60 protein-coding genes, 6 pseudogenes and 1 other annotated feature (1 of these 67 running past the window's edge) are annotated in these 55,091 nt (G+C 67.4%); of the genes and pseudogenes, 39 read left to right on the top strand and 27 right to left on the bottom strand.

Annotated elements, in window-relative coordinates; all coding sequences use genetic code 11:
• A protein-coding gene (locus tag DEU38_RS18230; protein ID WP_114722881.1) for a dioxygenase crosses the window boundary here: on the bottom strand, nucleotides 1–607 show its 5' portion. The gene continues 161 nt to the left of window position 1, outside the view; the window shows 607 of its 768 coding nt (coding positions 1–607); it begins with the start codon at nucleotides 605–607; its stop codon lies off the left edge, out of view.
• Between the two features lie 150 nt (nucleotides 608–757).
• On the opposite strand from DEU38_RS18230, the gene DEU38_RS18225 reads away from it, so the two are divergent.
• From DEU38_RS18225 to DEU38_RS18215, 3 genes are all read left to right on the top strand, one after another.
• Nucleotides 758–1,252, top strand: coding sequence for a MarR family winged helix-turn-helix transcriptional regulator (locus tag DEU38_RS18225; RefSeq protein WP_114722880.1), 495 nt, complete (start codon nucleotides 758–760; stop codon nucleotides 1,250–1,252).
• Between the two features lie 25 nt (nucleotides 1,253–1,277).
• Nucleotides 1,278–2,066 (top strand): AraC family transcriptional regulator, encoded by a 789-nt coding sequence (locus DEU38_RS18220; RefSeq protein ID WP_114722809.1) that lies wholly within the window; start codon nucleotides 1,278–1,280, stop codon nucleotides 2,064–2,066.
• A gap of 73 nt (nucleotides 2,067–2,139) precedes the next feature.
• Entirely contained in the window at nucleotides 2,140–2,877 is a 738-nt protein-coding gene (locus DEU38_RS18215) for a transglutaminase family protein (RefSeq protein ID WP_181818835.1), read from the top strand.
• An 8-nt stretch (nucleotides 2,878–2,885) separates the two neighbouring features.
• Here the strand turns inward: DEU38_RS18215 and DEU38_RS18210 are convergent, their stop codons facing one another.
• Nucleotides 2,886–3,065, bottom strand: coding sequence for a 2-hydroxymuconate tautomerase family protein (locus DEU38_RS18210; RefSeq protein WP_114722808.1), 180 nt, complete (start codon nucleotides 3,063–3,065; stop codon nucleotides 2,886–2,888).
• 57 nt (nucleotides 3,066–3,122) lie between these two features.
• Between DEU38_RS18210 and DEU38_RS28550 the strand changes: the two genes are divergently transcribed.
• Entirely contained in the window at nucleotides 3,123–3,272 is a 150-nt protein-coding gene (locus DEU38_RS28550) for a hypothetical protein (RefSeq protein WP_174910631.1), read from the top strand.
• A gap of 32 nt (nucleotides 3,273–3,304) precedes the next feature.
• Nucleotides 3,305–4,372, top strand: a pseudogene (locus DEU38_RS18205) (NAD-dependent epimerase/dehydratase family protein).
• Between the two features lie 507 nt (nucleotides 4,373–4,879).
• On the opposite strand, the gene DEU38_RS29295 reads toward DEU38_RS18205, so the two are convergent.
• From DEU38_RS29295 to DEU38_RS29840, 4 genes are all read right to left on the bottom strand, one after another.
• Nucleotides 4,880–5,359: a DUF6098 family protein gene (locus DEU38_RS29295; protein ID WP_254622522.1), complete on the bottom strand. Its 480-nt coding sequence runs from the start codon at nucleotides 5,357–5,359 to the stop codon at nucleotides 4,880–4,882.
• Nucleotides 5,360–5,880: 521 nt separating this feature from the next.
• Nucleotides 5,881–6,357 carry a DUF4383 domain-containing protein gene (locus DEU38_RS18185; RefSeq protein WP_114722807.1) on the bottom strand — a complete coding sequence of 159 codons (477 nt, stop codon included), beginning with the start codon at nucleotides 6,355–6,357 and terminating at the stop codon, nucleotides 5,881–5,883.
• Between the two features lie 225 nt (nucleotides 6,358–6,582).
• Entirely contained in the window at nucleotides 6,583–6,933 is a 351-nt protein-coding gene (locus DEU38_RS28545) for a hypothetical protein (RefSeq protein WP_181818834.1), read from the bottom strand.
• Nucleotides 6,934–7,165: 232 nt separating this feature from the next.
• The gene (locus DEU38_RS29840; protein WP_397484732.1) at nucleotides 7,166–7,435 is read right to left on the bottom strand and encodes a hypothetical protein; all 270 of its coding nucleotides are present in this window, start codon (nucleotides 7,433–7,435) and stop codon (nucleotides 7,166–7,168) included.
• Nucleotides 7,436–7,580: 145 nt separating this feature from the next.
• Between DEU38_RS29840 and DEU38_RS18170 the strand changes: the two are divergent.
• Nucleotides 7,581–8,190 (top strand): annotated as a pseudogene (locus tag DEU38_RS18170) (flavodoxin family protein).
• A gap of 439 nt (nucleotides 8,191–8,629) precedes the next feature.
• On the opposite strand, the gene DEU38_RS18160 reads toward DEU38_RS18170, so the two are convergent.
• On the bottom strand, nucleotides 8,630–8,890 hold the full coding sequence (locus DEU38_RS18160) for a DUF6480 family protein (RefSeq protein ID WP_147283540.1): 261 nt from the start codon (nucleotides 8,888–8,890) through the stop codon (nucleotides 8,630–8,632).
• A gap of 192 nt (nucleotides 8,891–9,082) precedes the next feature.
• Between DEU38_RS18160 and DEU38_RS18155 the strand changes: the two genes are divergently transcribed.
• The 12 genes from DEU38_RS18155 to DEU38_RS18095 all read left to right on the top strand — a co-directional run bounded on the left by DEU38_RS18155 (nucleotide 9,083) and on the right by DEU38_RS18095 (nucleotide 16,123).
• Complete coding sequence (locus DEU38_RS18155; RefSeq protein ID WP_258557988.1) at nucleotides 9,083–9,802, top strand: hypothetical protein; 720 nt, start codon at nucleotides 9,083–9,085, stop codon at nucleotides 9,800–9,802.
• Between the two features lie 143 nt (nucleotides 9,803–9,945).
• On the top strand, nucleotides 9,946–10,746 hold the full coding sequence (locus DEU38_RS18150; RefSeq protein WP_309473101.1) for an SRPBCC family protein: 801 nt from the start codon (nucleotides 9,946–9,948) through the stop codon (nucleotides 10,744–10,746).
• A 7-nt stretch (nucleotides 10,747–10,753) separates the two neighbouring features.
• The gene (gene gvpJ / locus DEU38_RS18145; RefSeq protein WP_114722803.1) at nucleotides 10,754–11,152 is read left to right on the top strand and encodes a gas vesicle protein GvpJ; all 399 of its coding nucleotides are present in this window, start codon (nucleotides 10,754–10,756) and stop codon (nucleotides 11,150–11,152) included.
• Complete coding sequence (locus DEU38_RS18140; RefSeq protein ID WP_114722802.1) at nucleotides 11,149–11,931, top strand: GvpL/GvpF family gas vesicle protein; 783 nt, start codon at nucleotides 11,149–11,151, stop codon at nucleotides 11,929–11,931. Before gvpJ (DEU38_RS18145) ends, DEU38_RS18140 begins: the two co-directional genes overlap by 4 nt.
• Before the next feature lies 1 nt (nucleotide 11,932).
• Nucleotides 11,933–12,193, top strand: a complete 261-nt coding sequence (locus DEU38_RS18135) for a gas vesicle protein GvpG (protein WP_114722801.1) — start codon at nucleotides 11,933–11,935, stop codon at nucleotides 12,191–12,193.
• Complete coding sequence (gene gvpO, locus DEU38_RS18130) at nucleotides 12,190–12,489, top strand: gas vesicle protein GvpO (protein WP_114722800.1); 300 nt, start codon at nucleotides 12,190–12,192, stop codon at nucleotides 12,487–12,489. Before DEU38_RS18135 ends, gvpO begins: the two co-directional genes overlap by 4 nt.
• Nucleotides 12,486–12,902 (top strand): gas vesicle protein, encoded by a 417-nt coding sequence (locus DEU38_RS18125; RefSeq protein ID WP_114722799.1) that lies wholly within the window; start codon nucleotides 12,486–12,488, stop codon nucleotides 12,900–12,902. Before gvpO ends, DEU38_RS18125 begins: the two co-directional genes overlap by 4 nt.
• Complete coding sequence (locus DEU38_RS18120) at nucleotides 12,892–13,671, top strand: GvpL/GvpF family gas vesicle protein (protein ID WP_114722798.1); 780 nt, start codon at nucleotides 12,892–12,894, stop codon at nucleotides 13,669–13,671. Before DEU38_RS18125 ends, DEU38_RS18120 begins: the two co-directional genes overlap by 11 nt.
• Entirely contained in the window at nucleotides 13,668–13,865 is a 198-nt protein-coding gene (gene gvpJ, locus DEU38_RS18115) for a gas vesicle protein GvpJ (protein ID WP_114722797.1), read from the top strand. Before DEU38_RS18120 ends, gvpJ (DEU38_RS18115) begins: the two co-directional genes overlap by 4 nt.
• Before the next feature lie 62 nt (nucleotides 13,866–13,927).
• Nucleotides 13,928–14,203 carry a gas vesicle protein K gene (locus tag DEU38_RS18110; RefSeq protein ID WP_254623001.1) on the top strand — a complete coding sequence of 92 codons (276 nt, stop codon included), beginning with the start codon at nucleotides 13,928–13,930 and terminating at the stop codon, nucleotides 14,201–14,203.
• A gap of 703 nt (nucleotides 14,204–14,906) precedes the next feature.
• Complete coding sequence (locus tag DEU38_RS18100; protein ID WP_114722795.1) at nucleotides 14,907–15,347, top strand: ATP-binding protein; 441 nt, start codon at nucleotides 14,907–14,909, stop codon at nucleotides 15,345–15,347.
• Nucleotides 15,348–15,394: 47 nt separating this feature from the next.
• Nucleotides 15,395–16,123, top strand: a complete 729-nt coding sequence (locus DEU38_RS18095; RefSeq protein ID WP_181818840.1) for a SigB/SigF/SigG family RNA polymerase sigma factor — start codon at nucleotides 15,395–15,397, stop codon at nucleotides 16,121–16,123.
• Nucleotides 16,124–16,149: 26 nt separating this feature from the next.
• Here the strand turns inward: DEU38_RS18095 and DEU38_RS18090 are convergent, their stop codons facing one another.
• Complete coding sequence (locus tag DEU38_RS18090; protein ID WP_397484731.1) at nucleotides 16,150–16,416, bottom strand: hypothetical protein; 267 nt, start codon at nucleotides 16,414–16,416, stop codon at nucleotides 16,150–16,152.
• A gap of 250 nt (nucleotides 16,417–16,666) precedes the next feature.
• On the opposite strand from DEU38_RS18090, the gene DEU38_RS18085 reads away from it, so the two are divergent.
• From DEU38_RS18085 to DEU38_RS29690, 7 genes and pseudogenes are all read left to right on the top strand, one after another.
• The gene (locus tag DEU38_RS18085; RefSeq protein WP_114722792.1) at nucleotides 16,667–17,098 is read left to right on the top strand and encodes an STAS domain-containing protein; all 432 of its coding nucleotides are present in this window, start codon (nucleotides 16,667–16,669) and stop codon (nucleotides 17,096–17,098) included.
• 703 nt (nucleotides 17,099–17,801) lie between these two features.
• Entirely contained in the window at nucleotides 17,802–18,281 is a 480-nt protein-coding gene (locus tag DEU38_RS18080; protein WP_114722791.1) for a CinA family protein, read from the top strand.
• 177 nt (nucleotides 18,282–18,458) lie between these two features.
• Nucleotides 18,459–18,644 (top strand): hypothetical protein, encoded by a 186-nt coding sequence (locus DEU38_RS18070; protein ID WP_397484734.1) that lies wholly within the window; start codon nucleotides 18,459–18,461, stop codon nucleotides 18,642–18,644.
• 68 nt (nucleotides 18,645–18,712) lie between these two features.
• Nucleotides 18,713–18,958 (top strand): CsbD family protein, encoded by a 246-nt coding sequence (locus tag DEU38_RS18065; protein ID WP_114722790.1) that lies wholly within the window; start codon nucleotides 18,713–18,715, stop codon nucleotides 18,956–18,958.
• Nucleotides 18,959–18,962: 4 nt separating this feature from the next.
• Nucleotides 18,963–19,118: pseudogene (locus DEU38_RS29285) on the top strand (methyltransferase); the annotation flags it as partial.
• A 53-nt stretch (nucleotides 19,119–19,171) separates the two neighbouring features.
• Nucleotides 19,172–19,465, top strand: coding sequence for a hypothetical protein (locus tag DEU38_RS29695; protein WP_309473102.1), 294 nt, complete (start codon nucleotides 19,172–19,174; stop codon nucleotides 19,463–19,465).
• 5 nt (nucleotides 19,466–19,470) lie between these two features.
• A pseudogene (locus DEU38_RS29690) lies at nucleotides 19,471–20,307 on the top strand (FAD-linked oxidase C-terminal domain-containing protein); the annotation flags it as partial.
• A 531-nt stretch (nucleotides 20,308–20,838) separates the two neighbouring features.
• Here the strand turns inward: DEU38_RS29690 and DEU38_RS29685 are convergent.
• From DEU38_RS29685 to hisD, 12 genes are all read right to left on the bottom strand, one after another.
• The gene (locus DEU38_RS29685; RefSeq protein WP_309473100.1) at nucleotides 20,839–21,168 is read right to left on the bottom strand and encodes a hypothetical protein; all 330 of its coding nucleotides are present in this window, start codon (nucleotides 21,166–21,168) and stop codon (nucleotides 20,839–20,841) included.
• A 252-nt stretch (nucleotides 21,169–21,420) separates the two neighbouring features.
• Nucleotides 21,421–21,768, bottom strand: a complete 348-nt coding sequence (gene hisI / locus DEU38_RS18055; protein ID WP_114722789.1) for a phosphoribosyl-AMP cyclohydrolase — start codon at nucleotides 21,766–21,768, stop codon at nucleotides 21,421–21,423.
• Nucleotides 21,765–22,538 carry an imidazole glycerol phosphate synthase subunit HisF gene (gene hisF, locus DEU38_RS18050; protein ID WP_114722788.1) on the bottom strand — a complete coding sequence of 258 codons (774 nt, stop codon included), beginning with the start codon at nucleotides 22,536–22,538 and terminating at the stop codon, nucleotides 21,765–21,767. Before hisF ends, hisI begins: the two co-directional genes overlap by 4 nt.
• Nucleotides 22,535–23,368 (bottom strand): inositol monophosphatase family protein, encoded by an 834-nt coding sequence (locus tag DEU38_RS18045; protein ID WP_114722787.1) that lies wholly within the window; start codon nucleotides 23,366–23,368, stop codon nucleotides 22,535–22,537. Before DEU38_RS18045 ends, hisF begins: the two co-directional genes overlap by 4 nt.
• A 14-nt stretch (nucleotides 23,369–23,382) precedes the next feature.
• A complete protein-coding gene (gene priA, locus DEU38_RS18040; protein WP_114722786.1) occupies nucleotides 23,383–24,117 on the bottom strand; it encodes a bifunctional 1-(5-phosphoribosyl)-5-((5-phosphoribosylamino)methylideneamino)imidazole-4-carboxamide isomerase/phosphoribosylanthranilate isomerase PriA in 735 nt (244 codons plus the stop codon).
• A 61-nt stretch (nucleotides 24,118–24,178) separates the two neighbouring features.
• Nucleotides 24,179–24,436, bottom strand: a complete 258-nt coding sequence (locus tag DEU38_RS18035; RefSeq protein ID WP_114722785.1) for a hypothetical protein — start codon at nucleotides 24,434–24,436, stop codon at nucleotides 24,179–24,181.
• Nucleotides 24,433–25,068: an imidazole glycerol phosphate synthase subunit HisH gene (hisH, locus tag DEU38_RS18030; RefSeq protein WP_114722784.1), complete on the bottom strand. Its 636-nt coding sequence runs from the start codon at nucleotides 25,066–25,068 to the stop codon at nucleotides 24,433–24,435. Before hisH ends, DEU38_RS18035 begins: the two co-directional genes overlap by 4 nt.
• Nucleotides 25,065–26,219 (bottom strand): MFS transporter, encoded by a 1,155-nt coding sequence (locus DEU38_RS18025; RefSeq protein WP_114722783.1) that lies wholly within the window; start codon nucleotides 26,217–26,219, stop codon nucleotides 25,065–25,067. The genes hisH and DEU38_RS18025 overlap by 4 nt, the downstream gene beginning before the upstream one ends.
• Nucleotides 26,219–26,371 (bottom strand): hypothetical protein, encoded by a 153-nt coding sequence (locus DEU38_RS28540; RefSeq protein WP_174910659.1) that lies wholly within the window; start codon nucleotides 26,369–26,371, stop codon nucleotides 26,219–26,221. Before DEU38_RS28540 ends, DEU38_RS18025 begins: the two co-directional genes overlap by 1 nt.
• Before the next feature lie 4 nt (nucleotides 26,372–26,375).
• Nucleotides 26,376–26,990 carry an imidazoleglycerol-phosphate dehydratase HisB gene (gene hisB, locus DEU38_RS18020; protein WP_114722782.1) on the bottom strand — a complete coding sequence of 205 codons (615 nt, stop codon included), beginning with the start codon at nucleotides 26,988–26,990 and terminating at the stop codon, nucleotides 26,376–26,378.
• Nucleotides 26,987–28,135, bottom strand: coding sequence for a histidinol-phosphate transaminase (locus DEU38_RS18015; RefSeq protein ID WP_114722781.1), 1,149 nt, complete (start codon nucleotides 28,133–28,135; stop codon nucleotides 26,987–26,989). The genes hisB and DEU38_RS18015 overlap by 4 nt, the downstream gene beginning before the upstream one ends.
• On the bottom strand, nucleotides 28,132–29,454 hold the full coding sequence (gene hisD, locus DEU38_RS18010; protein WP_114722780.1) for a histidinol dehydrogenase: 1,323 nt from the start codon (nucleotides 29,452–29,454) through the stop codon (nucleotides 28,132–28,134). The genes DEU38_RS18015 and hisD overlap by 4 nt, the downstream gene beginning before the upstream one ends.
• A 264-nt stretch (nucleotides 29,455–29,718) precedes the next feature.
• Between hisD and DEU38_RS18005 the strand changes: the two genes are divergently transcribed.
• The 4 genes from DEU38_RS18005 to DEU38_RS17990 all read left to right on the top strand — a co-directional run bounded on the left by DEU38_RS18005 (nucleotide 29,719) and on the right by DEU38_RS17990 (nucleotide 34,086).
• Nucleotides 29,719–31,296 carry a GMC oxidoreductase gene (locus DEU38_RS18005; protein ID WP_397484730.1) on the top strand — a complete coding sequence of 526 codons (1,578 nt, stop codon included), beginning with the start codon at nucleotides 29,719–29,721 and terminating at the stop codon, nucleotides 31,294–31,296.
• An 11-nt stretch (nucleotides 31,297–31,307) separates the two neighbouring features.
• On the top strand, nucleotides 31,308–32,621 hold the full coding sequence (locus DEU38_RS18000; RefSeq protein ID WP_114722778.1) for a glycoside hydrolase family 1 protein: 1,314 nt from the start codon (nucleotides 31,308–31,310) through the stop codon (nucleotides 32,619–32,621).
• A gap of 49 nt (nucleotides 32,622–32,670) precedes the next feature.
• Nucleotides 32,671–33,288, top strand: coding sequence for a LysE family transporter (locus DEU38_RS17995; RefSeq protein WP_114722777.1), 618 nt, complete (start codon nucleotides 32,671–32,673; stop codon nucleotides 33,286–33,288).
• Nucleotides 33,289–33,399: 111 nt separating this feature from the next.
• On the top strand, nucleotides 33,400–34,086 hold the full coding sequence (locus DEU38_RS17990) for a hypothetical protein (RefSeq protein WP_114722776.1): 687 nt from the start codon (nucleotides 33,400–33,402) through the stop codon (nucleotides 34,084–34,086).
• Between the two features lies 1 nt (nucleotide 34,087).
• Here DEU38_RS17990 and DEU38_RS29280 read toward each other — a convergent pair whose 3' ends face one another.
• Nucleotides 34,088–34,210 (bottom strand): hypothetical protein, encoded by a 123-nt coding sequence (locus DEU38_RS29280; protein ID WP_258557987.1) that lies wholly within the window; start codon nucleotides 34,208–34,210, stop codon nucleotides 34,088–34,090.
• Nucleotides 34,211–34,496: 286 nt separating this feature from the next.
• Between DEU38_RS29280 and DEU38_RS17980 the strand changes: the two genes are divergently transcribed.
• The 6 genes from DEU38_RS17980 (at nucleotide 34,497) to DEU38_RS17955 (ending at nucleotide 43,086) form a co-directional block, all read left to right on the top strand.
• Nucleotides 34,497–35,144 (top strand): hypothetical protein, encoded by a 648-nt coding sequence (locus DEU38_RS17980; RefSeq protein ID WP_114722774.1) that lies wholly within the window; start codon nucleotides 34,497–34,499, stop codon nucleotides 35,142–35,144.
• 228 nt (nucleotides 35,145–35,372) lie between these two features.
• A complete protein-coding gene (locus DEU38_RS17975; RefSeq protein WP_114722773.1) occupies nucleotides 35,373–36,653 on the top strand; it encodes an amidohydrolase family protein in 1,281 nt (426 codons plus the stop codon).
• A 167-nt stretch (nucleotides 36,654–36,820) separates the two neighbouring features.
• Nucleotides 36,821–37,501, top strand: a complete 681-nt coding sequence (locus DEU38_RS17970; RefSeq protein ID WP_114722876.1) for a hypothetical protein — start codon at nucleotides 36,821–36,823, stop codon at nucleotides 37,499–37,501.
• Nucleotides 37,502–37,504: 3 nt separating this feature from the next.
• Nucleotides 37,505–39,490, top strand: a complete 1,986-nt coding sequence (locus DEU38_RS17965; RefSeq protein ID WP_114722772.1) for a YhgE/Pip domain-containing protein — start codon at nucleotides 37,505–37,507, stop codon at nucleotides 39,488–39,490.
• An 84-nt stretch (nucleotides 39,491–39,574) separates the two neighbouring features.
• Complete coding sequence (locus DEU38_RS17960) at nucleotides 39,575–40,951, top strand: glutamate decarboxylase (RefSeq protein ID WP_114722771.1); 1,377 nt, start codon at nucleotides 39,575–39,577, stop codon at nucleotides 40,949–40,951.
• 71 nt (nucleotides 40,952–41,022) lie between these two features.
• Nucleotides 41,023–43,086 (top strand): FUSC family protein, encoded by a 2,064-nt coding sequence (locus DEU38_RS17955; protein WP_114722770.1) that lies wholly within the window; start codon nucleotides 41,023–41,025, stop codon nucleotides 43,084–43,086.
• 21 nt (nucleotides 43,087–43,107) lie between these two features.
• Here DEU38_RS17955 and DEU38_RS17950 read toward each other — a convergent pair whose 3' ends face one another.
• From DEU38_RS17950 to nadA, 4 genes are all read right to left on the bottom strand, one after another.
• Nucleotides 43,108–45,669, bottom strand: coding sequence for a LuxR C-terminal-related transcriptional regulator (locus tag DEU38_RS17950; RefSeq protein WP_258557985.1), 2,562 nt, complete (start codon nucleotides 45,667–45,669; stop codon nucleotides 43,108–43,110).
• A 352-nt stretch (nucleotides 45,670–46,021) separates the two neighbouring features.
• The gene (gene nadC / locus DEU38_RS17945; protein WP_114722768.1) at nucleotides 46,022–46,882 is read right to left on the bottom strand and encodes a carboxylating nicotinate-nucleotide diphosphorylase; all 861 of its coding nucleotides are present in this window, start codon (nucleotides 46,880–46,882) and stop codon (nucleotides 46,022–46,024) included.
• Complete coding sequence (locus DEU38_RS17940) at nucleotides 46,879–48,456, bottom strand: L-aspartate oxidase (protein ID WP_114722767.1); 1,578 nt, start codon at nucleotides 48,454–48,456, stop codon at nucleotides 46,879–46,881. The genes nadC and DEU38_RS17940 overlap by 4 nt, the downstream gene beginning before the upstream one ends.
• Entirely contained in the window at nucleotides 48,456–49,499 is a 1,044-nt protein-coding gene (gene nadA, locus DEU38_RS17935; RefSeq protein WP_114722766.1) for a quinolinate synthase NadA, read from the bottom strand. Before nadA ends, DEU38_RS17940 begins: the two co-directional genes overlap by 1 nt.
• A 103-nt stretch (nucleotides 49,500–49,602) precedes the next feature.
• On the opposite strand from nadA, the gene DEU38_RS17930 reads away from it, so the two are divergent.
• Complete coding sequence (locus DEU38_RS17930) at nucleotides 49,603–50,337, top strand: NUDIX domain-containing protein (protein WP_114722765.1); 735 nt, start codon at nucleotides 49,603–49,605, stop codon at nucleotides 50,335–50,337.
• Nucleotides 50,338–50,526: 189 nt separating this feature from the next.
• Here the strand turns inward: DEU38_RS17930 and DEU38_RS17925 are convergent, their stop codons facing one another.
• Together DEU38_RS17925 and DEU38_RS28110 are read right to left on the bottom strand one after the other, a co-directional pair.
• The gene (locus DEU38_RS17925; protein ID WP_258557984.1) at nucleotides 50,527–51,357 is read right to left on the bottom strand and encodes an alpha/beta fold hydrolase; all 831 of its coding nucleotides are present in this window, start codon (nucleotides 51,355–51,357) and stop codon (nucleotides 50,527–50,529) included.
• A 457-nt stretch (nucleotides 51,358–51,814) separates the two neighbouring features.
• A pseudogene (locus DEU38_RS28110) lies at nucleotides 51,815–52,213 on the bottom strand (IS1380 family transposase); the annotation flags it as partial.
• A gap of 37 nt (nucleotides 52,214–52,250) precedes the next feature.
• On the opposite strand from DEU38_RS28110, the pseudogene DEU38_RS17915 reads away from it, so the two are divergent.
• The 3 genes and pseudogenes from DEU38_RS17915 to DEU38_RS17895 form a co-directional block, all read left to right on the top strand.
• Nucleotides 52,251–52,475 (top strand): annotated as a pseudogene (locus DEU38_RS17915) (transposase); the annotation flags it as partial.
• Nucleotides 52,476–53,045: 570 nt separating this feature from the next.
• Nucleotides 53,046–53,474, top strand: a complete 429-nt coding sequence (locus tag DEU38_RS17905; protein WP_114722763.1) for a hypothetical protein — start codon at nucleotides 53,046–53,048, stop codon at nucleotides 53,472–53,474.
• A gap of 235 nt (nucleotides 53,475–53,709) precedes the next feature.
• Nucleotides 53,710–54,962 (top strand): IS3 family transposase gene (locus DEU38_RS17895; protein WP_258557983.1). Its coding sequence is split into 2 segments (ribosomal slippage): nucleotides 53,710–53,992 and nucleotides 53,992–54,962, totalling 1,254 coding nucleotides; the frame shifts between segments, so codons are not numbered across the junction.
• Nucleotides 53,991–54,119: a sequence feature (AL1L pseudoknot), on the top strand. (Overlaps the previous gene by 129 nt.)
• Nucleotides 54,963–55,091: the final 129 nt, after the last annotated feature.

The raw sequence follows: 55,091 nt of genomic DNA, 5'->3' as shown, positions 1-55,091 counted from the left end.
GGAAGTCGATCAGGGCGTCAACGTCGCCGGCTGCCAACCGCTCCCCCGCCCACGCGTCGAACTCGGCCGACCAGCCGGGGGCCGTCGCCTCCGGCGAGGGGTCCCGCAGGAACGGCAGCCCGTGCGTCGTGAAGCCGGAACCGACGATCAGCACACCCTGCTCGCGCAGCGGGCGCAGACGCCGCCCGAGTTCGAGCAGTCGTTGCGGGTCGAGGGTCGGCATCGAGATCTGCAGGACCGGCACGTCCGCGTCCGGATACATGACCGTCAGCGGCACGTACGCGCCGTGATCGAGGCCGCGATCCGGCTGGTGGTAGACCGGTTCGTTGTCCGGCATGAGCGCGGCGACCTGGCGGGCCAGTTCCGGCGCACCGGGCGAGGCGTAGGTCACCTCATAGAACCGGCGCGGGAATCCGCCGAAGTCGTAGACGAGCGGCGTTCCGGTCTCGATTGCGCCGATGGTGAGCGGCGCCGATTCCCAGTGGGCCGAGACGACGAGGATCGCCGTGGGACGCGGCAGGTCGGACGACCACTGCGTGAGCTCGCGGACCCACCGCTCACTGTCGACCAGCGGGGGCGCGCCGTGGCTGAGGAAGATCGCAGGCATGACGGTCACATGAACTCCTTTGTTGAAGCTTCAAGTTAACATGTGACTCAACGCGCCCGGTCATCTGCTATTCCCCGACCAGCGGGCCGCGGCGGACGTTTGACACGCTGGTACCCGAACACCGACTTTCAGCGATCGGAGAACAACCCGATGGGCGCGCAGGACAACACCGAGACCACGTGGCTCACCGGAGCCCAGCAGGACGCGTGGCGAACCCTCGTCTCCCTCGTCACGAGACTGCCCGCAGCGCTGGACACCCAACTGCAGCGGGACTCCGACCTGACGCATTTCGAGTACTTCGTCCTCGCCGTGCTGTCGGAGGCACCGGACCGGCGGCTGCGACTGTCGGAACTGGCGCAGCAGGCCAACGCCTCGCTCTCGCGCCTCTCGCACGTCGTCACGCGATTGGAGAAGCGGGGCTGGGCGCGCCGCGAGACCGTCACCGGCACGCGGGGCGCGTTCGCGGTCCTGACCGACGAGGGTTACGCGAAGGTGGTCGAGGCCGCGCCCGGACACGTCGACACCGTGCAGGCGCTGGTGTTCGAGGGACTCGATTCCGCCCAGGTGGCCCAGCTGTCGTCGCTGGGCAAGGCGCTCGTCGATCAACTCGACAAGGGCATCGCCGCGGGCACCGGCAAGGCCTAGGGCAGGCCACACGACGCTCGCGGCCATGTCGATGAAGAAGACGGCGCCTGCGCACCTCCCGTGGGGCGGCCTGCTCACGTTGACGCCCGGGGCGGTTCTCTACCGTGGTGCCGGCGGTGACGCCGATCTGCACGCGCACCACGCCGTTCAGGTGATGATCTCCCTGGACGAACCCTTCGTCCTCGAGTTCGAAGACGACCACCATCACACCGCCGCCGCGATCGTTCCGAGCGGTGCACCACACCGGCTCCACTGCACCTCGCGCCGCCTGCTCCTGATCCTCGTCGAGCCGTTCGGGCCGCGTGGTCGTGGCCTCGGCCTCATCGGTGAGCGAAGCCGCGGCCAGGAGTTCGAGGCCGTGCTCGAGCGCATCGCCACCGAGCACGCCGACGACGCGGACCCCGTGACCGCCGTCGACAGCCTGGTTCGGGCCATCACCCCGGAAACGCCACAGCGGCCCGCCCGGCTGTCCGAACCGGTGCGCGCGGCACTGCGGTACCTGGAGCAGACCCCCGGTATACAGCCCACGCTCGCGCGCGCGGCCGCCGAGGCGCACCTTTCCCCCTCGCGGTTGACCCACCTGTTCACGCTCGAAGTGGGCATCCCGTTCCGACGCTACGCACTGTGGGTCCGTCTGCGGACCGTGACCGAGCGAGTGACGTTCGGAGACAACCTGACTCAGGCCGCCGTGGCGGCCGGGTTCAGCGACTCCTCGCACCTCAGCCGGGTGTTCAAGAACAATTTCGGCCTGAGCCCGTCGGCCCTTCTGGGCATGACGGTCGACCGCGATGCGTGGCCGGAGGGCACCTCCTGACCGGGGGCGCTCGCGGGGAAAGTCAGCCGCAACGTTCAAGTCTTCCGATGCCCTCTCCGCATACGTTCGGGTCATGGACGTTCGACTGCAACCCACCCCCCTCCTCGACTACGACCACCCTTCGATTCAGGCGCTGATCGCACAGCGCGGATGGCGCGATCTGCCCCACGGAATCCGCATCGGCGCGGTCTACGACTTCGTCAGGGACGAGATCGGCTTCGGGTACAACTCATCCGACGCACTGGCAGCCTCCGAGGTGCTCGCAGACGGCTACGGCCAGTGCAACACCAAAACCACGCTCTTGATGACCCTACTGCGGGCCGTCGGCGTGCCCTGTCGGTTCCACGGGGCGACCATCGACAAGAGTCTGCAGAAGGGCGTCCTCGACGGAATTCTCTACCGTCTGGCGCCTCGGGACATCCTCCACAGTTGGGCGGAGGTCCGGTTCGAAGACCGGTGGGTCGAGCTGGAGGGCGTCATCCTGGATGCCGACTACCTGACCGGACTACGCGACACGGTCGCGTCGGGCGGCGCATTCCTCGGCTTCGGTGCAGGGACCGAGGACATCGGTGACCCGCCGGTCGCGTGGACCGGCACCGATACTGCGATTCAGAAGACCGGAGTGAACCGCGATCTCGGCACGCACGACGATCCGGACGCGTTCTACCGAAAGCACGGGACCAACCTCAGCGGAATCCGAAACCTGCTGTACCAGCGGGTTATCCGGCACGTAATGAACCGTAGGGTCGCTTCGCTCCGCGGTTGCGCCTCGCTCCCGAGAAGCGAGGCGTCGGCGCCTGACGGGTCCTGAGCGCGAGATCAGCCCAGCGGTTCGCCTCCGACGCCCCAGTGCTCGCGCGGCACCTCGGTGATGGTGACCCACACCGAGGAGGCGTTCTTGCCGGTCGCCTCGGCATACGCCTCGGTGACGGCGGCGATGGTCTCGCGCTTCTGCTCGGCGGTGAGTCCCGGCGTCTGGCTGATCTGAATCAACGGCATGCCGGAGATTGTGTCAAACGCCGGGCACGCAGAAGCAGGCGCGACCGCGAATGTTTGGTGCTGCACGCCGTGCTGGCGGGCGACGAGGACAGCTGGGGATTCATCGTCCAGGGGATCAAGGCGAAAGCTCAGGAGTTCCTTCCCCATCGGGACCAGTACACCCTCTCCCGACCGATCCGCTCCGGGTGCAACGTCGTCGGCGCATGATTACCGACGACGGAAGCGGGTAATTCCCGACCATGGATACCGATCGGGCTCTGCGGGTGGTCGTCATCGGCGCGACGGGAAACGTCGGCACCAGCGTCGTCGAAGCGCTGAGCGCTGCCGGGCACATCGGGGAGATCGTCGGCGCCGCCCGGCGTCCGACCGAGTTGGCCTACCCGAAAACGAGATTCGTGGTGGCCGATACCACCATCGACGACATCCGCGGCCTCGTTCGCGGCGCCGACGTCGTCATCCATCTCGCGTGGCTCTTTCAGCCCACTCACAGGCCCGAAGTCACCTGGAACAACAACGTCCTGGGCGCCATCCGTGTATTCGAGGCGGTCGCCGACGAGCGCGTGCCGGCGCTGGTCTACGTGTCGTCGGTCGCTGCCTATTCACCCGACCCGTCGGACCGCGCGGTGGCAGAGGACTGGCCCACGCACGGCTGGCCGGGCGCCGCATACCCCATGGAGAAGGCCTACCTCGAGCGTTGGCTCGACGCGGAGGAACTCCGCCATCCGGAGACGCGAGTGGTCCGGATTCGCCCGTGCTTCTTGTTCAAGCGGCGGTCGGCCACCGAGCAGCGCTGATTGTTCGCCGGGCCTCTGGTACCGGGCAGTCTGGTTCGCCGCGGCCTGGTTCCCGCAGTCCCGCTGGTCGATGGGCTGAACGCCCAGGTCCTGCACACGAGCGACGCCGCGACGTCGATCGTCCAGGCGGCACTTCGCCCGGTCCGGGGCGCCTTCAACCTGGCGTCGATGCCGGCTGTCGACGGTCGGTACCTCGCGGAACTTCTCGGCGCTCGCCCGGTTCCGATACCGCGCCGCGCGCTGCGACTCGCGACGTCACCGGCGTGGCACCTTCGGGTGCTCCCCGCCTCCCCCGGACTGCTCGACACCGTCCTCCAGCTGCCACTGTTGGACAGCACGCGGGCCGAAACCGAACTCGACTGGCAGCCGCGGTTCACTCCGCGGGAGACTCTCGAGACCTTCCTCGGCGGACTCCGGTCGGGTGCGGGCCTTCCGACTCCCCCATTGGCCGGCGATTCCGTCTCACGCCGACTGCACGAACTGTCGACGGGAACGGGACAGCGGGACGACTGAGACGGACGCCGGACGCCGGCGTCACGGGCAGGCCGGTGTGACGATGTGGTAGATCTGCTCGGCCTGATCCTGCGACGGCTCGGCCCCCCTTGTTGGCCGCCAGCACACGAATCTTCTCGGTCACCTGCTCTTCACTGATTCCGTTGGCGAGGTCGTTGCACGATGCGATGACGATGTTCTCGATGCTGTCGTCGTCGCGGTCCTCCGAGAGATCCGAGTAGCCGGTTCGGAACGCGACCACGAACGCATCGAGCTTCGCCTGATCGAAGGTCCCCAATTGTTCGGTCGATGTGACCGACGTGGGGGTGGATTCGTCGGTCTCGTTCTCCCGTGGTCACCGGCATCTCCATCGACGTCTGCATCGTCGTGTCGGTGCTGTCGTCGTTCTCGTCTCCGCGCGCCCGTCAGCGTGAGTACGGCGCCCGCACCTACCAGTGCGGTGGCGATGATCTTCTTCATCGGAATTGCCTTCCAACTCGGGGACTGCGTATGGGATCCGGCCGAGTCCTACTGCTCGGATCGAGTGGACGGGAAGAACTGCTGCTCGTACAGGCGGGCCGCCTCCTCGAGTACCGCGGGGTGGATTCGCGCCAAGGGACGGAAATGCGTGACGAGTGGTTCCAGATCCAGACTGTGACCGATGACGGTGCCGGTCAGCAGCCAGGCAAAGCAGTCCGACTCCGGGCTCTGTCGACCGCGAGCCTGTTCGCCGAGACCACAACAGCGGTGGAGGCGTCGTGCCATCCACTCCTCGGCCGACCCGGGCCACCACGGTTCGGGCGCAAGGGGTGTCACGACCAGTCCCGGCATGTCGATTCCCGATTCCCGGTCCCGGCTCCGGCAGTCGGCGGCATCGCGGGCGGGACCGGTCGAGTAGCGCAGGAAGATGCCGTGGGTCGACGCCGTGAGGGCGACCAGTTCGGCCAATGTCGTGATGGCGACGAGCGGCGCCCCCGGCGGCTCCCGATTCGAAACCGCGCCGCTCACGACGGTGCCCTCCGAACCCGCACCTGCACGAAGACCTCCCGATACTCTTCCGTCGACGACGGCCACGGCCACGGTCCGTATACCCGGACGGACGCGCGCCCAACCATCTATCCCGTCGGTCTCCCGGACCCGGCAGTCCCGCACGGCGCCCTGTCGGCGACTCGCGCACGTTTTCACTTCCGAGCGCCTCGGGAATGCACCGTCAATTGCATTCGCTCGGCGATGCACCGAGCATCTCGCCTCGTGGGCGGTGACACGACGCACACGGTGGGCGTCGCGGCACCCGAGCCGGCCGAGCAGCTCAGGCTTCCATTCACGAAGGTGTACTCGGTCGCCCACCTGGCGTGGGGCTTCCAGCCGACGCATCGGCGTCGAGCAGTCCACGTGTCCTCGACTTGGCCGAGGGGATGGTCGACCGCGCCGGCACCGGCAGCGCCGTTCTCGCGGACCGGTCGGTATTCGAGCGGTTGACGTCAGCGCTCAGGCGGGTCCCCGTCGGGCTCAGGAAGCCGACCTGATGGTCAGTCCACGCGCCTCGACGCCGGTTCCGCGTTCCGGGTCTCCAACGGTGGGAGAAACCCGCCGATGAGGATCATCACCACAGCGAGGCCCAGGTGGAGCCAGTTGTCGGCGTCGTTGACCGGAAGGAAATTGGCGGCGTCGTCTCGGTTGATCGAAACGCCGTAAATCCACACAGCGAAGTAGACGACTCCGCCGCCGATCAGATAGACCCGGGCGAGCCCGATGCTGCGTGCCATCAGGATTCCGGCCACACCGAAAGCGAGATGTACGACGTTGTGCAGTACCGATACCTCGAAGATTCCTAGCAGTTTCGCATCCGAGTGATGACCCGCCCACGTCATCGTGTCGTAGTCGGTCGTGATTCCGGGAATGAAGCCCAGGATTCCGACGACGAGGAACACGACGCCGAACACCAGAGCCACCACCTCCGTCGCCGAGCGCTTCCGAGCAGATGTCCGCCGAGGGTCGCTGGACATGTCCCACCCCTTCCGTTTCGAGTCGGTCACTTGCCGAATACCCGCGATCGCCGAAGGTCAACCGCGGCCACGCCCGAGACATCCGTGTGTCGCGAGTCCGGCGAATGGGTACTCGACATGCACGAGGAACTCCGCCGCCCGACGGATATCGAGGAGGCAGTCATGACGCAGCGACCGGGCGAACATCTGGGCGAGGAACCACAGTCCGAACGAGGAGCCCCGGGTTCACGCGACACCGGAGCCGACGACCCCAGCGCAGGCGAGCATCGACGCGAGGGCGCCTTCGAGGACGAATCCACGATCTCGTCGGGTGAACCGGGCTGGCAGGCGTCCCCGGATGCCGGGGGGCACGGATCGTCTTCCGACGAGGCCGCCGTGCCCCCGTACGACGATCGCCAGAGGGAGGCGAAGTCCGCCGAGCACATGCGTGCACGCGCCGGAGATCCCGACGGCAGCGGTGAGGCACAGCGAAGCGGCGTGGAACACGAACAGCCGTCCACGTCCGACGAAGGGGTGGGGCCGGCGCATCAGGCGGGTACCCGACGTGGAGAGGATCACCCGCCAGAAACAACTCACCCTGAGAAGTAGCCCTCCGGAGCGAAGGCACGGTCAGGAGCTACAGCTGATGGAGATACTGGTCATCGTCGCACTCGTGGTGATCGTCGCCGCGGTCAACGTGCGCTGGTGATATCGCAGGCGCCAGGGCAACTCGCCGACGTCGGAAGCCGGTACAGCAGAGGGCAAGACCCGGCAGATGAACGACGTGCACCGCGAACGCCGGCACGACGACTCGTGAGCGACTCGGCCATTACCATCGTCCGATTCCCCGGTAGGAGAATCCGCACGCAGCCAGTGCGGCGGCGTCGAGAGTTTCGCGCGTCGATGAGGCGGCCATCACGGCGGTCACCTCCGGCACATCGGCGCCCATCGCGGTGCACAGGTCGGCGAGTTCGTTCGTGCGGGACGCCTTCACCGCCATGAAACCGTTGCACGCGTACTTCGACAGTTCGGCGCTCGCCCAGTCGGTACGGAAGACGGGAACGGGAACCGAGCTGTACAGGGATAGGCAGAGAACCACGACGTCACCATCGGCAAGAACGTCGAGTCCGGTGTCGAATTGATCTGTCCCGTAACGTAATCCCGTACTGCGAAACGCCGTCAACACCGACCTTGCGGATTCCCTGCCGCATGCATGAGATCGCCGAACAGGGGTATTCGTGGTCATGACAGAACCGACCGCACTCGCCCTCGTCTGTACGCTCAAACCCTCCCCCGGACCGTCGAGCAGCGATCTGATCGCCCGTCAGGTCCTGGGGGAACTCGAGAAGAACGGCATCTCGGGCCGAACGATCCGGGTCGTGGACCACCACGTCGCTCCCGGGGTCGAGAAGGACAGTGGGAGGGGGCGACGAGTGGCCGGCCCTGCGGCGCGCGGTCCTCGAATCCGACATCGTGCTGATCTCGACGCCCACGTGGCTGGGGCAGATGTCGAGCGTCGCGAAGCGGGTTCTCGAGCGCCTCGACGCCGAACTCTCGGAAACGGACGACGACGGACGTCCCGTCCTGTTCGACAAGGTCGCAACCGCTGCCGTCGTCGGGAACGAGGACGGCGCGCACGCCATCGTCGCTAGCCTGTTCCAGGCACTGAACGACATCGGCTTCTCCGTGCCCGCCCAGGGGTGCACGTACTGGAACGGTGAGGCGATGACTCCCGGGGACTACAACGATCTGGACGAGGTGCCCGACGCAGTGGCCTCGACGAACTCGACTCTGGCCGCCAACGCGGCACACCTCGCGCGAGCGCTGCGGGAGAAACGGTATCCGGCGACGTGAGCGAGTCGGTCGAACTGCCCCGCAGCAGCGCCGACGAGCCGGGCACCGGCAGGCGTGCGGCACTTGCGCGGCGCCGCCAGGAGTGACCGCCCGGGCTGGTGCCGGTCGCTCGGTCGATAGGGCCGGGCCGGCCCTGGGAGGATCGCTTCCTCGCGGACCGGGACACAGACGGATGGCACGACCTGCGAGCGAACGACGTCGGCGAGCGCTTCCACGAGTTTCTCGGCGACCAGTTCACCCCCCCAAAAAAAAGAAGACCTGCGCACGTCACGCCGAGGCACAGGCCATGCGGGCGGTCGCGACCGAACTCGGCAATACTCCGGCGGTGGCCCGCGCGTCGTACGTCGACCCGTGAAGCTACTCGGTTCGTGCGAGGAACAGGCTGCATCCTGACGCGCTCGTACTCTTCCGACCCCGGGTCACGCCGCGTCGTCACGCGTCACCAGACGCCGGTGGCCATCAGGATCAGTGCGATCGCCACCGCAACGAAGACCACCACGATGAGAGCGACCACGATGATCGTGGCCGTGCCGGTCACCGGGAATCCGTGGCGCGTGTCGGGTTCGTGCTCCCACACCCCCGAGGTTCCGCCCGACGCGGGCGGCGTCGACCCAGCGGGCACACCTCCTCCGCCCGACTCCAGGTCCGGTGTGTTGCGGGGGTCGGGGTCGGGTCCGTCGGCTGCACGTGGATCGGTCATCTCGCCCTCCTGGTCGCTTCTCATGCGAGTACCCGCTGGGGCCGCAAGTCATTCGCCGCGACCCGGTACAGGTACGCGATTTCGCGATCCGTGTTTGCGCGGGTGCCGAAGCGGCTATCCGATCACGTGGAGCGTGTCGATCCGGGCCGGTGGGGTCCGGGCATGTCCCTCCCCTGTACGAAGGAACCGGTCATGAAAGGTGGCATGCGAGTCGCCCTCGGTGTCGCGGTCGGCTATTTCCTCGGCCGAACCCGCAAGATGAAGGTCGCGCTGATGCTCGCCGGCGCGGGAGCGACGGGGCGTCTGCCCAGTAATTCTCGCGAATTGGTTCGCGAGGGAATCAAACGGCTCGGCGACTCGGCGGAGGTCGGGAAACTCACCGAGAGCGTCCGCGGCGAACTCACGGATGCGGCGAAACGCGCGGCGGTTGCCGCCGCGAGCAACCGGATCGAGGCCCTCACCAATCGCATCGAGGGCGTCGAATCAGGCGTGGGCGAGGGCGTCGGCAAGGTGGGCGGGGACGTCGGCGACACCGTCGGCAAGGTCGGCGAGGGACTCCTCGGCGGCGAGGAAGCGCGCGGCGACGAGGAAGAGGAGCACGGAGAGCCGGACGAGAAGGACGAGAAGGACACCGAAGCATCCGAATCCGCGGCGTCGAAGTCCCGGTCCGAGCGACCGCCCGCCCCTCGGCAGCGCAGGAAGCGCACAGAGCCCGAGGACGACACGGGCGGCGACGACCAGGGCGAGGGGCGGGAGGACGCAGAGTCTCGTCGCCGGTCCGCCGCCTCACGGACCTCGCCTTCGCGGCGCAGCACGCCGCGCACGCGTAAGGACTCCGAGCCCAAGTCGCGTACACGTGCACGGTCCACGACGTCCGCCGACGACGCACCCGTGCGACGTACCGGGAGGTGAGAGCTATGACTGCAACCAAAGAGGGGACTGACGAGCAGGGGCCCGCGGTCGGCGCGGAGCAACTCAAGTCGTCCCTGCAGCATCTCGTCGGCGCCGTCGCCCAGAAGGGGGTCAAGTCGCTGACCGATACCGTCTCTTCGACGGTGGGGAACCTCGACCAGTTCAGCGAGAGCGGTGGCAGTGGAGGTCTCGCGTCCGCCGTGACGGGGCTCGCCCAGGGAGAATCCCCCGCAAAAGTGGCGCTCAAGGCGGGCATGTCGTCCGTGACGGGGAAGATCAAGGATAAGGGACGCGACCTCAAGGAAGCCCTCACGGGAGGCGGCAAAGGAAAAGGCAAGGGCAAGAAGGACAAGATCACCAACATCGTCGAACAGATCGACATCGGAGCACCCGTCGACCTGGTGTACGACCAGTGGACGCAGTTCGCCGACTTCCCCCGGTTCATGAAGAAGCTCGAACAGGTGGAACAGATCTCCGACGAGAAGCTGAGATGGAAGGCTCAGGTCTTCTGGTCCCACCGGTCGTGGGAGTCCACCATCCTCGAACAGGTCCAGGACGAACGAATCGTCTGGCGCTCGAAAGGCGACAAGGGGTACCTGGACGGCGCGGTCACCTTCCACGAACTCACCCCCGACCTCACCAGGGTGCTGGTCGTGATCGAGTACCACCCGCAAGGCTTCTTCGAGAAGACCGGAAACATCTGGCGCGCCCAGGGACGCCGAATCCGATTGGAACTCAAACACTTCCGACGCCAGGTCATGATACAGACACTCCTTCATCCGGAGGAGATCGAGGGCTGGCACGGGGAGATCCACGACGGCGAGGTGGTACCGGAAGAGGACCTCGAGGAGGGCCCCGAAGACGACGTAGAGAAACCCGACGAGAGCGAGGACGAGGAGCCGGACGACGGCGAGGAAGCGGAATCCGGGTCCCGGGAGGAGTGATCGGAAGATGACCATGGTTCAAGGAGGCGGTGGCGCGGGCGGCCCGAGTTCCCAGAGCCTCGCGGACGTCGTGGACACGATCCTCGACAAGGGCCTCGTAATCGACGCCTACGTTCGACTATCCCTCGTGGGCATCGAACTCGTCACCATCGATGCACGCGTCGTGGTCGCCAGTGTCGACACGTACCTACGGTTCGCGGAGGCAGTCAATCGTCTGGAGATCTCGGAGACCCAGCCGAAGGGCCTGCCAGACATGGTGCAGGACATGACCACGGGCGTGGCGGAAGGGAAGACGAAGGGTGCCATCGAGGCGGCCGGCGAGAAGGTACTCGACTTTCTCGGCGGTTCCCAGGACGAGCGCGAGCAGCAGCATCGCGGACACTCCGGCGGAGGCAAGGAGCGATGAACGAAGAACAATCCGCGCCGGAAGAACGGCGCCCGGTGGTGTACGTGTACGGCTTGGTGCCCGCGGACGTGGAAGTGAAAGAGGACGCCACCGGCATCGGCTCGCCACCCCGGCCACTGAAGATCGTGACGCACGACGACGTCGCCGCGCTGGTCAGCGAGATCGATCCGAATTCACCGTTGGGCAGCTCCGACGATCTTCGAGCCCACGCGGCTGTACTCGACGCCACGGTCACGGCGGCACCGGTGCTGCCGTTGCGCTTCGGTGCGGTGCTCACCGATACCGATGCAGTGGTTTCCGAGCTTCTCGAACAGTATCGAGACGAGTTCCACGACGCGCTCGAGCAACTCGAGGGAATGGTTCAGTTCGTCGTCAAGGGCAGGTACGTCGAGGACGCGATCCTGCGGGAGATCTTGTCGGATGACCCCGAGGCCGGACGCCTGCGCGAGGCCATACGCGACCAGACGGAGGACGTGACCCGCGACGAGCGCCTCGCGCTCGGTGAGCTGATCAGCCGGGCGCTCACCGGCAAACGTGAGCAGGACACCCAACGCATCGTCGAGGCGGTCGAACCGGTCGCCGCGGCCGTGTCGGCGCGCGAGCCGACCGACGACGAGGAGGCCGGTTCCGTAGCCGTGCTGATCCCCGCGGACCGGACGGACGAGTTGGAAGAAGCGGTGGCTCCGCTGATCGACGAATGGCAGGGAAGGATCGACGTTACGGTGACCGGTCCGTTGGCCGCATACGACTTCGTGAAGACACGGGCACCGGGAACCTGACATGGGCCTCTTCTCAGCCATCTTCGGGCTCCCACTGGCCCCGGTCCGGGGCGTGGTGTGGATCGGGGAAGTCGTACGCCGTCAGGTCGAGGAGGAGACGACGAGCCCCGCCGCGATGCGCCGCGACCTCGAGGTGATCGAGGAGGGCCGGCGTTCGGGGCAGATGTCGGAGGACGAAGCCGCCCGTGCCGAGGACGAGATCCTTCACCGGGTCACGCGCCCCAGGGACGTCGACGCCCGCGGCGGGGGGAGTGAACGATGACCGGGCCGCGAGATCCGGACGACCACACCGACTTGACCGCACCGGAGGCGGCCGCCGAGGCCGCTCGGCAGATCGCCGCACTCACCGGTCGGACCCCGATCGGAGCGGTGTCCGTCGCGCCGAGCGACGAAGGGTGGTCCGTCGAGGTGGAGGTCGTCGAGGATCGCCGTATCCCGTCGTCCTCCGACGTCCTGGCCATCTACGTCGTCGTCCTCGACATGGACGGAATGCTGCTGTCCTACCGGAGGAGCCGGCAGTACACGCGCGGTCGCTCCGAGAAGGGTGCTCAACAGTGACGAGGTCGAGCGGCGGATCGAACTACCCGCAGCAGTACAGCCAGGGTCTCGGCGGCGCGGGCCACGAGCCGGCCAACCTCGGCGACATCCTCGAACGGGTCCTGGACAAGGGCATCGTGATCGCCGGCGATATTCGGGTCAATCTCCTCGACATCGAACTGCTGACCATCAAGCTGCGCCTGGTGATCGCGTCGCTCGAAACTGCGCGCGAGGTCGGAATCGACTGGTGGGAACACGATCCGTGGCTGTCGGGAGGCAATCGCGACCTGGAACTCGAGAACGAGCGTCTGCGCTCGCGCATCGCAGCTCTCGAGTCCGGCGAGGGGCGGATCGCGGATGTGACGACCGGCCCGCAACAGGCGGTGGAACCGGCCGAAGCCCCCGCCGAGGAGGAGCACGACGATGACCCCTGACGACGGCGTGTGGGTATACGCGGTGACCACGGAGGGGCCGTTTCCCGGCGGAATCTCCGGCATCCGCGGCGTGGCCGGCGAGGAACTGCGCACGGTCACCGAGTCGGGCTTCGCGGCTGTCGTCGGCACAGTGCGACTCGACACGTTCGGCGAGGAGGCGCTGCGCCGCAATCTGGAAGACCTCGACTGGCTTGCCGAGACGGCACGTCGTCACGATGCGGTCGTCGCCGCGATCTGCGCCGGTGGCGCCACCGTGCCGCTGCGCCTGGCGACGGTGTACTTCGACGACGACCGGGTGCGAACGATGTTGCGCGACAACGCCCAGCAGCTCGGTGAGGCATTGGAGCAGATCACCGATCGCTCCGAATGGGGCGTGCGGTCCTATCTCGATCGCGCCCGCACCGAACCGCGGGACGCACGTGAGAAGACCGGCAGACCTTCCGGGACGGCGTATCTGATGCAGCGGCGCGCGCAGGCGGCCGCCCGGGAGGAAGCCGAATCCGCCGCCGGCCAGCGCGCGGACGAGATCTTCGCCGAGCTGTCGCGGTGGGCGGTGGCCGGCGCCCGACAGCCACCCTCTCCCCCGGATCTGTCCTCGCGCCGCTCCCAGGAAATCCTCAATGCATCGTTCCTGGTCGACAACGAGCACCACCGCGAGTTCGTCACTGCCGTCGAGCAACTCGACACTCGGTTCGACGACGTGGAACTGGTGCTCACCGGTCCCTGGCCGCCGTACTCCTTCACCTCCGTGGAGGCGAGCGCCCGATGAGCACCGCCCCGGACCGTCGGATAGCGCTGGTCGATCTCCTGGACCGCGTCCTCGGCGGAGGCGTCGTGGTCGCGGGCGAGATCACCCTCTCGATCGCCGACGTCGACATGGTGCACATCTCGCTCCGCACGCTCGTGTCGTCGGTCAGTGCGCTGACGCCGCCGCCCGCCGGGACGCCGGAGAGCCGACGGTGAACGCATCGCCCGATGGTCCGGATTCGAGCGAGGCCGCCACGTCGCGTCCTCGCCAGCCGTCGATCCGCCAGCGGATCGACGCCGACCCCGAGTCGGTCGAGCGCGGGCTCGTCGCTCTGGTCCTCACGCTCGTCGAACTGCTGCGGCAACTCATGGAACGGCAGGCGCTGCGCCGGGTGGACGCCGGCGATCTCTCCGACGACCAGATCGAACGCATCGGCACCACTCTGATGATGCTCGAGGAGAAGATGGAGGAGCTGCGTGAGCATTTCGGCCTCGAACCGGAGGATCTCAACATCGATCTGGGCCCTCTTGGTCCGCTACTGGCAGACGACTGATCTGCCGCAGAGTTTCCCGACGTCACCGTCCTGCGGTTGCCGCGGAAGTGGCGTTCTGCGACGGCGACACGGTGTGGCAGCCCGGGGCTCTCGCCACCCGCCGCGGACGTCCTCGATCGGTACCCAGGACTGGACACGGTCACCGGCCGGCGCCTCGTGGAACCGACACTCGCGGAGGACCCACTGACACCGGAACTGCGCAGTTCTCCGGTTGTCGGCCCCGAGTCGATGCCCGGCCCGCCGATCCTGGGCATCATGCCGGGCCTGACGATGATCCGCCGCCGTGCCATTCCTGGAGGTCGGTCGGTTGCTGGCGCGAGGACGTCACCCTCCACCACCGGCCCCTCGACGGCGCGGATAAGTCCCGTGGGGTGGGAATCGGTGAGATGTCCCGCATTTGCCTATCCATAGAGTTTGAGATCCCGGTCGAACGATGGAGGCCGTACGGTGGTCCGGCCGACGTACTGGGTGATCAGCACGCGCCCTGCCGGGATTCGCGCGCGCGTCGGTGCGGCCTTGCCGCGCATCCGTGTCTGGACACGGTCGAGCCGCATGACGTGTGCAGTGCCGTGGATTCCCTGTGTGACTCCTCCCTGGATTTCTTCCAGTGCCCCGGAGTTTGGAATCGACGCACCGCGGGAATCCTCCGATCGAAGCCGCCTACCGGATCCACCTGTCACGCCCAGTTTCGAAGCGAGGCGTCATGAGCGAAGCGTGTCTCTCCACGAGACGAAGCGAGGACTCCGCGCCTGTCATCGAGTTACGCACCGCGGCCGACGCCTACCAACTGGCCGCGATTCGGCGCGTATCCACGTCGTTGGCAGCGCAATGCGACATGACACTCGACCAACTCGCCGATCTGCGGCTTGCTGTCGACGAGGCCTGCAGCACCCTGCTGCGAATCGCACTTCCCGACAGCGTCATCGTCTGCACGTTTCGCGTGAGTGCCGATTCGTTCGACTTCGCCGGTTGCGTCCCCACCACCGGCGCTGAACTGGAAGGGAAGTACGAGCAGACGTTCGGTTGGCATGTCCTTCGTACGCTCACCAACGAACTGGCTCTCGATCGGCATCCCGGCACTGGAGACGGCCGGTCCCCCACCATCACCATCTCGTTCGCGATGCGGTGCGGGGAGAGCGTGTGACACCCCGAACAACCGATCGGCCGGACGAGTACGACGACGTGAAGCCGATGTTCATGTTGTTGGAATCGCTGGGCGAATCGGACCCAGCACGCGCAGAACTGCGGCAGAGGATCATTACGCGCTGCCTTCCGCTTGCCGAGCACATCGCCCGGCGTTTCGACCGACGGGGTGAGCCCCTCGAGGACCTGGTGCAGGTCGCCAGCATCGGCCTCGTCAACGCCGTGGACCGCTACGACGTCACTCGTGGCTCGGACTTCCTCGCCTTTGCAGTGCCCACGATCATGGGGGAGGTCCGACGTCACTTCCGTGACACCGGCTGGGCCGTGCGGGTGCCCCGGCGACTGAAGGAGCTTCATCTCGACCTGATCAAGGTGTCGTCGACTCTGTCCCAGCGGCTAGGGCGCTCGCCGACGACCCGCGAGATGGCCGAAGAACTCGGGATCGGGATCGACGATGTCGCTCAGGGCCTGCAGGCCGCCAACGGTTATCAAGCCCTTTCTGTCGATGGGACCGCTGGTGGCAGTCTCAGATCAGGATCGACGCTGGCTGATCTGTTGGGCGACACCGATTCGTACCTCGCCGCGGTCGAGGATCACGAAACGCTGCGGGTCATCCTCGAAGGGTTACCGGACCGGGAACGCACGGTGCTGTTGCTCCGGTTCTTCGGCGATCAGACGCAGTCGCAGATCGCGGCCCGCGTGGGTGTCTCCCAGATGCACGTCTCCAGGATCCTCTCCGATACGCTGGCCAGACTACGTGCACAGGTGGAGCTATAGTGCCGTCAGTCAGATAGTGCCGTCAGTCAGCCACCGGACAGTCTGCTGGCCAGCAACTCCTTGCTCTGCTCGGCACCTTTCCTGCTCTCACTCTGGGCGCGGCGGAAGAACTCCGCCAGTTCTCCGTCACCGTCGCGTTCGGCATCGGCGATGTAGTTCTCGAGCCGGAGGGCGTTGTTCATGCAGGTCTCGGCGAACCAGATCAGATCGTAGGTCTTGTCGACGGTCCCGGTGACGCCTCCGGTCTCCGATGAATGCGACATCTGCTCGTCTCCTCGTTCGATGTTCCTCATGGCACGGCGTACCCACTTCACGACGCCGGAAACCTGATGCCGGCAGTCCCGACGCGATGCGCCAGGCTGTACACGAGGACGAGTCGGTGTTAGAAACAAGAGAGGTTGAGCACCCAGCCTGTCCAGCAACGGTGACGGACATTTCTGGCCGTCATGGAACGGACGTCTCGACCGAGTTCCACACGAGGCGCCATCCAACACGTTTGCACCGGATGGAGGCAACGACGTGTCTGATCTTCCAACTTCGGCAATGGTCATCCTTCGCGCATCGGCAAGGAGATACGAGACCGCTTCGGATAGCGTCACGGCATCGGATCCGACGGCCCTGCTGGTCGAACTCTTGGTCGACTTGGACCTCAGCACGGTAGACCGCTTCCGGCGGTCGTTCAAATCTTTGCTTCACGAAGCGTCAGGAGCCAGACCGGCGATCGGCGATCTGATCGTGCTCGACCTCTCCCGGGTCGACTTCATCGGAGTCGACGGCGCTTCGGCTCTGGTCGACGCGAAGGAGTTGGCCGCCGGATACGGTCTCGAGCTCGCGCTCGTCACTGCGACGCGGGGCGTCGAGCATGCTCTCGCTGCAACCGGGGTGAGCCAGATCTTCACGTGTCACGGGACCGTCGCGTCGGCCCTGGCGTTCGGGTCGAGCCATCTCGGCGCGCTGACCGACTTGGCGTACTGATCGCGCGGGTGGATGGAGCCATCCAGATGCAAGACGACACCGTTCGCCCCACTGCGTGAGCGTTTCGAGGACCACCGAGATTCTCCAGGATCTGTCCCACGTCTTGGACATACGACGACCGGGCCACGGCTCGGCGGCACGTTGCAGACAGGGCCGTCCGAATCGTCCCCGGAGCGGACATCCCGGATCGTGCCCAGAGCAGCGGACACCGCCTGCCGGTATGACGCTGATGGCACTGGCGCTTTCCGGCCGGACCCACCAAGAGGCGAGCGTCGAACTCAAAGTCGTCAGTCGGCAGCTTCTGGACAAGACCGTGCCCGTCAGGGTGGTTGAGCGCGACGGCCACAAGTACAACCAATACTGTTACACGACAAGCGCTTCCAGATACCCCGGCAGAAGCGGTGGTACGACGGGAACACTCCGGGACCACCCCGAGAAGCCGCGGAGTGACTGGGGCTCGTCGTCGAGTCGTGCACCTGCGCCCGACCGGGGACGCCGTCGGTGTCGCAGACCAGGGAGATCAGCGCGGACGACGGGACCTTCCGTATTGGCTGCTTGTTAGCCCGCCAAGGAGGCTCCGTCGAATCTCGAGAGTCGGCGTCGGCGTCGGCGTCGGCGTCGGCGTCGGCGTCGGCGAGAACATCATGGGACCTTGTTCACAGGGACGCCCACTACCGTCCCAGCAAGGAGGTATAACCGAGCAATGGCGATCCCTCATAACGACGGCGGCGCGCTGGCAGATGAAGTCTCCGACCTCGCACAGAAGGCCGGGCGAACGGTCGGCACTGCCGAATCTCTGACCGGGGGACACATTTCGTGCCTCCTCGCCGCCGCTCCAAGCTCGTCCGCCTGGTTCCGCGGCACCATCGTCGCCTACTCGAGTGCCGTCAAGCACGATCTGCTCGAGGTGCCGACTGGACCGGTCGTCTCGGAACGCGCGGCACGCAGCATGGCGGTGGCTACCGCAAAGCTCCTGAACGCCGACACCGCGGTCGCAGTGACGGGCGCCGCCGGCCCCGACGGGCAGGACGGCCAGGAGCCCGGGACTGTGTGGTTCGGGCTCTTCGACCGCGGATCCGTCAGCGCACTGCAGAAATCCTTCACGGGCAATCCGACCGACGTCGTCGAGTTGACCGCTCACCACGCACTCGAATTGCTCGTGAACTGCCTTCGTGCCGGATGAGGATTATTGGAGCGCCCGCCTCCATCAGTGCCGACCCCCGCGGGTCGCCGTCGGTGAGGAGCGGGAGGATGTCCTCGCCCCAGCGATTCACGCTGGATTGACCCATCCTGAACTGGATCGGCTCGACACGGTGCCGCCACGTCGCGCCTGCTGCACCAGCTTCGCACCCGGTGCCCCGTGGGCCTCCAGGTCGCGCTGGGCCTCACCCTGGTCGCTGCCGGCTACGGCTTCGCAGGCTGGGCATGGATCGCCGGGATCATTTGTGGTGGCGCTCTGCTGGTGGGGACGGCGCTCGTGCTCGCTGAGCATCGACGCGTCAAGCGACTGGACAACGCCTCACTCACCGATCAACTGGGCCACTGATCGATGTTTGCCCGCGGACCCGACCGGGTAAATGCTGGGCGAATCGTATCCGTTGAAAGGAGATCGTCATGTCGGACAAGGAAAAGTCGGGTCCTGCAGAGGCAGTCAAAGGCACTGTCGAGGGCGTGAAAGGCAAGGCCAAGGAAGCCGCCGGCGCCGTGACGGGTCAGGACGACCTTGTGCGGGAAGGAAAAGCGCAGCAGGACAAGGCCGCCGCCCAACGGGAAGCGGCCGAAAAGGAAGCTGAGGCGGAGAAGGCGCGCGGAAAGGCTGCGGCTCAGGAGGCACACCAGCGCACCGAACAGGATAAGTAGCGCGATGACGTCGGACGTGACATCGCGCGGAACGGGTGAGCCGATTCGTCCGCGCAAGCCGACTCCCCGCAGGTTCTGGCGTCTGTCCGGCGTCTATCCGTCACAGTCCGATACCCACCTTCTCGCACGCACGTTGCTCGCAGAAGCGATCGAACCCGGTACCCGCGTTCTCGATATCGGCGCGGGCTCCGGGTATCTCTCGGTTGCGACGACGTGCGGGCCCGCTACCCCGACATTCCGCGCCGGGTGTCGGGGTACAACCTCGATTCACTGTTGCCGGAGAACAGATTCCACGTGGCGAAGGCACTCGTGGGCAGCGAGAGCACGCTGGTGACAGTGCTCGGCTTCGACGACATCACGGTGGCAGCGGATGCGGTCCCCGCCGTCCTCCGCCACCAGCCGTCCGCGCTCGAGGGCATCGACACCATCTCGTCCAACTCGAGCACAGCCGGCACCTGGCCGAGAAGGCGTTGCGCGAGTTACCGGACGGGAACTCGTGGCTGCTGATCCAGGTGGACGGCGACACCCAGGACGAGGCGGACGGGAAGGCGCGCGACCTCGTCGAGGACGCCGCGCGGAACCTGACCGACCGCACCAGGATCCTCGACGACCCCGCCCACAAGAAGCAGGTGTGGGAGGCGCGGGAGGCCGGGTTGGGCGCCACCGCGTACCCGCCGCACGAACCCGAGACCCACGAGGGCTGGGAGGACGCCGCGGTCCCGCCCGACCGACTCGGCGACTACCTCCGCGACTTCCGCGACCTCCTGGATCGGTACGACTACGGAACCGCTTCGCTGTATGGGCATTTCGGCCAGGGGTGCGTGCACACCCGGATCCCGTTCGACCTCCGCACCGCCGACGGGGTGGACCGCTACCGCCGGTTCGCCGAGGACAGCGCCCGCCCGGTGGTCCGCTACGGCGGCTCGCTCTCCGGCGAACACGGTGACGGCCAGTCCCGCGGCGAACTCCTGCCGATCATGTTCGGCGAGCGACTCGTTCGCGGCTTCGGCGAGATGAAGTCCCTGTTCGATCCGGGCAATCGGATGAACCCGGGCAAGGTCGTTCATCCCGATGCGCTCGACGCACACCTGCGGCAGGGCTCGGCCTACCTACCGTGGGAACCGGCGACGCGGTTCACCTACGGTGAGGACGACCACGGCTTCAGCCGGGCCGCGGCGCGGTGCGTCGGTGTCGGTAAGTGCCGGGGCCACGAATCCGGCGTGATGTGCCCCAGCTACCGGGCCACCGGCGAGGAGGAGCACTCCACCCGCGGCCGGGCACGGCTTCTGTTCGAGATGGTCGAGGGGGACGTCATCACCGACGGCTGGCGCTCGGCCGCGGTCCGCGACGCCCTGGATCTGTGCCTGGCCTGCAAGGGATGCAAACGGGACTGCCCCGTCAGCGTCGACATGGCCACCTACAAGGCCGAGTTCCTCTACCACCACTACCGGAACCGGCCGCGTCCGCTGTCCCACTACTCGATGGGATGGCTGCCGCTGTGGTCCCGTGCGGCCGCCGCGGCGCCGCGCGCGGTGAATGCGCTCGCCCACGCGCCGGGCCTCTCCCGGGTCGCCGCCCGCGCCGCCGGTGTCGACCCCCGGCGCCCCCTCCCCTCGTTCGCGCCGTCCCGCTTCACCGAGGCATATCGTCCCGAACCCACCGGTGGCTGCCGCGGGCGAGTCGTGCTGTGGCCCGACACCTTCGACAACAACTTCGACCCGCACATCGCGCATGCCGCCGCCGCGGTGCTGCACGCCGCGGGATTCGATGTCGAGGTCCCCGACCGGACGGTGTGCTGCGGCTTGACCTGGATATCGACCGGTCAGCTCGGCGTCGCCGTTCGGGTCCTGCACCGCACCCTCGACGTGCTCGGCCCGCATTTACGGGTCGGTACCCCGGTCGTCGTGCTCGAACCGAGCTGCGCGGCCGTGTTCCGCTCGGACCTCACCGACCTGCTGCCGGGCGACGAGGACGCCCGCCGGCTCGCGCAGCAGACGCACACGCTCGGCGAAGTGCTGGCCCGGCATGCGCCCGACTGGCGGCCACCGCAGCTGCCCCGCGCAGCGCTCGTCCAACAGCACTGCCACCAGCACGCCGTGCTCGGCTACACCCATGACCGCGACGCGCTGGTCACCGCCGGCGTGGACGTCGAGGTCCTCGACGCGGGCTGCTGCGGGCTGGCCGGCAACTTCGGGTTCGAGGCCGGGCACTACGACGTCTCCGTCGCGTGCGCGGAGGACAAACTGATGCCCGCGGTCCGGCAGGCCGACCCGGGCACGCTGGTCGTCGCCGACGGTTTCAGCTGTCGCACCAGATCCGGGATCTCGAACCCGGAGCGCGCCCCCTGCACAGTGCGGAAGTGCTCGCGGCCGCGCTGCGCGGCGGTAACGGGCTACCGTTACGCCGCAGACGGATCGATGCGCCGGCCGGAACGTCCCGACGGTGAGAGCCCCGTCGGGCGGTCAGGCCTCGGCAGCGAGAAGCACGTCGGTGTCGAAGCAGGTGTGCGTGCCGGTGTGGCACGCCGCGCCCTCCTGATCGACGATCAGCAGGACGCTGTCGCCGTCGCAGTCCAGGCGCACCTCGTGCACGTACTGCGTGTGGCCGGACGTCTCGCCCTTGACCCAGTACTGCTGGCGCGACCGCGAGTAGTAGGTGCCCTTGCGGGTCTCCAGGGTGCGCGCGAGGGCCTCGTCGTCCATCCACGCGACCATCAGGACGTCGCCGGTCGACTTCTCCTGGGCGACAGCACTGAACAGGCCGGCCTCGTTGCGCTTGAGGCGGGCGGCGATCGACGGATCGAGACTCATCGGACGGTGATCCCTTCTGCACGCATGGACGCCTTGACGTCCCCGATCGTCATGTCTCCAAAGTGGAACACGCTGGCCGCGAGGACCGCGTCGGCGCCGGCCTCGACGGCGGGCGCGAAGTGTTCGACGGCGCCCGCGCCACCGCTGGCGATCACCGGCACGTGTACCGCCGCGCGGACGGCGCGGATCATCTTCAGGTCGAAGCCGGCCTTGGTGCCGTCGGCGTCCATCGAGTTGAGCAGGATCTCCCCGACGCCCAGCTCGGCGCCGCGGATCGCCCACTCGACGGCGTCGATGCCGGTGCCGCGCTTGCCGCCGTGCGTGGTGACCTCCCAGCCCGACGGCGTCGGCTCCTGCCCCACCGGGACCGTACGGGCGTCGACCGACAGCACGATGCACTGCGAGCCGAACCGCTCCGACATCTCCCGCAGCACCTCCGGGCGGGCGATCGCGGCGGTGTTGACGCTGACCTTGTCGGCGCCGGCGCGCAGCAGGCGGTCGACGTCCTCGACGGTGCGCACGCCGCCACCGACGGTGAGCGGGATGAACACCTGCTCGGCAGTGCGAGTGACGACGTCGAGCATGGTGCCCCGGTCGCCGCTGGACGCGGTGACGTCGAGGAACGTCAACTCGTCGGCGCCCTGCGCGTCGTAGGTCGCAGCGAGCTCGACGGGATCGCCTGCGTCACGCAGGTTCTCGAAGTTCACGCCCTTCACGACACGGCCCGCGTCGACATCGAGGCAGGGAATCACTCGAACAGCCAAAGTCATTGTTGTGGCCCTCCTTCAGGCCGATTCTCCGGGTCGCCCAGAGAGTGGAGAATATCGAGCAGTTCGCCGTGCACACCGGGCGCGGCGGCAAGCACCGATCGCGATCCGACGTGCCAGTCGTCGCCGCGCAGATCCGTCACGACGCCACCGGCCGCCCGCACCAGCGCGACGCCGGCCGCATTGTCCCACACGTGGTGACCGAACACGACCGCGCCGCCGAGAATTCCGGCAGCGGTGTAGGCGAGGTCGGCGCCCGTCGATCCGTGCATCCGGAGCCGCGACGACGCGCGGCTGAGCTGACCGAGCAGTTCGAACCGATACGTCCCCGGGATCCGGCCGCGGCTGTCGATGTTGAACGCACCGAATCCGATCATCGCGTCGGACAGGGCACTGCGTTCGAGCGGCGGCAGCGCGAGCCCGTTGCGGGTGACCGGGCCGCCCACGGCGGCAGCGAACCGTTCCCCGGTCAGCGGCAGCCACGTCAGCCCCAGAACGGGTACGCCGTCGCGCAGCAGCGCGAGCAGCATGCCCGCCGTCGGGAGGCCGGCCGAGTAGTTGAACGTGCCGTCGATCGGATCGAGAATCCAGACGTCGCCGTCGGTGAGTTCCGGCCCGCCGAACTCCTCACCGTGGACCTCGATGCCGGTGCGGCGCTCGAGCTCCGCGGACACCGACTTCTCCAGCTCGAGATCGACTGCGGTCGCAAAGTCCTTGGGGCCCTTACGCACCGCGCTCGGGGCACCCAGACCCGCGACGAACCGGTCCCGGGCCCCGTCGAGGACATCGCTCGCGATGGCGAGCAGCTCGAGCGGATCCCGGGACAAGCTCATAGCGTCAAAAGCTCCTACCGCGAAACCGCGGCGAGGGCCTCGGGAAGCGTGAATCGTCCTGCGTAGAGCGCCTTTCCGACGATCGAGCCCTCGACACCCTCGCCGACCAGACCGGCGATGGCCTCGAGATCGGCGATCGTGGAGACACCACCCGATGCGACGACCGGCGCGTCGGTGGCCGCGCAGACCTGGCTCAGCAGCTCGAGGTTCGGGCCCGTGAGGGTTCCGTCCTTGCTCACGTCGGTGACGACGTAGCGCGAGCAACCGTCGCGGTTGAGGCGCTCGAGGACCTCCCACAGGTCGCCGCCGTCGGACACCCAGCCACGGCCGCGGAGGCGGTAGTCGCCGTCGATCAGCTTGACGTCGAGGCCGACGGCGATGCGCTCACCGTGCTTGGCGATGGCGCGGGCGCACCAGTCCGGGTTCTCCACGGCAGCGGTGCCGAGGTTGACGCGGGCGCAGCCGGTCGCGAGAGCGGCCTCGAGGGTGTCGTCGTCACGGATACCACCGGACAGCTCGACCTTGACGTCGAGCTCGCCGACCACGGCGGCGAGCAGCTCACGGTTGGAGCCGCGACCGAAAGCGGCATCGAGATCGACCAGATGCACCCACTCGGCACCGTCGTTCTGCCACGCGAGGGCGGCGTCGCGGGGCGCACCATAACTGGTCTCGCTCCCCGCCTCTCCCTGAACAAGGCGAACAGCTTCACCGTTGGCGACATCTACAGCAGGCAAAAGGACCAGGCTCACTGCGCCCACTCTAGTGCCTGGCTCCGCTGCGACCGAAAGCACGGTCGGCACTGTCGCGGCGTCACGATCGACGGTCGGTGCCGTCGGCCTCCGGCCCGAACGATCGACGGACCAATCGTTTGGAAACAACGCCCATCGCCGTGATCGCGGCGGCGACCCCGACGAGTGCGATGACGAGCCCTCCGACCGGCCCCGGCCGCAGCGCCACGATCACTACCGTGACGACGACCAGCACGGTCGTCGCCGCGCCCATCGCTGCGAGCGCGAGCCGCGCGATGGACAGCTCCGCGCCCGAGTCCTCACCCGGGGAGCGGGTCACAGGGCGCGGACCCAGTTCTCCAGCAGCTGTGCGCCGGCGTCGCCGGACTTCTCGGGGTGGAACTGGGTGGCCGACAGCGCGCCGTTCTCGACAGCCGCGAGGAACCGGTCGCCGTGCTCGGCCCACGTCAGCTTGGGCGGGGCGATGATGTCCGACGGCGGCAGCTCCCACGTGCGCACGCCGTACGAGTGAACGAAGTAGAAGCGGGTGTCCGGGTCCATGCCGGCGAACAGCGTGCTGTCCTCGGGGGCGTCGACGGTGTTCCAGCCCATGTGCGGCAGGACGTCGGCCTCGAGCCGCTCGACGGTGCCCGGCCATTCGCCGCAGCCCTCCGCCTCGACGCCGAACTCGACGCCGCGTTCGAACAGGATCTGCATGCCGACGCAGATACCCAGAACCGGCCGGCCGCCCGCGAGCCGCTGACCGATGATTCGGTCGCCGCGGACGCCGAGAAGGCCCTCCATGCACGCCGCGAAGGCGCCGACACCGGGCACCACCAGACCGTCCGCCGCGAGGGCGATCTTGGGGTCCGACGTCACCTCGATCTCCGCGCCGGTCCGCGCGAGGGCGCGCTGGGCCGAATGCAGATTTCCGGAGCCGTAATCGAGAAGAGCAACCTTGCGTGCGGTCATGTGCCAACTCTATCGGCCCGCAGGGCGGCGATCGTAGCCACGGGGACGACGGCGGCGACCGCCACCGCGGCGACCACGAACACCGGCGGATAGCCCGCTGCCGTCGCCACCGCACCCAGCGCCAGCGCACCGACACCGGTACCGCCGTCGTAGGCGATGTTCCAGGCGGCACTGGCCGCCGCGACCCGATCCCGGCCCGCCGACGCGAGCAGCACCAGCAGCGACTCGTTCTGCACCGCACCGAAGCCCAGCCCGAAGATCATCGCCCCGACCACCAATCCGATGTCGCCGACGTGCCCGGCGACCGCGAACGCCAACAGGGTGGTGCCCACCGCCGCGGTCAGCAGCGCCGGCACGGTGGTCCGACCCGCACCGATCCGGTCCGCGATCACACCGGCGCCGTAGCGGCCGAGCAGCATCGCACCGGCCGAGGCCGACAGCGCGAAACCGGCCACGGCAGCGCGATTCTCGGTGGCTATCGGAAGCAGCGAGGACACCCCGCCATACGTGGCCGCCACCACCAGCATCGACAGGCAGGGCACCAGCAGCACCTTCAGCGGCAGTCCCTTGCGCCCGGCCGGCATCCCGGGATTCGGGACGACCGGGAGCCGTGAGATCGACACCAGGGACAGCAACGGGATGATCGTGCCGAGCAGGTACACCGCGGCATGGTGCCCCGCCTGGTAGAGGCCGAGTCCCAGTGGCAGCACCAGCATCTGGGATGCCGCCACCGCCACTCCGTTGGCGCCGGTCACCCGCCCCAACAGGTTGGGCGGCGCCAACTCGGCCAGCAACCCGATGCCCGCGACCGTCACCAGTCCGAAACCGATGCCCCGGATCGCCGAGATCGCCAGCGCCGGCGCGGTCGCGGTGCTGAGGAGGAAGCCCAGCGACGGCAGTCCCAGCAGTACGCAGCCCACGGCTAGCACGGCACGGTATCCCCGGTTGCGCAGCAGAGCCGGCACACGCAGTTGCGTCACGACCGTGGTGGCCATGAACACCGCCGTCGACGCTCCGGCCGCGGTGCTCGAACCACCCGCGTCGGCGATCGCCAACGGGACCACCGGCAACAGCAATGTCCAACCACCGAAGGTGGTGGCGCCCATGAGGAGAGCTACGAGGACCCCGCGAGTGCGCAGGAGTTCGCGCATCAGATCAGCCGCAGGATCCCCGACGCCGCCGCGAGCACCGCTAGGGCAACCAGGACACCCGACGCCAACTTGTTCACCTTCCACATCGCGTATGCGCCGCCGATGGCGAAGCCCGCTGCGAGGAACAGGATATAGATGAAGACAGTGCTCATGGTTCTACAGCGCACCCTTGGTCGACGGGACGCCGGTGACCCGCGGATCCGGCTCGACGGCCTCGCGCAGTGCGCGGGCGACGGCCTTGAACTCCGCCTCGGTGATGTGGTGCTGGTCGCGGCCGTAGAGCACCCGCACGTGCAGCGCGATGCGCGCGTTGAGGGCGATCGACTCGAACACGTGCCGGTTGATCACCGTCGAGTACGGCACACCCGGGTAGCCGCCGATCACGCTGTGCAGCATGTGCTCCGGCTCGCCGGTGTGCACGCAGTACGGACGCCCGGAGACGTCGACGGAGGCATGTGCGAGGGTCTCGTCCATCGGGATGAAGGCGTCACCGAAACGGCGGATGCCACGCTTGTCGCCCAGCGCCTGACCGAGGGCCTGGCCGAGCACGATCGAGGTGTCCTCGACGGTGTGGTGGGCGTCGATCTCGACGTCTCCCTTGGCCTGCACGTTCAGGTCGAAGCTGGCGTGCGCGCCGAGGGCGGTGAGCATGTGGTCGAAGAACGGGATTCCTGTCGATACCGCGACGTTCCCGGTGCCGTCGAGGTTGAGTTCGACGACGATGCTCGATTCCTTGGTGGTCCGCTCGACGCGTGCGATCCGGTCGCTCATCGGGATCCCTTCGTTTCCGTTGAAACAAGCTCGGTTGAAGTAAGCTTCCTGCTGACCCGCAGCAGTTCGTCGTTCTCGGCAACCAGGCCGATGGTCGCACGCAGATGTCCCGGGATACCGACGTCGCGGATCAGCACGCCCTCGTCGAGGTAGTGCTGCCACGTCCGGGCGGCGTCCTCGAAGAGCCCGAACAGGATGAAGTTCGCGTCGCTCGGGACGACGGTGTAGCCCATCGCCGACAGCTCCGCGCTCACCCGGTCGCGCTCGGACGCGAGCTCGGCGACGCTGCCGAGGGTCTCGTCGGCGTGCCGCAGCGCGGCGCGGGCGGCGGCCTGCGTGACCACCGACAGGTGATACGGCAAGCGCACCAACAGCATTGCGTCGATGAACGCCGGAGCCGCGACGAGGTATCCGAGCCGGCCACCGGCGAACGCGAACGCCTTGCTCATCGTCCGGCTCACCACGAGCTTGGTGGGGAACTCGTCGATCAGGCTCACCGCGCTCGGGATCGACGAGAACTCGGCGTACGCCTCGTCCACGATCACGATCCCGGGTGCGGCGGCCAGGATCTGCTTCAGGTCCTCGAGGCCGATGCTGTGCCCGGTCGGGTTGTTGGGGCTGGTGACGAACACGACGTCGGGGCGGCGCTCGCCGATCACCCGCACCGCGGTCTCCGCGTCGAGCGAGAAGTCCTCGCGCCGCGGCGCGGGAATCCACTCGGTCTGCGTGCCGGTGACCAGCAGCGGGTGCATCGAGTAGGACGGCACGAAACCGACCGCGGTGCGCCCCGGGCCGCCGAACGCCTGCAGCAGCTGCTGCAGCACCTCGTTGGAACCGTTGGCGGCCCACAGGTTCGACACGTCGAGCGAGACTCCGGTCTGGCGGGTCATGTACGCGGCCAGGTCCGTGCGCAGCGCGACCGCGTCACGGTCCGGGTAGCGGTGCAGATCCGCAGCCGCGGCACGGACCGCCTCCGCGACGTCGTCGACGAGCGCCTTCGACGGCGGGTGCGGGTTCTCGTTGGTGTTGAGCTGCACCGGAACCGTCAACTGCGGTGCGCCGTAAGGAGACTGACCGCGAAGGCTCTCCCGGATGGGCAGATCGTCGATGCCGACGGCCGATCCGGGGACGACCCCGGCGCTCACTTCAGTGCCTCGAACCGAAGACGCACGGCCTCGCCGTGAGCCGGGAGGTCCTCGGCGTTGGCGAGCGTGATGACGTGACCGGCAACATCTTTCAGTGCCGCCTCGGAGTAGTCGACCACGTGGATGCCGCGCAGGAACGTCTGGACGCTCAGGCCCGACGAGTGCCGCGCGCAGCCGGCGGTGGGCAGCACGTGGTTGGACCCTGCGCAGTAGTCGCCGAGGCTCACCGGCGCCCACGGACCCACGAAGATCGCTCCGGCGGACCGCACCTGGGCGGCGACGGCGGACGCGTCCTCGGTCTGGATCTCGAGGTGCTCGGCGGCGTACGCGTTGACCACCTTCAGCCCGGCCGCGATGTCGTCGACCAGCACCGTGCCGGACTGGCTGCCGCGCAGCGCCGTCTCGACCCGCTCACGGTGCTTGGTGAGCTCGAGTTGCGCGGCCAGCGCCTTGTCGACGGCGTCGGCCAGGTCGGTGCTGGTGGTCACCAGGACGCTCGCGGCCATGACGTCGTGCTCTGCCTGGCTGATCATGTCGGCCGCGACGTGGATCGGGTCGGCGGTGCCGTCGGCGAGGATCGCGATCTCGGTGGGGCCGGCCTCGGCGTCGATGCCGACCAGTCCGCGGCACAGGCGCTTGGCGGCGGTGACGAAGATGTTGCCGGGACCGGTGATGAGGTCGACCGGCGCCAGCTCACCGCCGTCGGTGTCGGTGCCGCCGTAGGTGAGCAGGGCGACGGCCTGGGCGCCGCCGACGGCCCACACCTCGTCGACGCCGAGCAGCGCGGCCGCGGCGAGGATCGTCGGGTGCGGCAGACCGCCGAAGGCGGCCTGCGGCGGGGAGGCGACGACGAGCGACTCGACACCAGCGGCCTGCGCCGGGACGACGTTCATCACGACGCTGGACGGGTACACGGCGTTGCCACCGGGCACGTACAGGCCGACCCGCTCGACCGGGACCCACCGCTCGGTGACGGTGCCGCCGGGCACGACCTCGGTGACGGTGTCGGTGCGGCGCTGATCGGCGTGCACCTTGCGGGTCCGCTCGATCGCGACCTCGAGGGCGGCGCGGACATCGGCGTCGAGTTCGGCGAGCGCGCGATCCAGCTCGGCCTGCGGCACACGGACGGTACCCGGCCGGATGCCGTCGAACTTCTCGCTGTATTCGAGCGCCGCTTCGGCGCCACGGTCACGGATCGCCTCGACGACGGGACGGACCTGATGCAGCACCGCGTCCACGTCCACTCCGCCACGGGGCAGGGCGCCTCGAAGCTCAGCGGTGGAAGGGGTACGACCGCGAAGGTCGGTGCGGGCAAGCATGAGAGGTCCTCTCTGGAGAACAGGGGTTTACACCGATTATCCGCGATGGGTGCAAGTTGCTTACGTTCCGGCCCCACACGCGCGCCGAACGGCCCGCTGCTCGCGGTGAGCGCCTCCCCTGAGCAGCGCTTTGTCCGAAAGACATCTCACTGGACACGTGTCCACCCTAGAGTTCCCACCTGCGAGAGCTCGTCGACCCCAGCATCCGACAACGCAACGCAGGGAGCTGCCGTGATCCCCGATCCGAGCCCGACCGTTCCGCGAGTGACAAGACGCACGTTCCTCGGCGGCGCGGCAGGAGCAGCGTTCGCCGTGACCGCCGCGGCCGCACCGGCCGCAGCATCTCCGGCGCGACGCACACCGGTGACCGAGGAACGCCGCCGCGCAGTGGTGATCGGCAGCGGGTTCGGCGGTGCGATCGCGGCGATGCACCTCGGACAGGCCGGCGTGGACACCCTCGTCCTCGAGCGCGGCATCCGGTGGCCCACCGGGCCGAACGCCGAGACGTTCCCGCGCATGCTCTCCCCCGACCAGCGCTCGGCGTGGCTGCAGCCGCACCCGGTGATGACGGGCGCCCCGCCCGCCGTGTTCCCGCCGTTCACCGGACTGATGGAGCGCATCCCCGGTAACGGCATGGACATCCTGTGCGGAGCCGGCGTCGGCGGTGGGTCGCTGGTCTACCACGGAATGACGATGCAACCGAACGGCGAGAACTTCGCCCGGTGCGTCTCGCCCCGTATCGATTTCGCGCAGATGGATTCGGAGTACTACCCGCGGGTGGCCCGCAGGCTGCGGATCGCGACGATCCCCGACGACCTGCTGAACAGTCCGCAGTACAGCTCGTCGCGCCGGTTCGTGGAGATGGCGGACGCACAGGGCCTGCACACGTTCCGGGTCCCGATGCCGATCGACTGGGAGTTCGCGCGGCGGGAACTGCGCGGCGAGATGCGTCCGTCGTACACCACCGGCGACCTGATCTACGGCGTCAACAATGGGGGCAAGTTCTCCGTGGACGTCACGTATCTCGCGGCCGCGGAGGCGACCGGCCGGGTCGAGGTGGCGCCGCTGCATCGGGTCGCCGACATCGAACGCGGCCCGGACGGCTCCTGGATCGTGCACTGCGACCGCATCGGACGGGACGGCACGGTGCTCGAGCGGAAGCGGATCACCTCCGACGCCCTGTTCCTCGGGGCCGGATCGCCGGGCACCACACGCCTGCTCGTGAAGGCGAAGGCCAAGAACCTGGTCCCCGATCTCCCCGACGGTGTCGGCACCGGATGGGGCAACAACGGCGACCGCATCTTCATGGTCACCCGCGCGACGGACAGTCCCGGTGCGTGGCAGGGCGGACCCGCGTGCGTCGGGGTCAAGGACTGGGACAACCCGGCCGGCGCGCTGACGATCGTGCTCGGCCCGGTGCCGTTCCCGCTGGATCTGCACACCACGTCGGTGATCGGGTACGGCGTCGTGGACGGTCTCGGTACGTGGCACTACGACGCCGGCCGCGACGACGCGGTGCTGACCTGGAATCAAGCGTTCGACCGGGGTCTGACCGACGCGATCCGCGCACGGATCGAGCAGATCGTCGGCGCCGGGTTCGGAGTGTCGGCGATCGACGTGAACGCCGTCGACACCAACACCTTCCACCCGTTGGGCGGCGCCCCATTCGGCTCGGTGTGCGACGACGCCGGACGGGTGCACGGGCAGCGTGGGCTCTACGTCCTCGACGGCGCCCGCATCCCCGGGTCCACCGGGGCGTGCAATCCGTCGATGACGATCGCCGCGCTCGCCGAGCACAGCATGGACGCCCTGGTCGCCACCGACGTCGACACTGTCTTCTGAGAAGGACCCCCATGAAAGCAACGTTGCGCACCGCGATCGTCGCGCTCACGCTCACGCTCCTCGCCGTGCCGACTGCGCAGGCGCAACCGCTCGGCGACGACTTCCTGTGGGGCGTGGCCACCTCCGGGTTCCAGTCGGAGGGGTCGTCGCCCGACAGCAACTGGTCGCGGTACTCGGCCTCCGGGAGGACGCACGACGAGATCGGCGATGCGGTCGACTTCCGACACCGCTACGCCGAGGACATCGACAACGCGGCCGCGCTCGGTGTCGACGTGTTCCGCTTCGGCATCGAATGGGCCCGGGTGCAACCACATCCGGGCCAGTGGGACAAGACCGAGTTCGCCTACTACGACGACGTGATCCGGCGGATCCGCGACCACGGGATGACGCCGATGATCACCCTCGACCACTGGGTGTACCCGGGTTGGATCGCCGACCGGGGCGGCTGGGCGGATCCTCGCACCGTGGACGACTGGCTGGTCAACGCCGAGGAGGTGGTGAACCGCTACCGCGACGTCGGCGCCATCTGGATCACGTTCAACGAGCCCACCACCTACGCACAGCGTGAACTGACGTTCGGGGGGATTTCACTTCTCGACGTGCACAAGATGTTCGACGGCATGACACGCGCCCATCGCACGATCTACGACCGCATCCACCAACTCGATCCCACGGCGCGGGTCGGCAGCAATCTCGCGTTCATCCCCGCCGCGTTCGGGCTGCTCGACAACCTGTTCGTCGACCGGGTCACCGACAAGCTCGACTTCCTCGGCATCGACTACTACTACGGGCTCTCGCTGGACAACATCTCCGCGATCGCCGCCGCCACCGACCAGTTCTACGACGTCGTCCCGCAGCCGGACGGGATCTACCACGCGCTCATGGCGTATCACCGCAAACTGCCGGACATGCCGCTGTACGTCGTGGAGAACGGGATGCCCACCGACGACGGCAAGCCACGACCGGACGGCTACACCCGCTCGGATCACCTGCGTGACCACATCTACTGGATCGAGCAGGCCCGCAGCGACGGCGCCGACGTGATCGGCTACAACTACTGGTCGATCACCGACAACTACGAGTGGGGTTCGTACCGTCCGCGGTTCGGGCTGTACACCGTCGACGCGCTCACCGACCCGGCGCTCACCCGCCGCCCCACCGACGCCGTCGACACGTACCGCGGCATCGTCGCCGCCGGGGGCGTGCCCGCGGACTACACACCGGTGATGCCGAAGGCGTTCTGTTCGCTCGTCGATCCTCCGGGCAGCTGCCTGACCGGTGGCTCGTCGGGCAGCGGATCGGGCACCGGGTCGGGCGGCTCGTAGCCACACCCGCCACCGATCCACGGCGTGGGCGCGCCTAAGCTCCTCCCCCGTGTCGTGGCAGATGTGGTTGGCATTTTTCGGCGCCAGCTGGGTGATCAGCCTGTCACCAGGAGCCGGCGCGATCGCGTCGATGTCGGCTGGCCTCCGGCACGGCTTCCTGCGCGGCTACTGGAACATCCTCGGCCTGCAGCTGGCGCTGCTGCTACAGATCGCGATCGTCGCGGCAGGCGTCGGCGCCCTGCTCGCCGGCTCGACGACGGCGTTCCTGATCGTGAAGTGGTTCGGCGTCGCCTACCTCGCGTATCTCGGCATGCGGCAGTGGCGCTCGGCGCCGACACCGATCGAGGCCGAACCGGACAGCAAGCGAGCCACCGCCGCGGGGCTGGTGCTACGGGCGTTCCTGATCAACTCCAGCAACCCGAAGGCGATCGTCTTCATGCTCGCGGTGCTACCGCAGTTCCTGAACCCCGCCGCACCGCTGTTCCCGCAGTACGCGCTCATGGCGGCCACGATGGTCGCCGTGGACACCGTCGTCATGACCGGATACACCGGTCTCGCGGCGCGGGTCCTCCGCGTGCTGCGTTCGCCGCGTCAACAACAGGTCACGAGCCGCGTCTTCGCGACCCTGTTCTTCACCGCCGCGGCGGCCCTCGCCACCGCGGTGTGACAGGCGCGGTTCACGGCCTACCGCCGGGGATCGTTCTGTGCCTACGCTGACGGGAGCAGCATGTGCGGGCGCAGACGTCGGTCGGCGGCCCGCCGACCATCGGGAGCGACCATGAGCACCAGCCCGCGAACCCTCGCCGAACAACTGCCCGATCTCCCACCGGGCGACGAGTTCGAGCGGTTCGCCGGATACGCGGTGATGGGCCTGCCGTTCACGACCGGCCACTACCTCGCACTCCGACACTTCCCTACGAGCTCGATCGGCCCTGGCTACGACTCGGTGTGGCACCGGAACCCGGCCGGCCAGTGGGTCATGTACATCAACGGAGCGCCGGAGTCCTCCTGCCCGCGCTACTTCGGCCGGGCATTGGCGGAATCTCGAACCGCGGACATCACCATCACCTGGAGCGGACCGGACGAGTTCGGCGTGACCGTCGGCGACACGATCGACTGGTCGATGATGTTGACCCGTTCCCTCGCCACCCGGGCGATGACCGCCGCCGGATCACTGATGCCCGCCGCACTGTGGCGCAACGACCGCGTGCTGACACTGATGTCCCGGGTCGCCGGTCCGCTGCTCGGCGTGGGCCGGGTCGGACTGACCGGGGAAACTCCGAGTGGGTATTCCTTCCGTGCCAATCCGCGCCGGTTGTGGGCGGTGCAGCGCAGCCGGGCGACGGTCGACGGCGTCGACGTCGGACTGCCGGGCCCCCTCCCGGAGCAGGCCCGGCTCGGCGGGTTCTGGCTGCCGCAGCGGGGCATGTTCGCGATCGGGGAGACGTACTTCACGCCGGCGTGAGTCACCCGTCGGCGTACCGCGCGCGCAACTGCTCGAGGGTCGCCGTGATGCCCTGCTCGTCCTTCGAGCGGAACCCCATCCATTCCACCCACTGCGGGAACCTCACCATCGAATAGTCGAACACCTCGGTCACCTCCGTGTGACCGGCCGTGGTCTCCGTGAACTCCCAGCGCCAGTGGTGGCCGAGGGGGTGTTTCCACTCGACAACACGCCCCTCCTCGAAGTCGATGACCCGGCTCGCGCCGCCAACCTTGATGAACTGAGATTGAACGTAATCCCAACGAACGTAGTCACGGTCGTCGCATCTCCATCGTCTTACCCTGCACAGCAAGCTGATTCGATCGACGTTTCGGCGGTTCGATCGTCCGATTTCACGGCATGGTCACGATTTGCGACCTATACTGCCGCACATGCTGATTCACCCGACTCTGCGGATGCAATCGTGGGGATTCACGATCGGGTCGCTGCTCTTCGCGCTCGGCTCCGCACCGGTACTCGCGCCGGCCCTCGGAACGGCCACCGCCAACACGGCCTTCTTCGTCGGCTCCTGGTTCTTCACCTACGCCGCGTTCATCCAGTTGGTGCTCAGCGGCGCCGCCACGACAACGGACACGGATACCGGCAAGCCCGCGATACGCGCCGAATGGCTAGCCGCGGCGACCCAGTTCCTAGGCACGGTGCTCTTCAACATCAGCACCGGGGCCGCGCTGCACGCCCACACCATCGCCGGCGAGAAGCACCTGGTGTGGACACCGAACGCGGAGGGCTCGATTGCGTTCCTGATCAGCAGCTATCTGGCGATCCTGATGCTCGTCCGCGCAAAGAACTACTGGGCTCCGCGCTCCCTCGACTGGCAGAGTGCCTGGTTCAACGCCCTCGGTTCACTCGCGTTCGGCCTCTCGGCCGCGGGGGCGTTCATCACCCAGTCGGGAAGCGTCGAGGACGCATCCCTCGCCAACGCCGGCACGTTCGTCGGCGCCCTGTTCTTCTTTGCCGCGTCCGTCATCTTCCTCGGTAAGCCACGTCGTCCCGCGCCGGAGCCTGTCGAGTCACTCTGACGCAGGTCCACCGCCGATCCCGCTGCCGCGACGCATTGTCGAAGGCAGCGGGATCGGCGGTTCTGGGCCTGGAATCCTTTGCGTCGCACCGTCACTTGTCGAGCCTCTTTCGGCCGTCACCGGGACCACCACCGACAACTCGAGAACGGGTGAAGTAGGGGGTTAATTCCGACCCGACGGTGATCGTCGCGGCGCGACCCGGCGCACCCGCTGTTAGCTTTGCGAGGTATGACGACTCTTCCGGAAAGCAAGAAGCGGTTACTGTTTCGTAACGTCCGGGTGTTCGACGGCGTATCAGCGGAGCTGAGCAACGGAGACGTTCTGATCGACGGCAACAAGGTCGCCGCCGTGTCGACCTCCCCCGTCGGGGATGATCCCGGCAGGGAGACCGTCGTCATCGACGGCGGCGGCCGGGTGTTGATGCCCGGTATGAGCGATGCACACGTCCACCTGGTCGGTAACGCCAACTCGTACGTCGACCTCCTGATGGGCACGGAGGGACACATCACTCTCAACGGCGTCGCCGAAGCGAAGAACATGCTGATGCGAGGGTTCACGGCGGTCCGCGACATGGCCGGTGACACCTCGAGCATCAAGTCCGCGATCGACCGCGGCCAATTCCCCGGGCCGCGCATCTACCCGTGCCAGGCCGCGATCTCGCAGACCAGCGGTCACGGCGACTTCGGCAACGTCTACGACACCCCCTCGGCTCTCGGCGGTGCCGAGAATCGCTCGGAAACAATCGGTTTCATGCGAATCGCCGACGGCGAGGAGCGAGTCCTGGCCGCAGTGCGCGAGCAGCTCAAGAAGGGCGCCTCCCAGATCAAGATGATGGTCGGCGGCGGAGCCGCCTCGACGTACGACCCGCTGTACACCGTGCAGTTCACCGATGCCGAACTACGGGCGGGGGTCAACGCCGCAACCGACTACGGCACCTACGTCGCCACCCATGTCTACAACGTCACCGGCATCCGGCGTGCGATCGAAGCCGGAGTCAAGTCGATCGAGCACGGCCATCTGTCCGACGAGACCACGGTCAAGTTGATGGCGGAGCGCGACGTTTGGCTGTCGATGCAGCCCTTCGCGGAGGACGATCACCACTACCCCGACGCCGACCGAGCCGAGAAGAACCGCCAGATCTGCAGTGGCGTGGACCGGATCTACGGCTGGGCCAAGAAGTACGGGGTGAAGGTGGCCTTCGGCACCGATCTGCTGCTCGAGCCGCAGTTCGCGAAGCGACAGAGCGAGATGGCAGCCAGACTGGGCGATTTCTACAGCAATGTCGAGGCGCTGCGAATGCTGACCTCCGGCAACGCCCAGTTGTTCCGGCTCGCAGGTGAACGCGATCCGTACCGTGACGCCCCTTTCGGCGTCGTCGCGGAGGGGGCCTGGGCCGACGTACTGCTCGTGGACGGCAACCCACTCGAGGACCTGAGCGTGCTGGCCGACCCGGAGAAGTACCTGTCGGTGATCGTCAAGGACGGTCAGGTCGTCAAGAACAGCCTGTGACGGCCTGATCGGCCGTCTCCGACGTCAGCTTCGAAAGCAGCAAGGGTCAAGGACAGCAACCGAACACGTCGCCGTTCGTCGAACGACGAGGGAATGTGGAGTGCGAATTGGTCGAAACACAGATCGAGGGGTACCAACCCTCGTGGGAACCGGTCTCAGGAACTTTGGTGTCCGCCAGAGCAATCGAACTCCACGGCCCGTGGGGTCACGTATTCGGTCCGCTCGATCTCGACATCGACATCGGCGGGGTGACTGTGCTCGCGGCACCGGCCGGCGCCGCGCGTACGGCCCTGTTGATGGCGCTGTGCGGGCGGATGCGCCTGACCGGCGGGTCCCTCACCGTCCTCGGGTTCGAGGACAAACCCATGGCGGTGTTCCGCAACTCGACCATCGCGTGCCTCAACGAACTCGACGAGGTCCGCCCGTCGGTCACCGTGCGCGATCTCGTCACCGAACAACTGCGTTGGGACTCACCGTGGTACCGGTTCGTCCCGCGCGTCGGGACGAGCGGTGTCGAGGATATGTGCGCCGAGGTGTTCGGCGACGTACCACTGCCGGCGCTCAACGCGTTCGTCGACGACCTGCCCGAGATCCAGCAGTTGTTGCTGCGGATCGCCGTGGCGAACACGCGGCGGCCTCCCCTGCTGGTCGTCGGCAGGATCGACAAGATCGCCGACGACGAAGAGCGCCTCATGGTTCTGGAAAGACTTGTGGCACTGGGCCAGAACCAGTCCGTGATCACCGCCGACGTGAACCCACTCCCACCGGGTAGTTCGGTGCGCGCCGTCGTGGACCTGCACCAGCTTCTGAACGCCGGAGACATCGGCGTCATGACCGAGGCGAGGTAGCCGATGCTTGCAGGCATTTCCCTGGGCAGCGATTCGAAGCGCTACTTCCGTGGCACGATGCCGCGAATCGCCATCATCACGATCATCCTCATGCCGCTGCTGTACGGCGCGATGTACCTCTGGGCCTTCTGGAATCCGTTCGGAGCGGTGGACAAGATCCCGGCCGCGATCGTCAACATCGACACCGGCAAGACCGCCGACGGACAGGAACTCGACGCCGGCGATCAGGTCGTGAAGTCCCTGATCGCCTCCGGCCAACTCGACCTCGCGGAAGTGTCCCAGGAGGACGCGGCGAAGGGCCTCTCGGACGGTAAGTACTACTACACGATCACCCTGCCGGAGAACTTCAGCGCGGCGGTCTCGTCACCGAACGGCGACCACCCCGAGAAGGCGAATCTCATCTTCACCTTCAACGACGCGAACAATTATCTCGCGACGATCATCGGTCAGGACGCGTCGGAACAGGTGATCAACCAGGTCAATTCGACGATCGGAGCGCAGGGCGTGGGGCAGGTCCTCACCGGTCTGCAGAGCGCCGGGTCCGGACTGGGGAAGGCGGCGGGCGGGGCCGAACAACTCGCCACGGGTATCGACCAGGCGAACAGTGGCGCGGACCAACTCGCGTCGGGCGCCCATACCCTCGCCGACAACATGGTCACAGCGCGCAGCGGCTCGGACGCCCTGGCCGCCGGTGCCTCCCAGCTGGCAACCGCTATCGACGGCGTCGCCGACCCCCTACTCAACGCGCTCGAGGGGGGCGCGTTGCCGGACGTCGGCGGTCAAGTCGCACAGCTCCGCCAGTCGCTGGCCGATCTCGCGAGCCGAGCCCCGAGCGAACAACCACGGGCACCGACCGCCCAGGCGGTCGAACAGGTGATCAGCGTTCTGAACCGCAGTTCCGATCCGATCGTGCAGCAGGCCGTCGCCGCACTCACACCGCTCACCCGCGCCGTGGCCGCACCCGCGGCGGACATCCGCGGGGAGCTCGAGGCGCTCCATTCCGACGCGCAGGCGCTCGAGTACCAGCTGACCGATCCGAACAGCCCCCTGCAGAGCGGCCTGGCAATGCTGCAGAACGGCGGACTCGCGTCCGACGTGCAGCAACTACGCAACGGTGCCGACCAACTCAGCTCCGGGGCCTCGACGCTCAGTCAGGGCATGGGGCAGCTTACGGACGGCAGCTTCCAGCTCGCCAGCGGCGCCGACCAACTCGCCGCCGGAACCGAGCAGCTGCAGTCCGGGTCGAAGGAACTTGCCTCGGCACTGCAGCAGGGCGCCGGCCAGGTGCCGAGCTGGAGCGACGAGCAGCGCACGGCGACGGCCGAGACACTGTCCACTCCGGTCGCGCTCCAGCAGGAGTACACGAACGTGGCTCCGACCTTCGGAACCGGCTTCGCACCGTTCTTCCTGTCGCTGGCGCTCTTCGTCGGCGGCATCATCACCTGGATGCTGTTGACCCCGTTGCAGTCCCGCCCCACCGTCGGTGGCGTCGGGCTGTACCGGACCGTGCTCGCCTCGTACTGGCCGGCGCTCCTGGTCGGCATCCTGCAGGTGGTCGTGATGTACACGGTCGTGCACTTCGGCGTCGGGCTCGACGTCAAACACGTCGCCGGCACGATCCTGTTCCTGATGCTGATCTCGGCGACGTACCTCGCGATGATCCAGGCGTTCAACGCGCTGTTCGGAGTCGCTGTCGGCCGCGTGGTCACCCTGGCTTTCCTCATGCTCCAGCTCGTGTCGGCGGGTGGCATCTACCCTGTCCCGACGACCGCGACGCCCTTCCAGGTCATTCATCCGTTCGACCCGATGACCTACACGGTGAACGGTCTTCGCCAGCTCACCGTCGGTGAGCACGTCGACTCGCGACTGTGGATCGCCATCGCGGTGCTCACCGGCATCCTGCTCGTGAGCCTCACCATCAGCGCCCTCTCGGTCCGCCGCAACCGGCGGTACACGATGGAACGCCTGTACCCACCCATCGAGGTCTGATCCTCGACCGACACCGGAAGTTCCTGACACACAACGCGCGACCAGTTCCACCCACAGATCGTTCGAAGTATCGGAGGAGAGAAGATGTCGAACAACTTTGCCGCTCCCACTGAGACACTCGCACCCGCTTACACGGGACGACTCGGAACCGATCCGATTCCCGCCTTGCGAATGCCCAAGGCCGAGACCGAGCCCGAGGCGGCCTACCGGTTCATCCACGACGAGTTGATGTTGGACGGTAGCTCGCGACTGAATCTCGCGACCTTCGTGACCACATGGATGGATCCGCAGGCCGACCGCCTGATGGCGGAGACGTTCGACAAGAACATGATCGACAAGGACGAGTACCCGGCGACCGCCGAGATCGAAACCCGCTGCGTCAATATGGTCGCCGCCCTGTTCAACGCTGAGGGACTCTCGGACTCCGATCCGTCCTCGGCAACCGGAGTCTCGACCGTCGGCTCGTCCGAGGCAGTGATGCTCGCGGGCCTGGCGCTCAAGTGGAGGTGGCGGGAGGCGCGCCGGGCGGCCGGCAAGGACACGGACCGCCCGAACCTCGTCCTCGGGAGCAACGTCCAGGTGGTGTGGGAGAAGTTCTGCCGCTACTTCGACGTCGAGCCGAAGTACCTCCCGATGGAGAAGGGACGCTACGTCATCACGCCGGAGCAGGTGCGCGAGGCGGTCGACGAGAACACCATCGGTGTGGTGGCCATCCTCGGGACGACGTTCACCGGCGAGCTCGAGCCGGTCGCCGAGATCGCCGCAACACTCGACGAGCTGGCGGCCGCGGGCGGGCCGGACGTACCCATGCACGTCGACGCCGCGAGCGGCGGATTCGTGGTTCCGTTCCTGCATCCCGAACTGGAGTGGGACTTCCGGATTCCGCGCGTCGTCTCCATCAACGTCAGCGGCCACAAGTACGGAATGACCTACCCGGGAATCGGATTCGTCGTGTGGCGGTCGAAGGAGCACCTGCCGGAGGACCTCGTGTTCCGGGTCAACTACCTCGGCGGCGACATGCCCACGTTCACGCTGAACTTCTCGAGGCCCGGTAACCAGGTCGTCGGACAGTACTACAACTTCGTCCGACTCGGGGTGGCCGGCTACACGCAGATCATGGAGTCGCTGCGCGACACCGCGCTGATGCTGTCCAGCGAGATCTCGAAGATCGACAACATGGAGATCATCACCGACGGAAGCGCCATTCCGGTCCTCTCCTTCGAAGTCGTGGGCGATCCCGGATTCACCGTCTTCGACATCTCGCACGAACTGAGGGCCCGCGGGTTCCAGGTTCCCGCCTACACGATGCCGGCGAACGCCGAGGACATCGCAGTACTTCGCATCGTGCTACGGGAAGGCTTCAGCCGAGACCTGGCCTGGAAGCTCGTCATCGCGATCAAGGACGTCATCGGACGTCTTAGTGCCGGTGCGGGACACGCCGCCCAGGCCTTCTCGCACTGAGATACCCAGCGGGGCGGGGCGGGGCGGGGCGAGGTCGCCCCGCCCCGCCCCTGTCTGTGAGAGGACGTCCGATGACCCGACTGACCGACGCCGTTCGGAGCGCGCTGCGATATCTGACGATCACCGACCCGGGCTTCCTCCGCCTGCGCAACGCCGCGACCACCGTCGCGGCATTGGGCCTCGTGATGCTGACCCTCACCGGGTTCGGACATCCCGTGAGCCACGCGGTCCCGGCGGTACTCCTCGGCTCGTACGTCGCAATTCAATCCGCATCGGGAGTCAGCGATCACACACAGCGCGAACGCGTCGTCACGACCGTGTTCCTGTCGGTTCCGGCGTTGGCAGCGGTCACTCTGGGCGCCGTTCTCCTCCGGTACGGCCGGGTCGCCGGCATCGCGTTCGTCGGCGTGCTGTTCCTCGCGGTGTGGTTGCGCCGATGGGGACCCCGCGGACACGCCTCGGGAATGATCATGTACATCGCATACTTCTACGCCCTGGTTCTGCACGCGGGTATCTCCGAACTCCCCTCTCTCTATCTCGGTATCTGCACGGGAGTGGCCGTGACCATCGTCGTGCGAGTATTCCTCCTTCCCGAACGCCCTCGACGCGAGATCCGCAGCCTGGTGCGAGCACTGCGGGCGCAAACCCGTGCGGGGCTCGACGTCGTCTACCGCGCAGAAACGCCCGATCCGACTGCGCTGCAGCGAATCCTCGATCGGATCGGAGACACGGCGATGATGATCGAGGACTGGCTCGACCGCAACGACGCCGACGAGTGCGTCGGCATCTCGAATTCGGAACTCGCGAAGTTGGTCTTCGAGGCCCAGGTGTCGACCGAGGAGGCACTCGAAGTCCTGGATCAGGCCCCCACCGAAGTCCGTCATCTCGCCGCAACCGAACGGGCCACAGCGGAATTCGAGGCCGCACTGCGACCGGGCTCGTCGCGGTTCGAGGCGACCACCATCGAACGGAGCGCGAGCACAGCCGCGAAGACCTTCGACTCGTCCACCGAGGAAGGGCTGGCGGCGCTGCTCGTGGACCGGGCCGCAAGGGCACACGCGGCGCTCTCGTGCGTCGGGCGCGAGCAACCGTCGCCAGGAAGGGCAACCAGGGAACACGCGGTGGCCGGCACCTCGCGTGCCACCGGCAATGACGGCGGAGTATCCGCGAGCACACGCACGGCGATTCAGGTGGCCGTCGCGGCGAGTATCGCGACCGTGCTCGGCGAACTCGTCAGTCCGGAACGCTGGTACTGGGCTGTGCTGACGGCATTCCTGGTCTACAACGGCGCAAGCACCCGCGGCGAAGTCCTCCTGCGTGCCGGCGACCGGGTCATCGGAACGATCGGCGGGGTCGTCATCGGAATGCTCCTCGTGGCAGCGGTCGGTAACCACCCGGCAGCCCTGATCGCGCTCGTGCTGACGACCGTGTTCTTCGCCTTCTACCTGGTGTCCGTCAACTACGTGGCGATGACGTTCTTCATGACGGTGATGCTGGCCGGCCTCTACGGTCTGCTCGGCGAGTTCAGTCTCGATGTCCTGGTGGTACGGATCGAGGAGACCACCGTCGGCGCGATCGTCGGAATCGCAGCCGCCTACCTGGTACTCGCGATCGACTCACGAGACGTGCTGACGCGGGCGATCGACTCCTACCTCACCCGGTTGTCGGATCTGATCGGCGACTGCATGTCTGCCACGGCCGCACCGGACCTGATCGCGAAGGCCCGCGCCCTGGATTCGGATCTGGCGGCTGTCACCGCTGCGGCGACACCGCTGGTGCGGGATCCGATGGCACGGGGACGCACGACGGTGGTATGGCTGGATTGCCGACTGCGCGAGATCGACAGGGCCGCTCACGCACTGGTGAAATCAGCTGTCATGACGACGCAACCCGCCTCCGAAGTCGCCACCGACACGCGAACGCGAGAGGTGCTCGCAACCACGGTATGTCGTGTCCACGACAACATCGATCTGCTCCGGCGACGGAACGCCGGCGCGCGAGTCACCGTGCCCGAGACACCCCCGGAATCGCTCGCCGATGTGCTGCAGTCGCCGCCCGGGGACGGGGCGGCGGCACTCTCGGTACTACCCCCGCTCCTCTGCATCGATCGAACGGTCGTCGATCTGCTCGCCTGAGTCCGCCGGGGCGAGTCGCCGTCAGAGCAACCGCCGGCGCGCCGCGACCTCCAGCGCCTCTGCACGGCTCGACGCGTCGAGCTTGCGGTACACGTTTCGGGTGTGCGTACGAACGGTGTTGAGCGACAGGTGCAACTGCTGGGCGATCGCACGTAGCGGCTTGCCGGTCCGCAACTCGGCGAGAATGACCTTCTCGGATCGGGTCAGCCCGGGATTGCGCCCCTCGTTCGATTCCACGAGTTTCGCCTGCACGTGGTCGAGGAAGGCGCGCGTGTGGTCGGCGCCCGGGGGGAGCCCGGCGAGCAGTTCTGCGGCATCGCCGGCGCTGTCGACGAAGGGGCTGACGATCCCGTTGGGTTCGGCGAGTTCGAGTGCCCGACGCACCGCCAGTGCGGCCTCGGCAGACCGGTTCTCGCGATGTGCCACGACGGCACTCAACATCGAGGCGCGCACGCCGAGCGGGGGATGCAGGAACTCCGACGCCTCGAGGACCGAGTCCAGCAGGTCGCGTGCGGATGCCGAGTCCCCCTGCGCGACGGAGATCATCGCCCGAGCCACCCGGACGTCGGGGTTCTCACCGAACACCCGATGCGCCGTGTCGACGACCTCGCCGGCAAAGGCCGGCCGTCCCGCATCCAGCAGAACCGCGACAGCCGGGGTAACGAAGGTGTTGCTCAGCCCTGCCTGCGCGCCCCGGGTGAGCATGCCGATCAGGGACCGACCGACCGCGTCTGCGTCGTCGACGGTCGGGATCGGACTGCGCCGAGCCTCGAGAATCGCGAACGCGACCTCCGCGTGACCGCCCGAGACTGGCGCGGTGGTCCCGTCGGGACGCTGATGCAGGCCAGGGCCGAACACCAGCGCGTACACAGGACTGTCGTCGGGCAACCCTTCACACCGGAGATACCTGTCCATGCAGACCGCAGCCACACACTGGAAGGCGTCGATGCGGTCGAGCTGAGCATGATCGACCGCGTATTGCAGAGCGTGCTCCGCGCGTGTCGTCATCGTCACGAGATCGCCACGAATACCCGCAACAATGGAGAGCCTTGCCAGGCAGCGCAGCACGAGCCGGGGATGGGCGCCGATGTCGGCGAACGCGAGTGCCTGCCGGAGTAGCCGTTCACTGCCGATGAGATCGCGCGTGAACATACAGACGGCGGCACGTTGAATGGTCACGTAGCAGTCGAGATCGGCGATGCCCGTTGCAATCTGCAAATCGGAAAGGACATCCCCATCGGTCGGCATGGGCTGCCCTGAGAGCACTGCGATCTCGACGCCCAGTGCCGCCGCGAACGCCTTGGCGATCTCGGGGCGAAGCGCCACCACATCCGCGGCGAACGCGGTGCTGTGATGCGCCCGGGCAGCGTCGGCGTAGTTCCGCTCGAGCGCCTCGAGCGACCGGACGAGACGGACACCCCGCTTGTCGCTGTGTCGCTCGCCGAGCAGCTCGAGGATTGCAGCACCCTGCCCGTCGAAAACCGCCGTGACTCCGTGGCTGTACACGAAGTCCACGATCGCCAGATCGTCTCCGGCAGCGAGGAGATGTTCGACCGCGGCAATCGGCTGCCGCGATCCCGCGAACCAACTCCCTGCCGCCGCGTGCAGTCGGGCCAGGCGGTCCGGATCGGTGACGCGCAGCTTCGACCGGACATGCGCGCGCAGGAGCGGGTGCCACGCGTAGGTCAGGCCGTCGGCGGAGGTGAAGCGCTGGATGGGCACGCAGAATCGTTCTCGCTCGGCGAGCGCCAGATCCACGTTCGCGTCGTCCAGACAGGCCGCGAGCTCGGGGCTGAACCGGTCGACGATGCTGGTCGACTCCACGAACCGCAGGAGGTGGTCTGGCAACGCCGAGACCGTTTCCCCCACCACGTAGTCGGAGAGCGGCTGCGGGTATCGGAGAACGTCGCCAACCCCGCTCGGGACATCACCCACGGCACTGATCCGGATCGCCGCGACACGCAGCGGGACCGCCCAACCTGCGGTCAGGTCGAGAACCGCATCGAGTTCCTGCGTCGAGAGTTCGCACCGGTTCTCGGCGAAGATTGCCGCCGCTGCATCGCGATCGAGCGCAAGATCCTCCCAACCGATCACGGTCAGAGAACCATCCGCGATGTATTTCACCCACGGCAACTCGGGCGGGTTCCGTGCTGCCAGGATCACCGTCATGTTCGGCGGCGCCGCGTCCAGTAGGCACGCCAACTTCCGGAGAGACTCCGGGGCCTTGAGTACGTGGGCATCGTCGAGAACCAGGACAGCGGATCGGCCCGACTCTCGCACCGAACGCAGGCAGTCGAGAACCGAAACGTCCTGCAAGTTGGTATCGGGCAGGACGAGCGAGACGAGGCAACGCAGTGCCGCACCCAGTCCGGCTTCCAACACCTCCGGATCGTCATCCGCGGCGTCGAGCGTCACCCACGCGACGGCGGGCCTCTCATTGCCACCGGGGCCGGCGAGCCAGTCGCCCAGTAAGGCCGTCTTTCCGGTACCGGCGGGCGCACAGAGCAGAACCCTTCCCGGCACCGCTCCGGCAACCACTCCGTCGAGCAAGACGTACAGGTCGCGATGGGGCTGAACCGTCACCGATAATCGCCGCGGGAGCGGGTCCGGTCCTTCCTCGGTCGTTCCCTCGGTCGAGCGCGAGGCCACGTCATCGGACGCCGTGCGATTCGAAACTTGCTGCGCCACAGCACTCCTCCGCTCGACCCGACTGCACACCCCGACAGATGAGTCTTACCAGACATTTCGGTCATCCAAGCAACGATCAAGATCAACTGTGAGCGAGGCCGCACCCGGAGGAAAAGACCGACAGCCGTCGCCTCCTGCCCGAACCTTGCCGGGACCATACCGCGCAAACCCGGGCGTCAGCGGATAGACAACCGTGCCGCCGAGGCCGTGTCGTCACAGCCCCGACGGCACCCTGTGCAGCGGCGAACTACATGTCGAGACCGAGATCGAGGACCGTCACCGAGTGCGTGAGAGCACCGACGGCGAGGAAGTCGACGCCGGTCGCGGCGTACTCGGCTGCGACATCGAGGGTGAGCCCACCCGACGACTCGAGCTTGGTCTGCGGCGCGAGGGTGTCGCGGCGCTGTACCGCGATCTGCGTCTGCCAGAGCGGGAAGTTGTCCAGCAGAACGAGGTCGACCCCCTCGGCGAGGACCTCGTCGAGTTGGGCGAGGTTGTCGACCTCGACCTCGCACTCGATGTCGGGCGCCGCCGCACGAACGGCATGCAACGCAGCGATGACCGAACCCGCGGCGGCAACATGGTTGTCCTTGATGAGCGCGGCATCGCCGAGACCCATCCGGTGGTTGACGCCGCCGCCGACCCGCACCGCGTACTTCTGCAGTCCCCGCAGCCCGGGCAGGGTCTTACGACTGTCGCGAATCTTGCACTCGGTACCGGCCACCGCGTCGACCCATTCGGACGTGGCGGTGGCAATGCCGGACAGGTGACACACCAGGTTGAGCATGGTCCGCTCGGCGGTGAGCAGCCCCCGGGTGGGAGCGCTGACCGTGAGCACCGCGTCACCGGGCTGGATGCGGGTGCCGTCGGCGACCCGCCCCTGAACCTCGTAGTTTCCGGCGCCGATCACCTCGTCGAGCACCGTCAAACCCACGTCGACGCCCGCCACCGTGCCGGCCGCCCTGGCCACCACGGACGCAGTTGCGACAGCCCCTTCGGGAACGGTCGCCGCGGAGGTGACATCCGGGCCGTACCGCAGATCCTCGTCGAGTGCGGTGCGCACCAACGTCAAGGTTTCCTGCGGATCGAGTCGCTCCAGCGTGGTCATCGTGCTCCTGTCGATTGCAGTTCGGATAGTTCCAGTTCGCCGTCGCGCCCGATACGGACCGGGATGCTGCGGCGGTAGTCGTCGGATGTCTCGGGGTAGTCGGTCCGAGTGTGGCAACCCCGGGTCTCACGTCGCGCGGACGCGGCCAGCACGAGCGCCGACGCCGCGACCGTGAGCGCGGTGTCTTCGAGGGCAACGCCGTTGCCGGCCACCGCGACTCCACTTCCTGCCAATTCGGCTGCCGCGGAAGACAGTCCGTCGCCGTCACGCACCACCGACGCGTGCGCCGTCATGAGCGCCTGCACCCGTTCGCGCGGGGCATGCCGCCGGAACGGCAGCAGCAGGTCGTCCGCCTCCACGGACAGGTCGGCACGCTCGGCCGCCGCCAGGCCCACCCGCTCGCCGACGACCAGCCCTTCGAGCAGGCTGTTCGACGCGAGCCGGTTGGCACCGTGCAGTCCCGTACGAGCCACCTCACCGGCCGCGTACAACCCCGGCACCTCGGTGCGTCCGTGGACGTCGGTGACGACACCACCGCACGAGTAGTGCGCGGCCGGGGCCACCGGGATCAACTGCTCGGTCGGATCGATTCCCGCGGCCAGACACGACGCGGTCACTGTCGGGAACCGGCTCACGAACCCGGTCAGGTGCCGTGCGTCGAGGTAGACATGATCGGTGCCGGACTCACGGAGCCGTCGAGCTATGGCACGTGAGACGACGTCGCGCGGCGCCAGGTCGCCCTGTGGGTGCACGCCGTCGGTGACCGAACGCCCATCGGCGTCCACCAGTCGCGCGCCCTCACCACGGACCGCCTCGCTGATGAGCGGGCGCCGGCCGACGCCGCCCGGCGCGAACAGGACGGTGGGGTGGAACTGTACGAACTCGAGATCGGCCACGGAGGCGCCCACCTCGAGCGCCAACGCGATACCGTCACCGGTGGAGCCGGACGGATTGGTGCTGCACGAGTACAACTGCCCCAGCCCGCCGGTCGCGAGGGCCACGGCCGGTGCATGGATGACGCCCAGTCCCCTGTCCGACAGCACGATCAGGCCGGTGACGCCCCGGCGGTCGGTGGTGACGCGCGCCGCGGCTGCCCCGAAGAGCACCGGTATTCCGGCCGCGTTCAGCGCCCGCTGGACTTCGGCACCGGTCGCGTCGCCGCCCGCGTGGACGATGCGACGGGTGCTGTGCCCGCCCTCGCGGGTACGCGACACGGCGCCGTCCGAGCCCATGTCGAACACCGCGCCCAACGCCGTGAGCGCGGTGAACGCCTCCCGTCCCGCGGACACGATCGATCGGACCGCGACCTCGTCGCACAGCCCCACACCGGCAACGCAGGTGTCGCCGGCGTGCGAGTCCACCGAGTCGGTGCGGGGATCGCCCACGATGGCGATCCCACCCTGCGCGTACTGCGTGGCGGTGTCGGTCGGGCCGCCCTTGCTCAGCACGAGAACCCGGAGTCCCTGTTCGGCCGCCACCCGCGCGGCCGTCAGCCCGGCGACGCCACCACCGACGACGACCAGATCTGCGCGCGCCTCCCACACGACGCCGTCACCCCCGGATCCGGCGACCACTACTCCCCGCCGCCGGGGTTCCCGATCTCGATCATGCGCTGCACGGACTTTCGTGCGCGCTCGGCGACGTCGGGAGCGACGTGGACCTCGTCCTTGCCCTCGACGAGGCAGCGCAGCAGTGCGGCCGGGGTGATCATCTTCATGTACGGGCACGACGCGCGATCGTTGACAGCCTGGAAGTCGACGCCGGGCGCCGCCTTGCGCAGCTGGTGCAGCATGCCGACCTCGGTCGCCACGAGGACCTGCTTGGCACCGGTCTCGCGGGCAGCGTCGAGCATGCCGCCGGTCGAGAGGATCTTGACCTTGTCCTCGGGCACGAAGCCCTCACCCGCGAGGTAGAGCGCCGATGTGGCGCAGCCGCACTCCGGGTGGACGAACAGCTCGGCGTCCGGGTGGCTCTTCGACTTAGCGGTGAGCTCGTCACCGTTGATGCCGGCGTGCACGTGGCACTCGCCCGCCCAGATCAGCATGTTCTCGCGGCCCGTCACTCGCTTGACGTGCGCGCCGAGGAACTGGTCGGGAAGGAACAGCACCTCCCGGTCGGGGTCGATCGAGGCGACGACGTCGACGGCATTGGACGACGTGCAGCAGATGTCGGTCAGGCCCTTCACCTCGGCGGTGGTGTTGACGTACGACACCACCAACGCATCGGGGTGCTCGGCCTTCCACTCGCGGAGCTGATCCGCGGTGATCGAGTCGGCGAGCGAGCAGCCGGCCCGCTCGTCCGGGATCAGCACCGTCTTCTCGGGGCTGAGGATCTTGGCGGTCTCGGCCATGAAGTGGACGCCGCAGAAGACGATCGTGTCCTCGGGCGCCTCGGCCGCGATCCGCGACAGTGCCAGCGAGTCGCCGACGTGATCGGCGACGTCCTGGATCTCGGGCAGCTGGTAGTTGTGCGCCAGCAGGGTCGCGCCGCGCTCCTTGGCGAGGCGGCGCACCTCGGCGGCCCACTCGGGTCCGGCCTCGACGCCGGTGTACCCACCGGGGCCGTCCACGATCCGTCCCGTGCCATCGGCCCGCAACGGCGGAATCGTCGAAGTCATGGCCACTCCTTCTTCGCGAAGCTCGTTCGTAGCTCCGTCACTACAACCCGGGCGGGCTGGCCCGAATTTCCGAAATCGAGGTTTTCGACTTAGGATCGAAAACATGTCACATGGTAGCACCGTCCACGAAGTGCTCACCGCGGTGTTCCAGGTTCGACCGGCCCCGGAAACCATCGCCGCAGGTGACGGCCATCACGGAACGAATTGCTGCCGCACGGACGAACTGATGGTTCTGCTGTGGCAGCGCGCTCTCGATCCACAGAAGGGCACCTGGTCGTTGCCGGGCGGCACCCTGAGGGACGACGAGGACCTCAAGACGTCGGCCCGGCGTCAGCTCGCCGAGAAGGTCGATGTCCGCGAGGTAGCCCATCTGGAACAGCTGTCAGTGTTCAGCGACCCCCACCGGGTTCCCGGGAATCGCCGGATCGCCTCGACCTACCTGGGCCTGGTCCCCCTCCCCGCCGATCCGCAGCTGCCACCCGACACCGCGTGGCACCCGGTGTCCGCGCTCCCGGCAATGTCGTTCGACCACGGAACGGTCGTCGAGCACGCCCGGATGCGACTGGCCGCGAAGCTGTCGTACACCAACATCGCGTTCGCCCTCGCTCCGGACGAGTTCTCGATGTCCACGTTGCGTGAAATCTATTGTGCAGCACTCGGTTACCAGGTCGACACGACGAACCTCCAGCGGGTCCTGACCCGACGCGGCGTCATCACCGCGACCGGCAACACCGCGCCGTCCGGACGCACCGGCGGCAGGCCGGCCGCCCTCTACCGCTTCACCGACACCCGACTGCGGGTGACCGACGAGTTCGCGGCCCTGCGGCCGCCGGTCTGAGCCCGACCGGTGAGTGACCGGCCGGCGACGATCACCGGCCCGGGCCTCACGACACTTCCAGGTATTCGACGCCAACGTCGTCGCCGCCGGCCTCAGTCGACGTCTCGAATCTCGAGGTCTCCGAGGTCCGAATGCCGGTCCCGCAGCAGCGCCCGCATCAGGTCCTGCTCGACTTGATCTCGCCCATCGTCATTGAGTCTGGACATGCTCGTCGAGGAAACGTTGCGTCATCTCGGCAATCGCCGCCGCGTGGGCATGGAACAGGTAGTGATGGCCGCCCATAACCGTGACCTGCTGGATCGCCGGGTTGCTGATCGAGGCGCGGTGCGCGGACTCCCATTCCGGCTCCACCTCGAGCGAGGACGCGGCGAGGATCGACAGCGCCGGTAGCGTCGACGGGAACACGGCACCCTCGGCCGTTTGCACGTTCTCCGCCCCACGGGCCATCTCATCCAGCACGGTCGGGTTCAACACCCACGAGTACGCACGCAGGTACAGGTCCTGCTGGTCCGGGGTGTACTCGTCCGCGTCGCCGAGACTCTCCCGGTAGTCGGCCACCAGCCCCAGGTAGTCGGTGCTCCTGTCCAGGGCGATCAGGTCTCGGGTGCCGCCGACAGCGTTGACGCCGGCCATCCAACGCGGCCACTCCGGGGCGCCCTGGGCAGCGTCAGAGGTGTAGCGCTCGTCGTCCAGGCCCACCACTGCGGCGACCTCGTCCGGGTGGTCGGTGGCCCACCACATCGCGTACAGACCCGAAACCGAATGGGGCATCAGAACATAGGGTCCGTCCAGCCCCAATTCCCGGAGAGCGGCCCGGGTCTCGTCGACGATCGCCTCGCTGGTGCGTGGGGCGTCGGTTCCGTCGCTCAACCCCAGCCCGAAGGGCTCGACCGTGACAACCGTGTTCTGCTCCGCCAAGCGCCGGGCCAGCGGGGCGAAGCCGAGGATCGGTTCCGGCGTGGCCAGGCCGGGCATCAGGACGACGGTCCGCGGTCCCGAACCCTGAACCGCGACGCTCATCCGATGCCCGTCCACCTCGACATACCGGTGGCCGGAGCCGACCGCCTCCTCGATGGCCGCCTTGTCGCGCGGGGTCTGCCACCAATGAACAGATGTCGAAATCGCAATAGCAACAACAACTACCGATACCAAACCGACGAATATCCATAGCACCACTCGAAATAGCCTGCGCCGTGGCTTCGGAAGCGCCGAATCCACTGCGCCACTCGGCTGATCGCCATGAGTTTGCATTCCCGAATCCACGTCGACGCTAGACGGATCCGGCCTCCCCAGTGTCCCCATGCGACCAACCTAACCGACGCAGCCAACGCAACCGAGCGGTTTACTACAATGCGTAGTAAAATGGCCCTTGGAGTTGCAACAGGCCTGGGCGGCGTCGCCTGAGTCGCCAGTCGAGCCACAGTAGCCGGTGGGTCTTATCCGCCGTGCCTGTGCCGAGTTCGGCGTGGTCGGTGGTGGTGTACTCGATCGGAAACCATGCATCGGCCTCGATCTGGGCAATGGCGGCCCGATCCTTGGGGTCGAGCCGAACAGTGACCGAGACGTCCGCGCCGCCCTTGATCGCCGCCCCAACTGTCACGTGCCCGTAGAACGCCGAATCGGCGCGCGCAGCAGTATGTGGCTGGGCGAGCCCGGGGGTCCCAGACGGCGAACCGAAACGAGAGCCTCGGCCACGATGCGGGTGAGCTCCACGCGGCGAGCCGCAGGCGCCCTTGCGTAGACGCTGCGGGGCGATCACCGGTGCGGCATGTTCGGTGGTGATCGTCGCGAACAGTGCGTTCAAGCCGCGAACACCGGAGTACCCGTAGCCGGAGCCCTCCTTCTTCCTGTGTCCGTGGACGTCGATGGCAACGTCGGAGCATCGCCGGCGATGTCGAGAGGATGCTCGACGATCACCGGTCACCCACCGCTCCGGCTCGCCGATCCGCGGCGAACACCCCGCACGCTCGGGCAACCGGAAACTCGAACGGGCACTGTTCCTGTCGGCGGTCGCGACCCTGCACGACCCGACCAGCCGCGCCTACTACGACCGCAAACGCGCCGAAGGCAAGCGCCACAACGCCGTCCTGATCTGCCTGGCCCGCCGCCGCTGCGACGTCCGGCACGCCACTCGGCGGTGTGTGGCTCCGTCGGAGAGAGATACACCCGCATGGCGGCGACGAGACGCTGGGAGTCATCGCGCAACCCGAACGCGGTCACGTCGGGCTGCGTCAGCTCGCTCACCAACTCGTCGAGCGACTGCATCAACGGGGGAAAATTCACATCGTCGTGGGCCTGCGCCTCAGTCACGTACGTAGCCCGCTGCAACGTCAGCAGCTCGCCCGCGTCCCCACCCGACAGCGTCACAACGGATTCCATGCGTATCGACTATTCCAGGTTCTAACGGACCGTGGTGTCCGCCCGAGCAGTTGACACCGACATAGGGACACCCACCCGCACCCGAACCGGATGCAGGGGCCGTTCCGTGCCGCGCAAACGGCTCGACGAGACTGACGAGCGGGACCGGCCCGCTAGCTTCGGGCCGGTCCCACCCGCATCAGATCGGATCGAACAACAGGGCCCCCGCATCGTGCTCGGCAGGGCGGACCGCGATCCCCTCCCGCTCCACACCCGTGAGCCCCGCATCAGACGGAGCCACCAGCGAATCAGCCAGGTCCGGACGCCCCGGCTGCCTATCGTGGCTCTCCATGAGCCAGAAACGAGGCCGCATCGCTGCGGCGGTGCTCGCTACGGTGGCAGCAGCGCCACTCAGCAGCTGCGCCACCAACGTCGACGTGCCCGACACCTTCAGTGCCACTGTCACGTTCACAGGAAACGCAAACCACGCCTCAACCGACACCGGCAAATGCACCTTCGAGAACGGCCACGTCACCCCGCACGACCTCGCGATCATCACCAGCGGCACCGCCACCACCACAACAACAGCAGCACTACAACTCGACACCATCACCCAACACCCAGACGGAACAACCATCTGCACCTACACAGCACACTTCAACGCCATCCCCGCAAACCAGCCCCGATACGAACTCACCCTCAACACGTTCACACAACAAACCTTCACCGCCGACAACCTCAAAAAAGGTGCCACCTACCAACTCACCGGCGGCACATAACTGCCCGCCAGCCCCGAGCGGAGCAGGCCATCCCCGCAGGTCGCGCACGAAAAAGGGCCCCCACACCCGAAGGCGGATTCCAGCGGTCGTCGCAACACCACGGGACTGCTGCAAGATCGGGTGACAGGTTCGGTCACGCAGCCTGAGTGGCTGGTGTGGTCATGATGGTCTCGTATTCGACGGGTGAATCGCCCCGGTGAGTCCGGAGACTTCATCTCTTGTGAAGGATGGAGTCATGTCAGGTTCGAGGAAGTACCCGGCCGAGCTGCGTGAGCGGGCGGTGCGAATGGTCGCCGAGGTGCGCGGCGAGTATTCGTCGGAGTGGGCGGCGATCGAGTCGGTTGCCGACAAGTTGGGCATCGGGTCGGCGCAGACCCTGTTGAACTGGGTTCGTCGCGATCAGGTCGACGCGGGGAAGCGTCCCGGGGTGACCAGCGAGATGGCCGAGGAACTCCGGAAGCTCCGAGCTGAGAATCGAGAACTCAAGCGCGCCAACGATATTCTGAAGTCTGCATCGACTTTCTTCGCGGCGGAGCTCGACCGCCGCAATCGGTGATCGTTGACTACATCGACGAACATAAGCAGGAGTACGGCATCGAGCCGATCTGCCGCGTGCTGACCGCACATGGCTGCAAGATCGCGCCGTCCACCTACTACGACTTCTGTGCCCGCCGGCGGCTGCCGTGCAGGCGTCAGATCCGTGACGAGGAGCTCAAAGTCGAGATCGCCCGTGTTCACCGGGAGAACTACTCGGTTTACGGCGCCCGGAAGGTGTGGCTGCAATGCCACCGGGAGGGCATCGAGGTGGCTCGCTGCACGGTCGAACGCCTGATGGGCGGCCTCGGTCTCGAGGGAGCCCGCCGCGGCAAGACCAAACGCACCACGATCGCCGATCCCCAGGCGGGGCGGCCGGACGATCTGGTGCAACGCCAGTTCTGCCCGGAGGCGCCAAATGTGTTGTGGGTAGCGGACTTCACGTACGTGTCGACATGGTCCGGCTGGGTGTATGTGGCGTTCGTGATCGATGCGTACGCCCGCCGAATCGTCGGGTGGCGCACCGCGACCACCATGACCTCGCAGCTGGTGCTCGACGCGATCGAACACGCGATCTGGACCCGGCATCGCGAGGGCATCGACGATCTGTCCGGGCTGATTCATCACCACGATCGCGGGTCGCAATACACGTCCATCGCCTTCACCGAGCGACTCGTCGACGCCAGCATCGATGCCTCGATCGGCGCCACCGGCAACAGCTACGACAACGCGCTCGCCGAATCGATCAACGGCCTCTACAAGACCGAACTGATCAAGGCCCAGGGGCCGTGGCGGACCGTTGACCAGGTCGAGGTCGCCACTCTCGAATGGGTCGACTGGTTCAATCACCGGCGGTTGTACGAACACTGCGGCGACCTGCCGCCGGCCGAGTATGAAGCCCTCTACTACCGTGATCACCGAACTCAGCCCGTCGCTGAGTTCTCAAACTCGTAAGTCTCCAGACATGCCGGGGCGATTCAGGGATTCAGGGGGTCAATTTGCCGAGCCTGGCTTGGCGTCGGCGGCGGTGGTAGGTCCGTTCGATCCAGGTGACGATCGCGATCCGAAGGTCGTTACGGGTCG

This window comes from Rhodococcus sp. AG1013, assembly GCF_003350365.1.
Classification (GTDB): domain Bacteria; phylum Actinomycetota; class Actinomycetes; order Mycobacteriales; family Mycobacteriaceae; genus Prescottella.
The sequence above is the reverse complement of the archived record's forward strand: the minus strand, read 5'-3'. Positions and strand labels throughout refer to the sequence as shown.

Coding starts and splice junctions, on each gene's coding strand:
- DEU38_RS18220 (WP_114722809.1), top strand. CDS start 1,278: ATGTCGATGAAGAAGACGGCGCCTGCGCACCTCCCGTGGGGCGGCCTG.
- DEU38_RS18160 (WP_147283540.1), bottom strand. CDS start 8,890: ATGACCGATCCACGTGCAGCCGACGGACCCGACCCCGACCCCCGCAAC.
- DEU38_RS18095 (WP_181818840.1), top strand. CDS start 15,395: ATGTTCATGTTGTTGGAATCGCTGGGCGAATCGGACCCAGCACGCGCA.
- hisI (WP_114722789.1), bottom strand. CDS start 21,768: ATGAGTCTCGATCCGTCGATCGCCGCCCGCCTCAAGCGCAACGAGGCC.
- DEU38_RS18045 (WP_114722787.1), bottom strand. CDS start 23,368: ATGAGCTTGTCCCGGGATCCGCTCGAGCTGCTCGCCATCGCGAGCGAT.
- DEU38_RS17930 (WP_114722765.1), top strand. CDS start 49,603: ATGTCACATGGTAGCACCGTCCACGAAGTGCTCACCGCGGTGTTCCAG.
- DEU38_RS28540 (WP_174910659.1), bottom strand. CDS start 26,371: ATGAGCACTGTCTTCATCTATATCCTGTTCCTCGCAGCGGGCTTCGCC.
- DEU38_RS18025 (WP_114722783.1), bottom strand. CDS start 26,219: ATGCGCGAACTCCTGCGCACTCGCGGGGTCCTCGTAGCTCTCCTCATG.
- DEU38_RS18090 (WP_397484731.1), bottom strand. CDS start 16,416: ATGAGGAACATCGAACGAGGAGACGAGCAGATGTCGCATTCATCGGAG.
- DEU38_RS18225 (WP_114722880.1), top strand. CDS start 758: ATGGGCGCGCAGGACAACACCGAGACCACGTGGCTCACCGGAGCCCAG.
- DEU38_RS17990 (WP_114722776.1), top strand. CDS start 33,400: ATGAGCACCAGCCCGCGAACCCTCGCCGAACAACTGCCCGATCTCCCA.
- DEU38_RS18120 (WP_114722798.1), top strand. CDS start 12,892: ATGACCCCTGACGACGGCGTGTGGGTATACGCGGTGACCACGGAGGGG.
- DEU38_RS18185 (WP_114722807.1), bottom strand. CDS start 6,357: ATGTCCAGCGACCCTCGGCGGACATCTGCTCGGAAGCGCTCGGCGACG.
- hisF (WP_114722788.1), bottom strand. CDS start 22,538: ATGACTTTGGCTGTTCGAGTGATTCCCTGCCTCGATGTCGACGCGGGC.
- DEU38_RS17965 (WP_114722772.1), top strand. CDS start 37,505: ATGCTTGCAGGCATTTCCCTGGGCAGCGATTCGAAGCGCTACTTCCGT.
- DEU38_RS18210 (WP_114722808.1), bottom strand. CDS start 3,065: ATGCCGTTGATTCAGATCAGCCAGACGCCGGGACTCACCGCCGAGCAG.
- gvpJ (WP_114722797.1), top strand. CDS start 13,668: ATGAGCACCGCCCCGGACCGTCGGATAGCGCTGGTCGATCTCCTGGAC.
- DEU38_RS18215 (WP_181818835.1), top strand. CDS start 2,140: ATGGACGTTCGACTGCAACCCACCCCCCTCCTCGACTACGACCACCCT.
- DEU38_RS17925 (WP_258557984.1), bottom strand. CDS start 51,357: ATGAGCGTCGCGGTTCAGGGTTCGGGACCGCGGACCGTCGTCCTGATG.
- DEU38_RS17905 (WP_114722763.1), top strand. CDS start 53,046: ATGAGCCAGAAACGAGGCCGCATCGCTGCGGCGGTGCTCGCTACGGTG.
- DEU38_RS17960 (WP_114722771.1), top strand. CDS start 39,575: ATGTCGAACAACTTTGCCGCTCCCACTGAGACACTCGCACCCGCTTAC.
- gvpO (WP_114722800.1), top strand. CDS start 12,190: ATGACCGGGCCGCGAGATCCGGACGACCACACCGACTTGACCGCACCG.
- nadC (WP_114722768.1), bottom strand. CDS start 46,882: ATGACCACGCTGGAGCGACTCGATCCGCAGGAAACCTTGACGTTGGTG.
- DEU38_RS18140 (WP_114722802.1), top strand. CDS start 11,149: ATGAACGAAGAACAATCCGCGCCGGAAGAACGGCGCCCGGTGGTGTAC.
- DEU38_RS18100 (WP_114722795.1), top strand. CDS start 14,907: ATGAGCGAAGCGTGTCTCTCCACGAGACGAAGCGAGGACTCCGCGCCT.
- DEU38_RS17980 (WP_114722774.1), top strand. CDS start 34,497: ATGCTGATTCACCCGACTCTGCGGATGCAATCGTGGGGATTCACGATC.
- hisD (WP_114722780.1), bottom strand. CDS start 29,454: ATGCTTGCCCGCACCGACCTTCGCGGTCGTACCCCTTCCACCGCTGAG.
- DEU38_RS18080 (WP_114722791.1), top strand. CDS start 17,802: ATGGCGATCCCTCATAACGACGGCGGCGCGCTGGCAGATGAAGTCTCC.
- nadA (WP_114722766.1), bottom strand. CDS start 49,499: ATGACTTCGACGATTCCGCCGTTGCGGGCCGATGGCACGGGACGGATC.
- DEU38_RS18135 (WP_114722801.1), top strand. CDS start 11,933: ATGGGCCTCTTCTCAGCCATCTTCGGGCTCCCACTGGCCCCGGTCCGG.
- gvpJ (WP_114722803.1), top strand. CDS start 10,754: ATGACCATGGTTCAAGGAGGCGGTGGCGCGGGCGGCCCGAGTTCCCAG.
- DEU38_RS17955 (WP_114722770.1), top strand. CDS start 41,023: ATGACCCGACTGACCGACGCCGTTCGGAGCGCGCTGCGATATCTGACG.
- hisB (WP_114722782.1), bottom strand. CDS start 26,990: ATGAGCGACCGGATCGCACGCGTCGAGCGGACCACCAAGGAATCGAGC.
- hisH (WP_114722784.1), bottom strand. CDS start 25,068: ATGACCGCACGCAAGGTTGCTCTTCTCGATTACGGCTCCGGAAATCTG.
- DEU38_RS18155 (WP_258557988.1), top strand. CDS start 9,083: ATGAAAGGTGGCATGCGAGTCGCCCTCGGTGTCGCGGTCGGCTATTTC.
- DEU38_RS18065 (WP_114722790.1), top strand. CDS start 18,713: ATGTCGGACAAGGAAAAGTCGGGTCCTGCAGAGGCAGTCAAAGGCACT.
- DEU38_RS17975 (WP_114722773.1), top strand. CDS start 35,373: ATGACGACTCTTCCGGAAAGCAAGAAGCGGTTACTGTTTCGTAACGTC.
- DEU38_RS18000 (WP_114722778.1), top strand. CDS start 31,308: ATGAAAGCAACGTTGCGCACCGCGATCGTCGCGCTCACGCTCACGCTC.
- DEU38_RS18085 (WP_114722792.1), top strand. CDS start 16,667: ATGGTCATCCTTCGCGCATCGGCAAGGAGATACGAGACCGCTTCGGAT.